Consider the following 57,671-nt stretch of genomic DNA (forward strand, 5'->3'; position numbering starts at 1 on the left):
CCCGAGATGCTCCGCAAGCGCGTGACGGATATCCGGCGCGTGTTCTCCGAGTACGAAGACGCCAAGCGCAAGCTCTCCGGCGGGAACCTGCGGCTTGTCGTCTCCATCGCCAAGAAATACCGCAATCGCGGCCTGCCCTTCCTCGACATCATCCAGGAAGGCAACACCGGCCTGATGCGGGCCGTGGACAAGTACGAATATCGCCGCGGCTACAAATTCAGCACCTACGCGACGTGGTGGATTCGCCAGGCGATCACCCGCGCCATCGCTGATCACGCCCGGACGATCCGCATCCCCGTCCACATGATCGAAACGATGAGCCACCTGCGGAATATTTCCCGCGAGCTGCTCCAGGAACTCGGCCGCGAGCCCACTATTGAGGAAATTGCCAAGAAGGCGCGGATGCCGTTGACCGAGGTCCGCCGCGTCCTCAAGATCAGCCGCCATCCGATCTCGCTGGATCGGCCGGTCGGCGAGGGCGAGGATTCCTACTTCGGCGACTTCATCGAAGACGGCACCGCCGAAAGCCCGGTGAGCACGGCGACCAACGAGATGCTCAAGGATCGCATCGAGCAGGTGCTCAAGAGCCTGACCTATCGCGAGCGCGAGATCATCAAGCTTCGCTACGGCATTGGCGACGGCTACACTTACACCCTCGAAGAGGTCGGCAAGATCTTCAAGGTGACGCGCGAGCGCGTCCGACAGGTCGAGGCCAAGGCGATCCGCAAGCTCCAGCACCCCGTCCGCTGCCGCAAGCTGGAAGGCTTTCTGGACCGCGACGGCAATCTCCACCAGCCTGAAGAAGAGATCATGTAAATCGGTCCGGCCTTGACGGGTAACGATAATGCGATTTAGAAGGCCCCAGGCCCGCCTGCCTGGGGCCTTTTCTTTGGTATAATGGCTTGCAAGGAACCGGCGCTCTGCGCGGCGGAGACTCGACATGGACCGCCTGTTAAGGTACGCTATTCTCTGTTGTTGGACGCTTCGCCGAGTGTGAACCAATTGGGGGAAATCCGAGAATCGCTCGATGGTTTGTTAGTCACGCCTTCTCTCCTATGACCGAACCCACGCACCTATCTGATCAACCCGACACCCCGGGCACCGCGCTGGGATCCACGGCCTCCGCCGATCCCTTCGCGAACCTGCGGACCGATCTACCGGTCGACATGTCGGAGGGAGACGCCGCGATTGACCGTGCGGTGGAAGAGGCCATGGACGGGGCGACGCTCGACGATTTGGCGGCGGCTGCCGCGCGGACCCCGACGCCCCAGGAGCCCATCGAGGGGTCCATCCTCAAGGGCCGCATCGCCAACATCGGCTCGCAAGACGTGCTCATCGACTTCGGCGGCAAGAGCCTCGGCGCGATGTCGCTGACCGAATTCAGCCAGGACGAAAAATACGCTGTCGGCGACGACATCGAAGTGGCGCTCGTCGGCGGAGAGGATTTGCCCGGCGGCCTGCTCGCCGTCTCCCGGCGCAAGGCCCGGCAGATGTCGCTCTTGCGCGACTTGAAAGCCGGCACGATTGTCGAAGGTGTCGTGAAGGGGATGAACAAGGGCGGCCTGGAGGTCGACATCGACGGCCTCCGCGGCTTTATCCCCGCCAGCCAGGTCGATCTCCACTTTCTCAAGGACATCTCCGCCCTGCTCGGCCAAACGATCCACGCGGAAGTGACCAAGTGCGATCCGAACGAGGACTCCATCGTCCTGTCCCGTAGGAAGTATCAACAGAAGGAAGACGAGCATCGCAAGGCCGAGACCTTCGCCGCACTGCAGTTGGGAGAGATCCGCCGCGGCAAGGTGCGCAGCCTGACGGAATATGGCGCGTTCGTGGACATCGGCGGCATGGACGGCCTCCTGCACGTGACGGACATGAGCTGGGGCCGCGTCAACAAGCCCGAGGAAGTCCTCAAGGTCGGCGACGAGATCGAGGTCAAGATCATCAAGCTCCAGCGCGAGGAGCGCAAAGTCTCCCTGAGCCTGAAGGATGCGCGGCCCAACCCCTGGGAGAGCGTCGCCCAGCGCTACAATGTCGGCGACCAGCTCAAGGGCCGCGTTCTGCGATTGCAAAACTTCGGGGCCTTCGTGGAGTTGGAGCCGGGCGTCGAGGGGCTCCTGCCCGTGAGCGAACTGAGTTGGACTCGTCGCGTGCGCAATCCTGCGGAGATTCTCAAGGAAGGCGACGTGATCGATGTCAAGATCCTGGCCGTCGACGCGGAAAAGCGCCGGCTCGCGCTCAGCATCAAGAATCTGAAGGAAGACCCCTGGGCGGCGGCGAAGGAAAAATACGCGCCGGGCACGGTGTTGACCGGCAAAGTCGCGCGGACGGCCGATTTCGGCGCCTTCGTGGAGTTGGAAGAGGGGATCGACGGACTGGTCCACATCTCCGAACTGGCGGATGCCCACGTCAAGAATGTGACGGACAAAGTCAAGCCCGGTCAGGAGGTCGAGGTCCGCGTGCTGGGCGTCGATACCGAGGCGAAAAAGATTTCGCTGACGATGAAAAAACCGCCCGCGCCGCCATCGCCGGAGGAACTGGCCCGGCGGGAGCGCGAACGCCAGGAGGCGCAGAAGCGGCGCGAGAAACGCGAGTCGCGCCGCGGTGGCATCACCATCGGCTGGGACCAGGGCCTCGGCGGATTGGACCCGTCAAAATTCGCTCGCTAAGCATAACGTTCGGCGCCCCTGCCGGCCGTTGAGATTGAGCGACGCTGCGGTGTCGACGACTTAGGACAGCCCGCGTCCTTGCCAACCTCGACAAATCGGCTAATAATCTCCGTCCCAAACCAACGCGTTTGGCTGCCCGGGTAGGTAGCTCAGTTGGTAGAGCAACGGACTGAAAATCCGTGTGTCGCCGGTTCAATTCCGGCCCTACCCAATACGGTTTCTACTTCTGAAAGTGAACGGAGACCGTTCCGTGACACCAAATCGGTATCACTCGCCGGGGTTGTCATCCAGTGCAAGGAGGAATGCGATGAGATCCGTCTGCTGTTGAAAATTGAATCCGTTTGCAGGGTCAACGAAAAACTCATGACCCGTGCCCTCGACCCCGTTGGTCACCAGCGTCGGATCGGACGCGTTGTTCTCCAGGAGAATCCGGCGAAGATCGCGGTCGAGCAGCACGCGAAGCGAATTGCCCGCGTGAACCGCTCTTCCTGATTTGGTCGTGCCCGGAATGCCGATTCCGCCGCGATCGACGACCAAATAGCTCCCATCCGCCGCAACGTGGATCGCCCCCTCGGTCGACGCAACGCTTCCGTCGTGCAGGTAGGGCGCCTTGAAGTAAGTGCCCAGCAGTCCGGTCACCTTGTAGCCGCCTTCGGGATTGTCAAGGCCTCGCGGAAGCAGCAAGTTGCTGGAAGCGCGGGGATCCGGTGGGAGGACAATGAGATTCGGATTGGAAGGGAGCGGCACAGGCTGGTCGAAGCTGGGCACGCTGGCCTCGACCAATCGGCCGTCGTAGATACGCCGGCCTTTCGCCCGCTTCGGGCTGGTCTTGATCTCGCTGTAGGGAATGATGCTGCCGTTGGTGAAGTAGGGCGGTGTGTGGCAGGAGATACAGTTGGCCGCGCGAAAGACTTCGGCTCCGCGAAGCACTGCTCCGCTGTGAAGGTTGATCTGGTTCTCAGGTGATGTGTTCGGCGGCACGGTCAGGCTCTGCTGAAACGCGGACAGCGCCAACACCGAATACATAAAGGTCTCATCGGGCGGACTGAAAACCAGGCCGTTGAGCGAAAAAAGGGAAGGACTGGGATAGCCGGGCAGTTCAAGGAGCACTCCGCGTTCCGCGCTGGGGTAATTCTGGCGCAGCCATTCCGACGGCTTCACATCGTTCGGCAGCCGCAATGCCGGATCACCGGCGTTCTGCAGGACGAGCCCGAGGTAGACTTCCGGGTCGAGATCGGCCACCAGGCGGCTGATCGTTGCTGGAGAAAGGAAGTTGATTTCAAACGAGTGCACGGCGCTGGACAGCGCCGCCACTCCGCCAAACGGCCCAATCTGAAAGCCGCCATCCCAGCCCATGCCTCCTTCGCCGAAGACGAAACAGTCGGGGATCTTGCTCACTGCCGTCGTTGCATCGGCGGCCGCGTCGAAGCCGCCCGGGGGAATCGTCAGCACCACGTCGTCGACAGCCGCCTCAAAGGCCACCGGATCAGGGAGTCGAACCGGATGGCCTTCACTGTCGATAATGCGTCGTCCGGTCAATGGAAAGCGAGGGTCGAACGGATCAATCTGGTTCTTGTTGAATCTCAGAAAGGAAGAGGTTGTGTTCGTAGAGAGCGCAAGGAACAGGCCGATGTTCAGATCGGGATTGGCCCTGCCCGTCACCATGCGGCCAGAGGCGGGGTCCACCGATGCGTGGCAGGCGGCGCAGCTCACGCCCCCGCTCTGCAACCCGACGGGGCCCGTTTCACCCGCGGCAATATCCATGCCTGTGCTGACTTCCGACCCGGCTGGAAAAACCCGGGAGCCCAAGCGCAGATCACGATCCGGACGGATCTTGAGATTGGTCTCGGCCAGGCGGAAGCGCAGCAACAAAGTGAGTAGAGTCTGTCGCCGAAAAGCGAGGATGCCATCGGGGTCCTTCGCGGGATCGACCGGCACGAGCGCGTCGAGCGTAATGGCGAAAAGCTGATTGGTCTCCGCAAAAATTTGTCCGATCGAGGCCGGGTCTCCCAACAGCTGATTAAAGAAACGATCCCGCCCATCGGAGATGAGTTTATCCGAGATATGGATCAGCCCTATACGGGCAAAACTTTCCGGCAGGTTGGGATCGAGTCCGGCGGCGGTGACGAGTGATCGGGCCTCGTCCGGGCTCTTTTGTGAGCCGAAGTGATCGTAGATGCTGGTAGGGAGCGCGGGCGCCGGTGATAATAACGAACAAATCACCGGATCGTTGCAGTTCGGAATCGGTGTCGCAAGGAGCGCGATGGAATCGCAGCCCACCATCGCCCAATTCAGTGTCAGAGCAACGCCAGTGACAAGGGAGGAAGTCGCCCCAATGCCCCGGGCCACTTGCCGTCGGTTCATGGATCTTCTCACACGGACTGTCGCCTGGAAAACACAGATCGTAACCGTTCGGCAGTTCCGATTCAATCGGGAATTGATCAACCGAGCCAATCATGCTCATTTTCGATTCTGTCTAAGCCCATGAAGCGAAATCGGCGGAAGATAAAGCCCCTGTCGTTCTCGCTTCCACCACTCGCCGGTCGCTGCGCGTGCGGCGCGCGTCGTAAAGTTATACCGGTAGAGCACGGCGCGCAGGTACTTCGGAGCGCGGTCGGGGTATGGCGTCTTGACCAGAAGGCCGGTTACCGCCGGTGAGCCCTCGAGCAGCCGAACCGCGAAGCGCGCGAACCACGCCGGATAGCGCGGCGCAGCCAGCGCGGCGAACCACATCTGCCAATCGAGGCGTGGTTGATGCGGTTCGATGAATGCCGGCGCTGTTTTCAGGTCGCCCGGTTTGAATTGAAACTCATATTCGATCCAGGTCCGACCGTCGTCGCTGCCTTCCAGGACAATCTCCGGCCGGGTCGTCGTCATCACCCGGAACAGGCCGTAACCGTTAATCGATCGAAACGGCCGCACGTAGGACAGCGCGCGGGACACGCCCGGAGAGACATCACGGCCGGTGAGTTCCTGACAGAACTCCGCCGTGCTGACGGTCACCATGAAGACCACCGGGACCGCGATGCTTGCGCGGCGCCAAAGGGGGCGTCGGACCGCCGGAGGAACGTGTGCGACTGGTCCGCGGGATAGCATGGCGTCGTCGAGCAGAAGGAAGCCCAGCGCGACCGTGAGAATGTTAAAGAAGTTGTAGTTTCCGGTCAGTCCGATCAGCAATTGCAGGGCCGCGAAGCCCCAGAACGCGAGTTGTTTCAGCCGCCGCGGCCCGAAGATGAAGAACGGCAGAACAAGTTCGATGGAGAACATGATCGCGCAGGAAACTTGTTGCAGCCAGCGCGGCAATTGGTGGGCATACCAGCCGATCCAGGTCGGCAGCGGCTGCGTCTCGTAGTGATAGGTAAGGGCCGTGAGGTCATGCCACGTAGCGTCGCCGTAACTGAGTTTCGTCGCACCCGAGAGAAACATCAGTTTGAACAGGAGCAGCCACAGCAGCCACACAAACGCGGTAGGGGGGTGATGTTCCGGCCCGCGCCAGGATCGAAGCCGCCACGGCGCGACGAAAACGGCGAGCAGTCCGGTCTCGAGCAGCAGCGTATCCCACTGAAAGCTGAAAAAATCCTGCCCCACGCTGACGAACGAAAGATACATCGCCCAGAGCGCCAGAAAGCACGGCCCTTGTGCGATTCCGAGGACGACGAGAATCGAAAGGAGAAGACCACCGGCGCACAATCCCGCCAGAACGTTGTCAGACGCCCCGATCCACCAGCAGAGGGAGGGAACCCGCCAATATCCTTCCAAATGTCGCTCCGGGCCCAGTTGTTGGCTGACGGCCTGAAGAAACTCCTCGGCGGGCAGAATTCCCAAGCGTCCGACAAGACCGGGCACCTGCGACCACGCAGACCAGAAGGCGATCAAATAGACCACGCCCAAAAGCCGCAGGAACGTGCGCATGCCCCTTTCAAAAGTCGGCCGGGCCGTGTGAGCGCCGTACAGAACGTTGGTCATCCGTGACATGAATGGCCGATGGCCCGCGACCCACGTGTAACATGCCTCACTGACGCCAGCCAACCCGGGAATGCGCCGATACGCCCCGTACATCCACCCGCGACCGGGCGCCTCCTGCAAGGCGCGCAAGATCGCCGCCGCCCCGCGCAGCGCCGTGCCGTCCGGCAGGATCAACCACGCGGCCTCCTTGAATTGCTCCGGCGTGATCTGGGGAAACTGCGCGGCCACTTCCTGCGACGGTGCGTAGTCCACCCGGTCGCCCGTCAGCGAGCGGCCGCGCTCTACCCAGCGGCGGCAAAAACCGCAATCGCCGTCAAAGATCATCAGGGGTTTGGTGAGGGTCGGCGACGGAGAGGCATCCGACATTCAGTAAATGATAGGAGACGATATATCTTTCCGCGAATGTTGAAAGAATTGGCGCAGGGCGCCTCCGCGTCATTTGCTCTTCGCCATTCTCACGCTCTGTTCCGGCCCCGGCATACGGAGCAACTCCGCAATCGGCACTTGACCGCCGAAGCTCTGACGCAGAAAGGACTCATTGGCGGTGTTCTCAATAAGCCGCCGAATCAGATAGGCCATTCCGGGAATAAGCTGCCCGAACGGCGCATACACGCGCAGCCGCTGGCCCATATCCACAACAGCGCGCTTGAGAGGGTCGCCCATCCCCGTGAGCATCTGCAATTCGATTGTTCGCGGCGGCAGGTCGGACGATTCCTCTAACGCCAGGGCGTGGGCGATCGAACGCACATTGTGGCTGGCGAAGGCCGGTCGGATAATGTCCGCGTTGTCGATCATCATCCGTGTAATCCGTTCGAACGACGCATCGGACTGCCATTTCTCGGTGAAGACCGGAATAGGCCGGCCTTCGCGGATCGCCTCGGCGGTTTCGGTATCCCAGTATGCCCCCTTCACCAGCCGCACGGTGATGGGTGTCCCTCGGCGGCGAGCCCAGTCGATCAGACCGGCCATGTCGCGCTCGCCATCGACCAGGTAGGCCTGAATCACGATTCCACAATCAGGCCAGTTGCTGAACTCCGGTTCCGACAACATGCGCTGGTAGAGATCCAGCGTCACATTCTTGATGGCGTAATGCTCCACGTCGATGTTGATGAACGCCCCGTGGCGCATCGCGGCGCGGAGGATCGGGCGCAGCCGAGCCAGTACCGCGTCGGCCGCCGTGGGGTCGGCCGGATCGAGATTTGCGACGATCCCCGTGAGTTTGATGGAGACGTTGACACGGGGGATGGTTCCCCAGGGGGCGGAGTCGAGGATCGGCGCGGCGGGCCAGCCAGGGGCCGCGAGGCTGAGCTGCTCGACCAGCCGGATGTAGAGCTGCTGCAATTCCTCGGCAACGCGGTCGGAATGGACCGTCTCTCCGAGGACGTCAAGGGTGAAGGCCATGCCGGATTGGCGCAGTTGGAGGACCGATTCGATCGCTTCTCGCGGCGTGCTGCCGCAGATGAATTGTGTGGCGGCGCGGAGCGCGGCGTACCTCGCGGCCCATGCGACCAGCCCGGCATGCCACGAATCATTTCGACGGTACGAAAGGGCGGCCTGAAAGGCCAGCGGCAGTGGCCGGCCGTGCTCTCCGTTGCGATCGACGGTTTCCTTGAGGCGCCGTGCAATCTCCTCAGGGGTTTGAAGCGATGGGAGGGCCTCGATGAACCGAAAGAGGCGAAGCTTCAGGTCCTCATCGCGCGTCAGCCATTCCATCCCCCGCGTCTGCCAGTATTCCTGTGAAAGGATAGATGGAGCGGCGGCTTCGGCCCGGCGGAATATCTCTTCGCCGATTCGTCGCGTCGTGGTTTCTAGGCGGGATGGATCGATCGCGGACTTGGCTCGCACGAATGCACTCCGGACGCCCCAGTCTAGTGCCCCGCCCGGGAGGTCGCAAGAACGGTACAGGTTGGGGTGGTCCATCGCTTCAACGATGGGGACACGAATAATGGGCGCGGAATTGCATCCCCTCGGATGGGGCCTTAGACTCGCGCGACGATGACCAGCCGATCCATGTTCCGCGCGCTCGTTTCCCTCTGCGCCGTTCTCGCCATGACTGCCATCGGCTGCGAAGACAAGCGCCGCCACGCCGCCAACGAGGGCATTTCTGTCGAAGAAGTCACGCCGCCCGTCACCGCCGATGCCCCACCCGGCGACGTCGCCAGGGCCTTGCTCGCCGCCATGGACCGCGCACAGGACGCCCGCTCACGCGGCCTCGGTCAGCCCGAGCGACGCCAGGCGTATGAACGGGCCATGGCCGAGATCATGAGCCTGACCGCCAAAAAGGAAGTCGCCGAGCAGTTGCGTACCAGTGGGGCCGGTCATGTCGCCAAGGATATCACGGACGATGCCGCCTTGACGCTGACGGTCGAGTCCTGGGTCTCGCTGGTCGCACACTATGTGAAGGGATTGTTGCCGCAGACGCTCGTCCTACCGGGCGCTTCTCAAGCCATCGCCGATGTCCGCATCGCCGCCGAATCACCGCAGGACCAGGCCGTGCTCGCGTCGCTTCAGCCGACATCTCTGACATCGTCGCAGCCCGGCGCGACCTCTCAGCCGGCTTCGCCCGCGCAGCCAACACTGGACGCCCCAGCCCGCACCGAGGCTATTCGCCACGGTGTCAATCCATTGGCGCGGGCCGAGATTCAGATTCGCCTGAAAAACATCGACGGCCGCTGGCGAGCGACGGGGATTACCCTGGGGCCGGCCGGAATGACGCTGCTTCCGGTCGGGCCGACGAAAACGCAGATTACGACGACCCAGCCGAGCAACGGTTAGCGTCAGATCTTGACCGTCACCGTCTTCACCTCGGTGTAGTGCTGCAACCCGTACTCCCCAAGCTCCCGCCCGATGCCGGACATCTTGTAGCCGCCGAACGGCGCCCCCGCGTCGAAGACGTCGTAGCAGTTCACCCAGACCGTCCCCGCGCGGACGCTGTTCGAAATCCGCATAGCCTTCTCGATGTCCTTCGTCCACACCGCGGCGGCCAGGCCGTACACCGACTGGTTCGCCCGCTGCGTGACTTCCTCCACGTCCTTGAACGGCATCACGCACATGACCGGGCCGAAGATCTCTTCCTGCGCGATGGTCATCTCGTCTTTCACGCCCGTGAACACCGTCGGCTCGATGAAGTAGCCCTTGTCGCCCACGCGGCTGCCACCGACGGCGCGCTTGGCCCCCTCCTTGTTGCCCTTGTCGATGTAACTCATTACACGGTCGAACTGCTCGCGCGAGACCTGCGGGCCCTGGTGAGTCTTCATGTCGAACGGATCGCCTACGCGGCGGCTCTTGGCGATGCCGACGAGCTTCTCCACGAACTGATCGTGAATCTTGTCCTCGACGTACAGCCGCGACCCCGCGCAGCAGCACTGCCCCTGGTTGAAGAACAGGCCGAAATAGGCCCCCTGGATCGCCGCGTCCGCGTCGGCGTCGGCGAAAACGATGTTCGGGCTCTTGCCGCCGAGTTCGAGGCTGACGCGCTTCAGATTGCTCTTCGCCGCCGCCTCCATGATGAGGTGCCCGACTTCCGTCGAGCCGGTGAAGGCGACCTTGTCCACGTCCATGTGCTTGGCCAGCGCACCGCCTGCTCCCGGTCCCATGCCCGGCACGACGTTGATGACGCCCTGCGGGTACCCCGCCTCCAGGGCGAGCTGCGCAACAAACAGCGACGTCAGCGGCGTCTGCTCGGCGGGCTTGAGGATGACCGTGTTGCCCATCGACAGGGCCGGTCCCCACTTCCACGCCTGCATGAGCATCGGGAAGTTCCAGGGGATGATCTGTCCGCACACGCCGACCGGCTCGTGCCGCGTGTAGCAGAAGTACGGCCCGTTGATCGGGATCGTCTTGCCGTGGTTCTTATCAGCCCAGCCCGCATAGTACCGATAGCACGCGATCGTCAGCGGCAGGTCGGCGTTCAGCGAATCGCGCAGCGGCTTGCCGTTGTCCAGCGTCTCCAGCGCCGCCAGTTCGTCCTTGTGCTTCTCAATCAGGTCGGCCAGCTTGTACATCAGCCGCCCGCGCTCCGCCCCGCTCATCTTCGCCCACGGTCCGCTGTCAAAGGCCTTCCGCGCCGCCTTCACGGCCTTGTCGATGTCGGCGGCATCGCCCTCCGCGACCTGCGCGATCGTGTCGCCGGTCGCCGGGTTGATCGTCTCAAAGGTCTTGCCGCTCGCGGCATCGACCCATTGGCCGTCGATGAGACACTTGGTGTACTTGATCTTGACGTCCGGCTTGGCGGGGGCGGCGGTTGGCGTTGCGGTCGCGGTAGCCATGGTTTGGTCCTCCTGGCTTGATGGTGTCTGGACTTGTTGTGGACAAACGACGCCTCAGGCCCGGCTCGAAGGAGCCTGATTCGCAGGAGTAGGATAGGGATTCTCGAAGGGGCTGTCAAAAACCGCAAGCTGAATAAAGAGCGTTGTCAGCTTGGCCCCCAATAAGATTGCTGAGATAATCGCGGCATGAAAGGGCCGGAACACATTCTTTCCACGGCCGTTCCTCGCAAACGCGAAGGCGAACCGGGTGTGCTGAGGGCAGTCAAGATCGGCGAGCCGTCGTATCGGTTTGTATTCGTGGTCGTGGCCACCCTGATAGTCATCGTACTGATCGGCGTGCCGTTTAGGTGGCGCGCGACGTCGAAACAATGGATCGTCGTTGCAATCGCTGGGGGAGTTCTCTTTGTCGTATTCTTGCGTGTATGGGGATCGCTACTGCAGCGGCGCATCGCCAATGCAATTCGGCAATCAACTGACGAGAGCGCCGAGACCATCGTGCAAGGGTTCCTCAAGCGCGAATTCGCGTCGTCGACTTCCTATCCCACTGCCTGTCTGGAATTTGTGAAGGCTTTGGCATCGCGGGGTCGGATCGACGAAACCTTTCTCTTATTGTCCAAGACGCCTTGCCCGGAAATCGACCCTATCAACGAGTCTTTTGAGGCGAAGCTTTTGGATGAATCCGATGGTGCGTTTGAGGAACTGGATGCGGCGCTAAGCGGAAACGAAAAACGGATCGAGGAAACGGCCGAACGAATGCGCCAATCCCAAGGGGACACACTAAGCCTCCGACGGATCAAGAGAAACATGAAGATGAACGGGGGCCGATGGCTTGTGGGAGTCTATCTTTTTACCATTTTCGTCCAGATGATCGAATCCTGGCAACAAAAAAGAGTTACTGGCCTGTTCCTTCTACAAACGACCTATCTGCTATTGTTCCTACTCGTTCCCCACGGGATGACATGGTGGAAGCCGCAACAATGGTGGGCCGTACCCGGTGGGTTGGTCCATCGATGGTCGGGCCTCTTCGATCGCAAAAGCAAGGTCCACTTGTTCAACCGGCGCAACAGCGTCTTGTGCGTCTATGAGGGCTGGCGGCATACTTGGCTCCTCGCCGTCGCCGATCAAACCCAAAGCGCGATGCGATCCGCCACGGTCAGCGAAGTCAACTTTCTCTTGCACGCCTGGCTCAGTCCGCTCCATCCCCCGCCGGTCGAAAAGCTCGTCGACCTTCAATGACCATAATCGCCCCGCACCATCCCATAACGCCGCCATTTTCGTACTCGCACCTGATCCGCCCAGCACAATAGACTCCTCTAACGCGTGATTGAGCGACAATTCGCGGGTATACTCCCTTGGTCATGGAGCCTTCACCCCTTTCCTCCCTCAGCCCGCCTTTTGCGGCCCGCTTGGACGATCGCCGGTCCTCTCTTCTGGCCCGCTGGATCGGACCGCGCATCCCCGTCAGCAACAAGGCGCGTCTCGCCGCTGCGGCGACGGCCCTCGTCTGCAGCGCCGTCCTCACCATCGCGTCCCTCCTCACGCCCGACTCGCGCGGCTACGGAACTCACCAGCAGCTCGGCGGCAACGCCTTCGCCCCCTGCGGCACGATGCTCGTCACCGGCTATCCCTGCCCGACCTGCGGCATGACCACGGCCTTCGCCCACGTCATGCACGGTCATCCCATCGCCGCGCTCCTTGCCCAGCCGACGGGCATGTTGCTCTGCCTCGCCACGATCGCCGCCGTGGCCGTTTCGATTCGCATCGCCCTGACCGGCCGCGCGCCAACCGTGAACTGGCATCGTTTCGCCCCCGTGCCGGTCGCACTGGCGCTGTCCTTCTTTTTCATCGGCGGCTGGGCCTTTAAGGTCGTGCATGGCCTGCTGGCGGGCACGCTGCCGGTGCGATAAGGTACAAGAATGACGAATAGCGAATGGCGAATAGCGAGTGACGGAAACGACGATGCCCACTCCCTTTTTCGCTATTCGCTATTCGCTATTCGCAATTATCCGTGCTTAGCGCTTCTCGCCATCCTGCCCTTCCTGCTCAACTGTCAAGCGATGTATTTCTTGACGACCACGGAAACCAAGACCGTCCAGGCCGAATATGCCAAGATCGGCCATCGAAAGGTCGCGGTCGTCGTCTGGGCCGATCGCTCGACGCTGGACGCTGATCCCCGGGCCCGCCGCCGGGTCTGCGATGCCGTCCTGTACGACCTGAAAAAGCACCTTCTCGACGCCCAGTTCGTCAAGGCCCAGGAGATCGAAGACTTCCAGGAAAGCTCCGGTCTGGACTGGGAGGGCATGACGCAGTTGGAGACCTGCAAGGAACTCAAATGCGACATGGTCCTGCGGATTGATCTATTGGATTACACGACGCGCTCGCGCGCGGCACACGAACTGCGCCGCGGCCGCGTGCGTGGGACGGTCAGTCTTTACGAGGCCGAGTCCGGCGAGCAGGCGGTCTATTCGACCGATGTAACGGCCTCCTATCCGCCTGCCGACAAACAAGCGTCGACGGACGAGACCGACGCGGAGCTGATCCGCGAGGCGGTGACGCAGTTCGGCCAGGAAGTGGGAAAGAAATTTCACGACCACGAAGAATCGCTGAGGGGGCGGAAGTAATGAATAGCGAATGGCGAATTGCGAATAGCGAAATAGGGAGCCGGCGTCCACTACGTCTTCATTCGCTATTCGCTATTCGCTATTTGACATTGGTTCTCTGCGCCGCTCTCCCCGGCTGCATCCAGATGGCCGCCGCCATCACGAACATCACCGGCGGCGACTGGATCGAACCCGAGTTCGAACTGACCAAGGAGCCGCTTCTGGTGCTCGTGGATGATCGCGGAGGGCAAATCTCCGAGCCTAAGGCGATCCGCGAGGTGCATCAGACGATCTCGGAGATTTTCCTGGAGTTCAATGTCAACAAGCGCATCGTGCCGTTTCAGGAGTGGCAGAATCTCCAGGCCGACCGCAATTATTCCAAGATGAGCGCCCGCCAGATCGGCGAAAAGCTCGGCGCCGAGCAGGTCCTGTACATCAGCATCGATCGTTTCACACTCAATTCGGAGTCCGGCGCCCCGATCTTCAAGGGTGAGTTCGTCGCCCGCGTTAAAGTACTTTCCACGGAGCGCAAAAAAGACGTGCGACTCTGGCCGGACGAGGAGTCGGGCCGGCGCGTCTCGGCGACGACGGACCCCACGCCCGCCGACGGCGACAAATCCGGCGCCGATGTCGCCGCCGAATTGGGCATCAAACTCGGCCAGGAGGTCGCGCAGTTCTTCTACGGTCGTCGCGAGTTTGACCAGTGACCGCGGTCCTGCACGTCCTCGACGGCGCCTGCGACGAGACGCAGTGGCACGTTCTCGACATTCTCCTTGCGCGCCTCGCCGACGGCCATGATCCCCACACGGTCTGCACGATCCACCCGCAGGCGATGCGCCGCGCCCATCAACCCGAAGGCGGCGTCATCCGCCGCGCCGAACAGAGGCTCTGGCGCGCCATGAACTACGCCCCGCGGCTGCCCGCCGCCGCCCGCGAATGCGGCGCGCAAATCCTGCACGCCTGGGGCCCGCAGGCCGCCGCCGTCTGCAGCGCCCGACTGCCCGCCACGCCGCTCGTCGTCACCTTGCTCGATCCCCATCATGCCCGGGATTCGGCCAGCCGGCTGCGTTCGCTTCCCGACTGGTCCGCCGTCATTGTCGGCAGCCAGGTCGCCCGTAAACAACTGGTCACCGCCGGTGTCCCACCGGAGCGTGTCGTCGTCATCCGCGGCCCGGCGGATTTCGCGGCCATCAACAAGGCCCGCGCCGCCGGTCTCCGAGCCAGGGTGGTGGGCGAATCCCGGCCCGTCGTCCTCATGCCCGGCCCGCCATCCCGTGCGGGCGGTCAGTTCTACGGCCTCTGGGCAGCGGCGATTGTGCGCCAGGTTATCCCGTCCATTCGCATCCTCATGCCGTATGAATCCGCCGAATCGCACCGTCTACGCCGTTTCGTCGAACAGATTGAAATGAGCGATATGCTTGTCGTGCCGGACGCGCGCTGGTCGTGGCCGCAGCTGGTCACCTGCGCCGATGTCTTCCTCTGTCCCGCCCACGACGAGATCGCCACAGAACCGATCGCCCTTGCCATGGCCGCTGGTCTCGTCATTGTCGGCACCGCCGTGCGCAGCGTCGCCGAATTGATCGCCGACAAGAGCAACGGCTTTTTGTGCAAGCCCAACGATCCGCGCGCGTTGGCCGGACGCCTCCTGACCGCCCTGGAGGACGCGGACCTCGCGCGGCGCGTAACGGAAGTCGCCCGCGGCCAGGCCTATGAGGTCTTCGGCGTCCGAGCCTTCGCCGACAACTACGCCCGCGTGTACGAGAACATCCTCACCGGTCGTCCCTGCGGTGATGCGGTGCACGACACGGCTTACGAACCGGCGTGAAGTTACTTGGCGAGGTGCTTCCGTCCTCGGCCGTCCATCGGGAAATGGGGATGCCGCATCGCGGCGGTCGCGATCACATGATCGTGAAATAGACCGACACGGCGTAATCGAAGAGCTCCGCCGTAATGGCCGGGGGTCGCCCCAGGTAAAGGCAGCGGTTCTTCGCCTGGAGCAAAAGGTCGCGAGGCTGGCAGAATCGAAACGGCCGGCCGGTCGGGCGATAGTGTTTTTCAATCAGATGGTCGACGGCCGCGCGGGCCTGGTCGTCGAAGGTGAACCCCAGACCGGGGGAGACGAACTCGAAGAGCTTGCGAAACGCGGTTTCCTCCGCGTCCGGGACGTTGATCTTGTACGGGATTCGCCGCAGGAACGCGTCGTCACAGAGGTCCTTGGGCTCGAGGTTCGTCGAGAAGATGATGAGCTGATCAAACGGGACCCGCACCTTCTTTCCGTTGGGCAGGGCGAGGTAGTCGAAGCGCTTCTCGAGGGGGACGATCCAGCGATTGAGCAACTCGATCGGTTTCATGCGCTGGCGGCCGAAGTCGTCGATCACGAGCGTGCCGCAGTTCGACTTGAGCTGCGTCGAGGCCTCGCAGGTGCGGCTGGCCGCATTGTACTGCACGTCGAGGGCCTCCATGGTTAGCTCGCCGCCCACAACGATCGTCGGCCGCCGGACCTTCACCCAGCGCGTGTCGATCTGGTCCTTTTTGAAGATGGAATCCCGGGCGACCGGGATCTCCTCGTGGACCGCGGGGTCGAACAGCTTAATGATCAGGCCGTCGACGATCAGGCAGCGTGGGATATAAATCTCGTCGCCGAAGCAGCGCGTGATCCGCTCGGCGATGGCCGTCTTGCCGTTGCCGGGGGGGCCGTAGAGGAACATGCCGCGGCCGGAATTAATCGCGGGGCCCAGCACATCGAACATCTCCTGGGTAATGAGCAGGTCGGAGAACGCGCGCTGAAGATCGTCCGCCTGCGGCGAAAGCGCGGTGATCGTCTGCGCCTGGATGCTGCTGATGTAGGCGTCGATGGGTACCGGCGCCGCCCCGACATACATCGACTCGACCATGAAACGGCGGGCCCGATCCCGGCCGGAGTCCGTCAGCGTGTACCGAAAGTCGTCCATTTCGGAGGCGCCGACGTAAACGACGATCTGCTGCTGCTTGAGACCGGCGAGGTAATCCACCACCGGCCGCGCGGGCAGGCACAGCTCCTCGGCGATCTTGGCGCCCATCGCTGAGCCGACGCCGAACAGATATTTGAGGATCAGCGACTCAACCGTCGCCGGGTCGAGGCCCGCCCTCTTGAATGATGCGGGCGGCTTCGGAAAGAACCCGCCCTCCGGTTCGGGCGGCGTCCCGGGATGAGACGCGGTCATGGGCGCGGGCGACGTTAACATCGCAGTCATCGATAAACCCCCAGCGTGCGCGCAGCGCGCAGGCACTTAATTCTCGGATATAACCAACGGACTCTTGCCCCAATCCCGTGTGATTCAAGGGCTGTCCCATAAGACGACGACGCTTTGAGCACCGCGCCGTATAATCGGACCAATGGCCCTCCTCGACTATCGAACCGCCGGCGAATCGCACGGCCAGGCGCTCATCGTCCTCATCGAAGGGCTGCCCGCCGGGCTCAAACTGGACCTCGATGCCATCAACACGGCGCTGCATCGCCGCCAAGGCGGCTTCGGTCGCGGCGGGCGGATGAAGATCGAGCAGGACCACGCGACGATCCTGTCGGGCCTTCGCTCCGGCGTTACGATCAGCTCACCCCTGGCCATCCAGATCGCGAATCGTGACGCCCGCATCGACTCCGCCCCGCCGATCCATCGACCGCGGCCCGGTCACTCCGATTTTCCGGGGGCAATGAAGTGGCTGACGACGGATTGCCGCGGGACTCTGGAACGAGCCAGTGCCCGCGAGACGGCCTCGCGAACGGCGGCGGGGGCTGTGGCGGCCTGTCTGCTAAGCGAATTCGACATCGAAACGGTCGGCTACGTCGTGCAGATTGGGCCGGTCAAATCCGGGTCGACCGACGGTCGCTCGGCGGCGGAGCTGCGGACCGCACGAGACGCGAACGAAGCGTATTGTCCGGAAGCGACCGCGGCGGAAGCCATGATCGCGGCGATCAGGCAGGCCAAGCAGGACAAAGACACGCTCGGCGGCATCGTCGAGGTCCGTGTTTTCAACCTGCCGCCGGGTATCGGCAGTTGCGCCCGCTGGCAGGACAAGCTCGACGGTCGCCTCATGGCCGCGGTCGGGTCGATCCAGGCGTTCAAGGGCGTGGAAATCGGGCTGGGTTTCGGCTGCGCCGAGCGCCCGGGCAGCCAGGTCCATGATGAGATTGATTTTGATGCGTCGCAGCGGGTCACACCGAACCTCGGCTTCGTTCGCCGCTCCAATAATGCGGGAGGTCTGGAAGGGGGGATGACCAACGGGATGCCGCTCGTCGTGCGCGGCGTAATGAAGCCGATCAGCACGCTGCTGAGGGGGCTGGACAGCGTGAACCTGCAAACGCTGACGCCGGAGCGGAGCGATTACGAACGCAGCGACATCTGCGCCGTCCCGGCAGCGAGCGTCGTCGCCGAGCATGTGGTGGCGTTTGAAGTGGCCCGGGCGTTCATGGAGAAATTCGGCGGCGATACGCTGGAGGAAACGCGGGCGAGTTATCGGTTCTTCCTCGACGCCGCGCGCCATCTTGCCAATCCCTGACGCGACGTGCGAATCACCCGTTTAACCCGTTCTAACTCCCATGCCCCACACCCGACCAATCCTCCTGTCCTTTGCCATCCTGCTCGTCGGCGGGTCGCTGGCGTGGACGACCGGTTACGCGATCCACCTCCGCAGCGAAGACTATCGGAAGGAGGTCGAGGTCGACCTCTCCAACTTCTTTGAGCTGCCCAGCGAGGTCGGACGGATTCGCGGGCGGACTTTCTCCAGTCGCTCCTTCCACGATGTCGCCATCTGGCTCCCCGACCGCCGCGACCAGGTCTTCGGCTGTAAGGAAGCCGTCTGGCACGAAGTCGAAACCGCCGGCGGGGAGCATCACGAACTCGATCTTCGCGACGGCGTGCTCGCGCTGGGCAGCGATCGCTGGGTCAAGGAGGACTTCCGGCAGGTGCTCGAGTCCGGTCTGGGCCACAATTTCGAGGACCTCAACCTTACGCGCGTCGGGCTGGCGGGCTTCGAGGTCTCGTTTCGCAAGCGCGATTTTGCCATCCGCTGCCGCCAGACGTCCGGCGAGATCGACGTCAGCGATCCGGCCAACGGCATCGCCCGGCTTCACGCCTACGAACTTAACGGCCATCCCATCGCCCAGGGCGTGCAGATCTACGCCCGCTTCCTTCCGAAGAACGGCGTGCAGGTCCACGAAGTGCAGCTCAGCCTGCCCACCGTCCCGCTCGAGACGATCGGTCTGGATTCGCTCCTCGGCGGTCAGGTCACGCACGGTCGCTTTTCCGGCAGCGTGCAATTTCTGCAAAACGCCTCCGATCCGGAAGTCTGGGTCCGCGGACAACTCGAAGACGCGGAACTGGGGGAACTGACCCGCACCATCGCCCTCGGCCCGCTCTCCGGCCGCATCTCCGTGAACGTCGACGGCGCCCGCATCGCCCGATCGGTTGTCACGCACCTGCGCGGCAGCGGCCGCATCAAGAAACTCTCCCTGGCCTCGTTCGCCCCGCTCGTCAGCACCGGCGAACTGGCGGGCACCGCCTCCTTCGACATCGACGTCGTCGATCTGGCGATGGGCCACGTCAATCGCCTGCGCTTCGGCGGCGTCGTGGAGGGGCTCTCGCTGGAATCGATTCTCGCGCCGTGGGGACGCGGCTCAGCGACCGGGCGGCTCAGCGTGCGCGTCAACAACATCGAGATCGTGGACGACCATATCAAGTCCGCGGACATCGAGGTCTCGGCCGTCCCGCCCGCCGGGGGCCAGGGCACGATTGACCGAGCGCTGATGCTCTCCGCCGTGGAGAAGGCCTTTCACTTCGCTTGGCCGGAGTCGCTGCCGCAGAACCTCCTTCCCGAAAAAGTCGAGTATGCCGAGTTCGGCCTGCGGCTCCTCGTCCGGGACGATCAGCTTCGCATCCTCGGCACCCACGGCGACGACGGCAACACGATCCTGACCATCCGCATCGCCGGAATGACCTTCGGCGTCGTCAAGAGCCGCCCCGGTCACATCGACCTGGGGCCATACCTGACGGAGATGCTGGAACGGGCGCGGGCCTACGATCCCGAAAGGGTCCGCGACTGGTGGCGCAGGCATCACGACGCCATCCGTCCGCCGGGCCCGACCTCCTCCGCTCCCGACCGTTGACCGCTGCGGAGGCACCGGCCACTGTCCACTTCGTATCCTCTCCCCCTTTGATCGGCCCGCGTGGTTCGTTAACATGGGACGGCGGTGTACTTCTCATCGATCGGGCCGGCGACTCTCGGTCCGACGAACCCTGCAAGGAGGACGGTGAATGTCGCTCACCCTCACGATCGACGGCGACCAGCTTTGCCGGCTGGTGAAGATCTGCAAGCTCATCGGCAACGGCCGGCCGGCGATGTTTGACAAGCTAAAGCGCCAGATGAAGGCCTCGCGGCGGACGATCTTCCGCGACTTCAAGGACCTCGAGAAGATGGGCATCCAATACAAGCTGGACCGCAGGGGCTACCGCATCCCCCAGAAACCCTCCGCCTGCCGCAAGCTCATCGTGGCCTACCAGATGAAGGCGGTGAACCGGCTGCTGGCGAAGTGTAAGTAGATATTGCGTGAGCGTTTTGTGGCTCTTGTAGCGACCCCGCTTGACAGGGTTGGTGAATCATCGGGAGAAAGCCATGCGATTCCTCCTCAACGTAAGAATTCCCCACCGTGAATTCAATGCCGCCGTGATGGACGGTTCGGTCGGCTCCAAGATCAGCCGGATCCTGGAGCACACCAAGCCCGAGGCCGTCTATTTCACCGAGCAGCACGGCCAGCGCGGCGCGGTGCTCGTCGTGGACCTGGCCGACCCCTCAAAAATCCCCGCCCTGGCCGAGCCCTGGTTTCTCACCTTCCACGCCGACGTGGAGTTCCGCGTGGCCATGACGCCGGACGACCTGCAAAAAGCCGGCCTCGAAAAGCTCGGCCAGCAATGGGCGTAGTGGCTGTGCGCCGCTTGTTGACTTTTCGCCATCTGCGGTGCGCTTTGGATTGTCGAACAACTTAGCGGGAACCTACGCCGACAAATCAACGTGCGCCAGCCCGTCCGCGTCTGTCGTGATGCCGTCATCGACCGCGCTGTCGTCCGTGGGCTCCTCGGGCGGGGAGTCCTGGCGGCCCTGGCTGCCCAGACCGCCGGAGTCGGTGTGGACCTGGGTGTCCGCGTCGGTCGATTCGACTTCCAGAATCGCGTCGGGGCCCGCGCCGACCCCGCGCGAGCGATCGGTCGTCGCGTTGCGGGCCGCGTCGGTGTCGCGGGCCTGCTCGGCCTGGGCCGGGCCGGATTGGAGGACGGAGGCGATGGGGCTGGGCGGGATGGCGGACATACAAGTAGAGCGGGCGATGCCCGCCGTTGAATACTACGGCTGACGGCCGGCTGTGGCTGCAACGGAATCGATGGGTGAAACCGGCCGGCCCCACATACCACGGCCAGCAGGGGCGCCGGCCGCTACACGCGGAATTCAGGGTCGCGCTGTTTCAACTGGAATCGGAGCCGATCGACGATGGCCGAGTGCATCTGGCTGACGCGGCTCTCGGACAGGTCGAGCGTCACGCCAATCTCCTTCATGGTCATTTCTTCGTAATAGTAGAGGATAAGGATCAGTCGCTCCGTGGGCGTCAGACCCTTTTGAATCAGGTTCTTGAGGTCGGACTTTTGCAGTTCCTGCAGGGGCGTGGTCGACCGGTCGTCCTTGAGCACGTCCACCTCGGCGACATCGCGTGAAGAATCGCCGCCAAACGCCTTGCGCGAGAGGGAGGTCATCGAAACGGCCGTCGAGTCGCGGTTCATGCGGTCGAACTCACCGGCGGAGACGCCAATCCGATCGGCGACCTCGCGGTCCGTGGGGATGCGCCCCAGCTCGCTTTGCAGCGACTTGGTGGCGGACTGGATTCTCTGCGAGCGGTTGCGCACCAGCCGCGGCACCCAGTCCATCGAGCGCAGCTCGTCGAGGATCGCCCCGCGGACGCGCGGGGAGCAATACGTCTCGAACTTGACCCCGCGCTCCATGTCAAAGGCCTCGATGGCGTCGATCATGCCGAACATCCCGGCGGAGATGAGATCGTCGATGTCCACCTCGTTCGGCAACTTCGAATGCACCCGCTCGGCGTTGAACCGGACGATGTGGGCATAATGTTCGATTAGCGCGTTGCGCAGATCGCAGGTCGGCGCCTTCTTGTACTCGCTCCAAACCGATTGAATGTCCGTTTCGATCGCCGGCATAGAATTCAACTCCTCGCGTCTGGGGTTACGTTGGACCGCGCGGTCAGGCGGCCGTTTCCGTTGTGGTTTTCACTGGGGGCGGCGATCGGCGCTGGGTCATGGGTATCGGTCTTCTCATTGACGACGACGACGGCGATCCATGCGGCGACACTGCCGAGAACAAAGCCCCCGGCCAGACCGGCGACGGATCGCAGGATGATGTTTTCGATAGGATTGCCGGCGAGAAGCCCGGCGAGAATCGTGGCGCTGAAAATAAGCAGTCCACAACATGCACCGCAAAGTCTGGCCACGGACTTCCCTCAGCCGGGTCACGTTTGGTTACCGGCACCCTTTTCGCATCGGCGGGCAGTACCGTCCGATTCAGTAGAAAAAGCCTAGGGCGCGGCGGAAAAAGCCCTCGGACGGTTGGGTGGGCGGCTTGGCTCCGGCGACCCGCTGTGCCAATGCTGCTATACACGTCGCGGCGGGGCATTTGGGGAATTGTGTGACGAAGGGCACACGCTGCCTCACGGCCTGGCGGACGTGCTCATCGCGCAGGATATGCCCATGCGCCGCCAGGCCCACCCCGAGGAACCGCGCTGCAACCGACGCGACCCGGTCGGCGACGACCTGCCCTTCGCGGAGCGTGGCGGCCTGATTGACGACGAGAGCGATCGGCGGGTGGTAATCGGAGCGGCTAAGGACCTTGACCAGTGCGTAAGCGTCCGTCAAAGCCGTTGGCTCCGGAGTGGTCACGAGGATCAGTTCATCGGCGGCGCGGGTGAAGGAGAGGACGTTTTGCGAGATTCCCGCGCCGCAATCAAGGAGGAGGATGTCGCAGTCGGCTTCGAGCGCGCCGAGTTCGTCGATCAGTCGGCGGCGCTCGAGCGGGCCGAGGTCCGCCGCGGCGGAGAGACCGGACGCCCCTGCGATGAGGCGTAGGTTGTGTTCGATACGAACGGCCACGTCCTGCAGGGTGCGGCGACCTGAGATCACGTCGGAGAGGCCGTGGGGCGATTGAATGTTCATGATGACATCGACGTTAGCCGTGCCGAGATCGGCATCGACGAGGACGACGCGCTTCCCCTGGCGGGCGAGGGCCAGGGCGAGGTTGACGGCGATGTTAGTTTTCCCGACGCCGCCTTTGCCGCTGGCGACGGCGAGGACGCGGGCTCGGAGACCTGAGGCGTGAGGCTTGAGGCTTGCGGAGAGCGCAGACTCGCGGTGGTCCTGTCCCATCAGGAGTCGAAGCTGCGTGGCCTGGTCGACAGGAAGGGCGCTCATGCCACGGCCTCATAAGAGGGATTAAGGGACTGTGGGATTGAGGGATTAAGAGTCCCAGGACTCTGGTCAGCGGGTTCCTCGCCGAGGATGAGTTGCGCGACACGGCGTGCGCTGGCGACTTCGATGTCGTCGGGCACCGATTGACCGGTCGTGAGGTATGAGAGCCGCAGGTTGAGATTGTGGAGGACGTTGACGATGACGCCGAAGCCGACAGCCTCGTCGAGCTTGGTGAAGATGACCTGCCCCGGTGAGAGAATCGCGAACTTCTCGGCCGCCTCGCGGAGGGTTTCCTCGCGGCTTGTGGCGGAGAGAACGAGGTGGACCTGATCGGGGCGGATGGCGGCGAGCAGTTCGGCAAGTTCGGCTATCCGCGGCTCGTCCTTGGGGCTACGGCCGGCGGTGTCGATGAGGATCAGGTCGCAGGCATGCAGGCGTTTGGCAGCTTCCTGGATTTCGCCCGGCGTCGTGACGGCGATCAGCGGGATTTGCAGGATCTGCGCGTAGGTCTTGAGCTGCTCGACGGCGGCGATGCGGTAGGTATCGATGGTGATGAGACCGACGCGTCGGCCCTCGCGGAGCTTCATGTGGGCCGCAAGCTTGGCAAGCGTCGTGGTCTTACCGACGCCCGTCGGCCCCACGAGGGCGACGATCGTGGGGCGGCCGTCCGCGGTGAGTTCGAGCGGCGCGGCGGGCGGGAGCAACTCAGCGAGTTCGAGGGCGAGTTCGTCGCGAAGAGAGTGGCCCGTGGTCAGCGGAGCGTGGTCAGTGACGGGAGGTTGGACGAGGCGGCCTTGCGCGTCCCAAAAAGGCGCGGCGACGGTCGTTGGTGCATTCTCTCGTAGCCGGCGCGAGACTTTTTCGATGAGCTGCGTAACCAGCTCTTGCTCGACATGCTGGCTCAGGAGGCGAGTGTAGTACTCGATCAGATCGGCCGGGATGTCGGAAGGCGGCGCGGCCTGACGCTGCAAGAGATCGCGGACCATGGAGCGAATCTCGGAGAGGTCGCGCTTGACCGCGGGGTCGAGGGCTTGAGAGATTAAGGGAATGGGTGGTTGAAGGGCTGCGGTCGTTTGCGGATAGGGAATTGGAGATTGGGGATTGGGAATGCTACTGTCGTTCGCAATCTCCTGATCCCGATCCATAACCTGCTGCCCATTTGTCCGCGCTTCATCGATGTGTGGATCGGCCGTCGCGGTGATTTCGACAAAAACTCGTCCGCCGATGCCCAGCCAGCCGCCGCGCTTGAGGCTGCGGGTGTGGAGGATCATGGCGCCGCCGCCGAGGTCGGCCTTTACCTTCGCCAGGGCGTCGGACATGGTCTTAGCTTGGTACGTCTTGAGCTGCATCAGGATACTCCTGCGAATGAGAGGGAGGGATTGATGGATTCAGGGATCGAGGGATTGAGGTGAGACGTTTCCGGTTCCCGTGGCCCCTCGTCGATCGCCACCATTCCGTGCGTACGGACGTTTACGCCGCGGACGATCTCGCTGTAACTGAGTACTGCGACAGCCGGGAGAGAGGGCTCGATGAGCCGGCGAAGCAGCGGCCGAATCGGAGGAGAGGCGAAGACGATCGGCGACTTGCCGGCGGATTTTGGCGCGGCGGCGTCCAGTTCCGCGCGGATGGCCGTGGTGATCTTGCCCGCCATGGCCGGCGGCATGGTGAGATAGGACCCGCGCTCGGTCCGCTCGACGTGGGCGTTGATGGCGTCCTCGACCGACGGATCGAGCGTTACGCCGTGGACGGTGTTCTCGGCGTCGCGGTGCTGCTCGCAGATCGTCCGCGCCAAGGCGCTGCGGACGTATTCGGTGAGCACTTCGGCATCCTTGGTGCGACCGCCCCAATCGCCGAGCGTCTCCAGGATCGTCTCCAGATCGCGGATCGGCACGCGCTCGCGGAGGAGATTCTGCAGGACGGTTTGCACCTCGCCGACCTTGAGCGGCTCGGGAATGACCTCTTCGACGATCTTCGGGCTCTTTTCCTTGAGCGCGTCGAGCAGGCGATGCAACTCCTGGCGCGTCAGGAGTTCGGGGGCATGCCGCCGGATGATCTCTGTCAGATGCGTCGCCAATACGCTCGTCGGCTCGACGACTGTGTAGTTGCGATGTTGAGCGGTCGAGCGATCGTCCTCCGAAATCCAGAGCGCGGGCAGGCCAAAGGCAGGTTCTTTCGTCGTCAGGCCGTGGACGGGCTCGCTGACGGCGCCGGAGTCGATGGCGAGCAGGCGGCCCGGGATGATTTCGCCCTTGGCGATCAGCGCGCCGCGGAGCTTGATGCCGTAGTGATTCGGCTCCAGTTGGACGTTGTCGCGGATGCGAATAGGCGGGACGATCAGGCCGATCTCGCTCGCCATCTGGCGGCGAATGTTGGTGATGCGGTCGAGCAGGTCGCCGCCCTGTTTCTTGTCGACCAAGCGGATCAGGCCGTAGCCCACCTCCAATTCGAGTGCGTCGACGGCGAGTGCCGATTCGATCTTCTCCGGTTCCTTAGGCTTGGCGGCTTTGGCCTTGCCCGCCGCCATTTCCTCGCGGCGCGTGCGGCCGAACAGAAGGAACCCAATCCCGCCGACGCCAGCCGCCATGCACAACAGCGGAATCTTCGGCAGCGGCGTGAGCATTAGGACCATCAGGAATCCGCCGGTCAGGAGGAGGGAAACGGGGCGCGAAGTGATCTGACCGACGAGTTCCTCCCCCATGTTCGTCTTGGCGGTGGAGCGAGTGATGATCATGCCGGCGGCAATTGAGACAAGGAACGCGGGAATCTGGGCGGCCAGGCCGTCGCCGATGGTGAGCTTGGTAAAGACCTCCAGGCATTGTATGAGCGGCAGGTCTTTCTCGACGAGGCCAACGTAGATGCCGCCGAGGATGTTGACGATCGTGATGACGACGCCGGCGATGGCGTCGCCGCGGACGAACTTGCTGGCGCCGTCCATCGCGCCGTAGAAGTCCGCCTCGCGGGTGATGTTCTCGCGGCGGCGGCGGGCCTCCTCCTCATTGATCATGCCCGCGGAAAGGTCGGCGTCGATGGCCATCTGCTTTCCAGGCATGGCATCGAGAGTGAAGCGCGCGGCAACTTCCGCGATCCGCGTCGCGCCCTTGGTGATCACAACGAATTGAATGACGGTGATGATAATGAAGATGATGATCCCTACCGCGAGCGAGCCGGCGGCGACGAAATGGCTGAATTGCTCGATTACCCGGCCGGCGGCACCGGTGGTGCCGTCTGCGTTGGTCAGGATGAGCCGGGTAGTAGCGGTGTTTAGGACGAGGCGCAGCAACGTGAGGGACAAGAGCAGCGACGGGAATGACGAAAACTCCAGCGGCCCGTTCATATACATGACGGTCAGGAGAACGACGGCGCTGAGCGTAATGTTGGCAATGAGCAGGAAATCCAGCACCGGCGTCGGCAGGGGAATCAGGATGACCAGGACCAGCAGCATGGCCAGGATGGGGAAGATGAGCCCGCGATAGCTGTGCAGCGCGGTGGAGAAGCGGAGGATGGGCGATGGAGTTGTTGCCATTATCCAGTCCATCCCAATTGCGAATAGCGAATAGCGAATAGCGAAAGCAGAGGTCGCATTCGAGCATTCTTTGACGATCGTGGGACTTCGCTATTCGCTATTTGCAATTCGACATTCCTCTCACGCCGCCGGCATGGCGCGCATTCGGCGCGCCCGGCCGGATAGCTCGTACACGTAGGCCAATATCTCCGCGATGGCCTTGTAAAACTGTTCGGGGACTTCCTGGCCGACCTCGACGGTCTTGTAAAGCGCCTGGGCCAGGGGCTTTTTTTCGATGATGGGCACGCCGTGCTGGATGGCGATCTCGCGGATCTTCTGCGCGAGAAAATCGCGCCCCTTGGCGACGACGGTGGGGGCGCGCATCGATTCGGCGTCATACTTGATCGCGATGGCCAATTCCGTAGGGTTGGTCACGACGACATCCGCCGTGGGGACATTCTTGCGGATCCGCTGCATGGCCGCGGCGAATTGCATGCGGCGGCGACGCTGTTTGATCATGGGGTCGCCCTCCATCCGCCGCATCTCCTCTTTGACTTCCTCCTTGGACATCTTCAGGTCTTTTTCGTGGCGCAGTCGCTGATAGCCGAAGTCCAACAGGGCGAGCACAAGGAGCACCAGGGCCAGCCGCACGCCGACGCCATAGACGATTTGGGAGACGAGAATGGCCTGCTCGCCGCCGTCCGTCTCCAATGCAAGGAAGATCGCCGACCATTGCTGCCGGATGGAAACGTAGGCGACGAAGCACACCAGCGCGAGCTTCAAAAGATTCATGGCCAGTTGCACCAGTGTCCGCGTGCTGAAGAGCCGCGAGAAGCCGGTCAACGGATTTATTTTGTTGAGGCTCGGCTGAATCGGGTGGCCGGTCATGAGAAATCCGACTTGCAGGAGATTGCTCGCCAGGGCCAGGAGCAGCAGGCCGAGCATGATTGGCCCCGCGGCGCTGAGCGTCGCAAAGGCCGCGGACGACACGGTTGGAATGACGTCGATATGTGACGTCATCTCGGGATCGGCGACCGTCAGGCTCTCCCGCATGACGCCGAGCAGGGATTGCATGAGCCGCGGTCCCAGCCCGCGCAGAGCGAGCATCGCCCCGAGCAGGAGCAGGGCGGAGTTAAGGTCGGTGCTGCGCGCGACCTGGCCTTTCTCGCGGGCTTCGGTGCGCCGCCGCGGCGTCGGGGCCTCCGTCTTGTCGCCGTCGTTAAGCGCCATGCGCCACCTGTTTGCCCAATTGCTCGAAAAGCAGGCCGACCTGATCCAACCCGTCGAACAAGGCGTCGCCTACGAGACCTTCCGAGCTACCCATCGTCACGGCGACCATCAGCAGGGCGACGCCGACCTTGAAGGCGAACCCAACGGTGAGGATGTTCATCTGCGGCATGGTCCGTGTGAGAAAGCCGAGGATCAGCGAAGTCAGCAGGAGGGCGAGGACGGTCGGCCCGGCGAGGCGCGTGGCGATGTTGAAAATGCCGTTGAGCATATCCACGGCGAAATCCCCGATGACGGGATCAGCGAGAATGGTCAGCGGCGGAATGGACGTGAAGCTGGCGAGCAGTACCTCTACCACGGCGATATGGCCACGGAAGGCGAAGAACAGGACCATCACGGAAAAAAACCAGACTTGGTCCAGGATATTCGTTTCTTCGTCAAACATGGGATTAAAGACGGTGCCGAGGGAGAGGCCCGCCTGGTGGCTGACTATCTGGCCGGCGAATTGGGCGGCGAAGAAAATCAGTCCCACGCCGAGGCCGAGGAGTTCGCCAATGAGAAACTCACCGATGAGACCGGCGAGGGCCTGGCCCAGCGTGAGCGACGTGGGCAGAAGGGGCAGGATCGCAGGGAAGATCATGAGCGATATCGCGGCGATGAGGAGGGCCAGAATGTTGCGAGGGATCAGGCTCCCGGCGAAGACCGGCACCGCGAGCGCGAGGCCCGCAATGCGCGCGAGAACCAGCGCGAATACGGGCAGCAGCATCTCAAATCTCAGCAATTCCAATGACATTGACGTATTTTTTGTTTTTTGACTTTTTGGCGCCTTGGCTTTTCCTACTGCACCATTCCCTCGCTCCAGAGCCGCTGCGAGTACTCGACAAGTCGCGTGGTGAGCCAGGGAATCAAAACCGCCGCCGCCAGGCCCATGGCGACCAGCTTGGGGACGATGCTGATCGTCTGCTCCTGCAACTGTGTGACCGCCTGGACGACGCTGATGACCAGACCGACAAGCATCCCGATGAGCATGATCGGCCCGGCGAGGACCAGCGTCAGGAAAAGGGCGTCGTAACTGAGTTCAACGGCTGTCCCGGGATTCATTTCGCCTCCTTGCAGAATGGCGAATAGCGAATGGCGAATATCGAAATAGGGCGCGCCGTCGCAAGGCTGTGCGTGGCGCAACTTCTATTTTCGCTATTCGCTATTCGTAATTCGCTATTCATCTCATGCCGCTCCAAAGCTCGACAACAACGAGCCCACGACCAAGCCCCATCCATCGGCCAGCACAAAGAGCATCAGCTTGAACGGCAGCGAGACGAGCACTGGCGGCAGCATCATCATGCCCATGCTGATGAGGATGGAGGCGATGACCATATCGATGACGAGAAACGGCAGGTAGATGCGAAAGCCCATGACGAACGAGGTCTTCAGTTCGCTGAGCACGAAGGCGGGGACCAGTTCCGCGAGGCCCACGTCGTCGTGGCGCAATTCAACTCCCTCCGCCACGGGGCCGGACACATACTCGTGGAAGGTGTAAACGCTCTCCTCGCTGCCCGCCGATTCGATCTGGCGAAACATGAACTTCCGCAGCGGGGCGGCCCCGCGCTCGAAGGCATCGGCCTGACTGAGCTTGCCGTCCAGGTACGGGTCGACGGCCTCCTTCTTCATCTCATGCCACGTCGGCGCCATGACCAGCATGGTCATGATCATCGCCAGCCCGATGAGTACCTGACCGGGGGGCAGTTGCTGCGTGCCGATCGCCTGCCGGAGGAGTGCAAGCACCACGACGATCCGCGTGAAGCTCGTCATCATGATGAGAATGGAGGGCGCCAGCGAGAGCACGGTGAGCAGGACGAGGATGCGGAGCGAAGCCGTGACGCCTCGCGCGTCTTTTGCGGGAGGGGCGAGTTGGCTGACGTCGGGGATGCCAATGGGGTTGTCGAAGGCGGCTGCGACCGCCGGTTCGGCCTTCGCTCGCGCGGCAATCGCCATCGCCAGCCAGAGTACGGCTAGCGCCGCAACTGACCGGCGACAGGATCGCCCATGGCTCCGCCATTGCACTGACATTGCGCAACTCCTTTGCGCGACTGGTAATCTTGGCGGGTAGAACCCGCCCTACGCCCACGGCTAGGATCCGGCGCCACACGCTTTCATTCGTTCGACGAGGCTTTGCACCCGTCCACTGGCATCATCCACAGTCGCCTCATCCGCTCTTGTGGCTGGGTTCGAGGCGGGCGCGGGGGCAATCCCTGCCAACGCGTTGAAAAACGATCCCGGCCGCGCGCGCTCGATACCCGCGAGCAACCCGGCGGCATCGCCGCGTTCCAAATCGGCCACTGCGGTGATGCTGTCGGGCGTCACGCCCAAAAGGACAACCCGGTTTCCCAACCGGACGAGACAGAGGCTTTGTTTACTGGAGAGGTAATGCCGGGCAAGGACGGTAATCGCCCCCGTCGAACCGAGTCGGCCAGCGCCCGCCGACCATTTGCGTAATGCCCAGGCGGCCAGGGTGATCGTTCCCAGCACGGCGGCGAGCGGCCAGACCATTTTCCCGTAGGGAAGCGACGTCGTGCCGCTTTCGGCGGTTTTTTGATTCTCCTGACGGGCCGGCCGCTGGCGCTTAAGCGTTGGGCTGGGCGGTTTGTCGGCCGCCGTTGAGTTTACTTGTAGCCAGGCCGCCACCGCGTCGGCTGACTTTGGCGAACCGCCCTGGGTTTCATCAGCGAAGAGTCGCGGCGTTGTCAGCGCCACGCCCCCTATCACGAGCGCGCACAGTTTGGCACCTCGCAGTGCTCCCTTACGGTCGGGGCTCTTATTGCCATGAGCTCTCAAACAGGAAGTGCGCATCGGGTTTGGTTGGGCAGCGAAGCGCGAAGCGTTATGCCGCGCCCGCCTCAACCACCTCCTCCTCGACGCCGGAGACGATTTCGCTGATCCGCACGCAGAAATTGTCGTTGAGCACCAGGACCTCGCCCCGCGCGACGAGCCGGTCATTGACCAGCACATCCACGGGATCGCCGGCGAGCTTGTCGAGTTCGACGACCGAACCCTGCCCCAGCCGAAGCACGTCCTCGATAAGCATGTTGGCCCGGCCGAGCTCGATCTTGACGTTGAGTTCCACGTCGTTGAGCAGGTCGATGGCCTGGTCGTTTCGGGGGGCGGTAGTGCGGGGAGAGAAATCGGGCAGATCCAGGGGCAGGGTAGCGACCGGCGACGAAACCGGGTCCGCATGCACTTCGACGCTTCCTTCTCCCGCCGGGGGTGCCGAATTCTGTGGCGGCGCGGTCAAGGCTTCGCCGCCGGCGGCGGTCGATGGCGATTCGATGGTCGAATCAGCCGGCGCGGCCGCATCGCTCGCTGGCGGCGGGCTTGCCGAATTGTCTGGGTTCGTCGCCGACATGTTTGCTCGCGCTCCCTGCCGAAAAGCCGCTAATAGCCCGTCGGCAGCGGCATGCACTCGGGGATCAGGACCTGTTCGATCAACGATTCGTCGCCCAATAGCGACCCGAGTTCGTATCGAATTTGCCGCTTGACCGTCTCCAGGCCGGGCTCGGCGAGATGACGTTCGTCGGCGCTGCGAATGACGCGGCCGATGGCGTCGTCGATCGTGTTCTTTCGGCTCTCCATGAATTCCTTGACCTTGTCGTGGTCCTTTTTGCTGACGCGAATGACGGTGCGAACGGTGTACAGGAGGGTGCGGGAGCCGCTGGTGTTGGGGACGCGAACCTGCGCGACCTGGATCTCTTGGCTGTCCTCCCAGGGCCGCGTTGTCGCCGCAGCTTCCATCCCCAGCTCCATCCCATGCGTCGGATCGGGGTCGGCGCCGAGGAACTTCATGAACATGAAGATGGCCACGCCTTCGACGAGCATGATGCCGCCGACGATGCCCATGGTGACCAGCTTTCCCTTCTTTTCCGGCGGAGCAGGGGGCTTGGCGTCGGCGGGGGCCTCAGTTTTTGGAGCTTCGGCGGACATCGAATTCCCGTGGTCGCGCGGCCGTAAACCGGCACTGCGCATACACGTTTATCGGTCGATTGCTGCGCCGGCTCAACCCCATTGGCGGGGGCAAAATGCGACCTGTCGCGCGATTCTGCGCGGTGATGCGCAAAAGTTGCCGATGATCGAACGGCGCCGCTCGAACTTTCGCCGATGAATGGCTTACCAAATGGTTCGACACGCCGTATCCGCCGCTGAGTCCGCAACTCGTCGAGCATCGTCACCCGCGGCGTTGCCCACGATGGACTATTGGCTGCAGCCCGACGCCGGGGCGAGTCACGCGGACGTGCTGACAATCGATCTGGAAGACTGGCCCGTCGCCGTGCTGGGGCCCGATCGGCCGGTGACGGACCGCGTGGTCGACAACACGCGCAACATGCTGAATGTCCTTCAATGGCACGGCGTGAAGGCGACGTTTTTCGTGCTCACGCGCGTGGCCGAGCGGTTTCCGGAACTGATCCGTGAGGTGCATGGCGCGGGCCACGAGATCGCGTCGCACGGTCATTCGCACAGGCTATTGACAGCGATGAGCCCGGAGGAGTTTTGTGAGGACGTACTGCGAAGCATCGACATTCTGGAGAAGGTCGTGGGTGAGCGGCCGATCGGGTATCGGGCGCCGGCGTTCAGTGTCGTTCGTTCGACGCGATGGGCAGGGCCGATCCTCGCGGAGTTGGGATTCAAGTACAGTTCAAGCGTCTTTCCAATCCGCCACCCGCGCTATGGCATTTCCGACGCGCCGAGGCGGATCCATCGCTGGAAGGACTGCCCCCTCATCGAATGTCCGCCCGCGACGGTCCGATTTCTGGGGTTAAATTGGCCCGTCGCGGGCGGCGGATATTTTCGCTTGCTGCCCGGCCCAGTTGCACGTGGGGCGGTGGCCGCGGCGCGTCGCGGGGGCCATCCGGCGATCCTCTATCTTCATCCCTATGAGTTCGATGTCGGCGGCGTGGGAGCGCATGCGGCTTCGGGGGTGCGCATTCCGATTGGCAAACGGCTCACACAAGGATTGTTCCGATCGCGGATGGAAGTTCGACTCCACCGCCTCCTGGAGCGGTTTCAGTTTACGCGGCTCTGTGATCTTCTTGCGCACGCCGTGTAGTGACCGTCCGCGATCATCGCGTTGCGTTCATTCGCCGAATCCCCTATCATTGATCGCACACTCATGAAGCGACGGATCGCGGCCTTTTTCATCGTGTCGATCATCGCCCTGTGGCTCGATTTCACGTTCCTGCGATCGCCGCCGGAACCCGAGCCCGTGCGCGTGCCAACCGTCGGATTCCCCTTGCCAATCGACATGGCGACGGCATTGGATGCCGCCGGCTGGCCTGACTATGCAGGAAAAAGCCTTGGCCTTTGGGTATCCGTTGCGCGGCAGGAATTGATTGGAATGGAGGATTCCTGCGTCCAATTCGTTTACCGCTGCTCGACCGCCGCCCGCGGTACGGGGAATAAGGAAAATTCGTACCAGACACCGCTTGGATGGCATGAAATCGCCGAGCGGATCGGCGATGGACTTCCCCGGGGATCGATCTTCAACGAGCGCAAGTACACGGGAAAGGTCTGGACGCCGGATTCACCGACCACAAAGGACCTCGTGCTGACGCGGATCCTGTGGCTGAGCGGTCTGGAACCCGGGGTCAACAAAGGCCCCGGCATCGATTCCCACGCGCGCTACATCTACATCCATGGCACGCCTGCGGAGGAAAAATTGGGCACGCCCGCGTCATGGGGCTGCGTCCGCCTCTCCAATCGCGACGTGATCGACTTGTTTGAACGGGTCCCATCTGGCACGCGCGTTCTTATTACCGAATGGTGATGGACGTGCGCTGGCCCACGTAACGGCCCGCCTTACTCGGGGTTCTCAAACCAGATGATGGAGTCCTGCGCCGTCGTCTGCCCCTGAAGCGGAACGACGACGTCCGGCCGACCGTCCCCGTCCATGTCTCCTAAGGCGATTCGGCTGGGGATTCCCTCAAGGTCGCGAAGGTTGTTCTCGATCCATTGATCGGTCTGGACATGGCCGGGGGCCGGCGTGAACCAGCGGAGGGTGTTGGCGTTCTGCGTGGCGACGACGAGATCGAGCTGGTTGTTCCCGTCGATATCGGCGGCCTTGACGTCGATCGGCGTATTGGAAGTGAACTGTGTGATGAGAAAGCCGGGCCAGTCCGTCGTGGCATCGGTCGGTCGATCATACCAAGCCACTTGGCGGCCCGGTCCGTTGATCGAGACGACATCGGAGCGGCCGTCGGCGTCGAGGTCAGCGAGAATGACTCGTGTGGCGGATGGAAGGTCGCCAATCGCGTGTTTTTCCCAGGTGTCGGCGACGGGATCCGCGGGGTTTTTATACCAGGCGATACGCGGGGCGGCGCCACCACCTTCGCCGGGTGCTGTAGAGATCACGTCGAGGCGCGTATCGGCATCGAAGTCGGCGATCGCCACGCCGGCCGCGTTGGCGCGAGTCGCGGCATCGATGTCGGTTCGTAGCCAGCCCGTCCCGTCGGCGGGGCTGGGACCGGGACTCTTGAACCAACTGAGCCGTCCGGTGTTCTGGTTGCTGGCGACGAGGTCCGGGCCGTTCGTGGCGCCATCAATCGTATTCACGGCCACGTCGCTCCATTGGCCGATGCCGGTGCCGGACGACTGGTCAATCGTGCTCATCATCCAGCCGGAGGACTGGCGCGGGTCGGCCGGGCTGTGCAGGTATTGCAGTCGACCGTTGCAAGCGACGACCACGTCGCGATGGGTGTCGCCGTCGATGTCTGCGACCGCCAAGGCGGTCACGCCGGATAGGTCCGCGCTGGAGGCAAGTTGCACGGCGGTGAACGTGTTCACGTCTGCCTGAAAGTAAATGAACACAGCGGGAAGCTGAGCATCTTGACCGGCATACCCCGCGACGACATCCATCTTGTTGTCGTTGTCGAAATCGGCGACTTCCACGACGGTCGGTCGGACCGCCGCTCCCGTGTTGACGGTGTGGGGCTCCCACGCCACGGTCTTGGGAAACTCAGAAGGCGTCGTCGTGATCGGGCAAGTGGTGCCGGTGAGCATAGCGATGGCGATCAATCCGGCGGTAAGTCGAAAAGGCATCAAAACACTCCATGAGCCAAGACGGCACATCCTTTATACTCGTCAGATTACGGTTGGTCGCTTTCCAGGGACGTGAATTCCCGTATTATTGGCGGAGATTTTCAAGGAAATAATCACCCATGATTGACATCAAGTTCATTCGTGACAACGCGGAGGCCGTGAGGGCGGCGATCCGCAATAAGGGCGTTTCCTGCGACCTGGATCGGCTGCTGGCTGTCGATACGCGGCGGCGGGAGATTCAGCAGGAGGCGGACGGGCTTCGCGGGAAAAGCAACGAGCTCTCCGGGCAGGTCGGGCTCTACAAGAACCCCAAGAGCAAATGGTATCAGGAGGCATTGGCCAAGGGACGCAATGCCGACGAGTTAAAGGCCGAGGGAGACAAGCTGCAAGCCGAGTCGGCGGGGATCAAGCAGCGAATCAAGGAACTGGAAGACGAGGAGAAGTCCGTCGCGGAGCAGTTCAACGGGCTCATGCTGACCGTGCCGCAGGTGCCGTCAGCCAAGACGCCGGTGGGCAAGAGCGCGGAGGAGAACGTCGAGGTGCGGAAATGGGGAGAGCCGCGAAAGTTCGACTTCGAGCCGAAGGATCACGTTGAACTGGGGAAATCGCTTGGAATCATCGACATCGAGCGCGGCGTGAAGCTGGCAGGAGCGCGCAATTACCTCCTACGTGCAGCCGGTTCGCTTTTGCATCATGCGGTGCTGCGCCTGGCGATGGATGTAATCACCTCGCGCGGCTTCGAGCCGGTCACCGTCCCGATCCTGGTGAACGACGCGATGATGTACGGCACGGGCTATTTCCCCGGCGGCGAAGAACAGGCGTATCGGTGCGAACGCGACGGCAAGAGCCTTGTCGGGACGGCCGAGGTCTCGTTGACGGCGATGTACGGAGATGAGATTCTCGATGAGTCGATGCTGCCGGTGAAACTCGCGGCGGTCTCGACCTGTTTCCGCCGCGAGGCCGGTGCGGCAGGCAAGGATACCTACGGCATTTATCGCATCCACTTCTTCGACAAGGTCGAGCAAGTCGTCCTGTGCCGGGCCGATGAGGCGGAGAGCGAAAAACACCACCACGAAATCATCGCCAACGCCGAGGCCGTCCTGCAGGCATTGGAACTGCCGTACCGCGTGATGGCCGTGTGCACCGGCGACATGGGCCAGGGCAAAGTCGAGATGTATGACATCGAGACATGGATGCCGAGCCGCAAGAGCTACGGCGAGACGCACAGCGCCAGCCGCTTCGGCGAGTTCCAGGCGCGCCGGCTGAACCTGCGCTACAAGGGCGCAGACAAAAAAACGCACTTCTGCCACACGCTGAACAACACGGTTATTGCCAGCCCGCGAATTCTGATCCCGCTCCTGGAACTCTATCAGAACGCGGATGGGAGCGTCACAGTTCCCAATGCGCTGAGGGCATACTTGGGTGGGATGGAAAGAATTGAGATCGAGTGAGGACGTTCAAGGTTTCGTCTTGGTGGGTTGATTCTCAGAATCCATCGGCCCCTGAGTTGAACAGCGCGCCGAGAGGACGATTTGCAATTCATCCAATAGCGCTATTTGGCCCTTGATCATCTTTAAGCGAGCCTCCTCGACGGTGAACCAACCGGCCCGGTCGACTTCGGGAAAGGATTGCTTAAGACCCGAGCGCGGCGGCCATTCGATTTCGAACGTGTTACTGCGGAGCGCGGCGGGCTCGCAGTCGCCCTCGACCGCCCATGCATGGATCACCTTTCCCCCGGCCTGTCGCACGGGCTTCAGTTCGTGAAACCGGCCGGTCGGCATGAGGCCGGTCTCTTCCCGAAACTCGCGCTGCGCGGCGGCGAGCGCCGGCTCCCCCGGGTTAATAACTCCCTTGGGGATCGACCAGGCGTGCTCGTCTTTCCTGGCAAAATACGGTCCCCCGAGATGTGCAAGGAACACCTCGAGACCGGCCGGCCCTCGCCGGTACAGCAGAATCCCCGCACTGCGAATCGGCATGGGCTGCATGGTAACGCCCACGGCAGCCCAGCGTGATGACTGAGTTGTCATATGGAGTTCACCCCCGATTCAGGGCACGAAAAATAGACTTAATGAGTAGGAGATAACGATCCTCCGTCGAAGGAGATGGCCATGGACAAATCAAGCGCGCTGGTAATTGGTATGGTGCTTATCGTGCTGGGCCTGGTCGGGCTCGGATGGAACCGGATCACCTATTTTGAAGAGGACACGATCGTGGACGTCGGGCCGGTCAGGGTGACGGCAACCGAGGAAAAGGAGATCCCGTTGGCGCCCATCCTGGGTGGTGTGGCCGTGGCGGGCGGGGTGGCGCTTCTTGTTACAGGAGCGCGAAAGACCTAGTGGCCGATCGAACGGGCGGACTTGGGGTTTTCCCTAATTGGTAAAATCAACCAAAATTTGGTTGAATCCGATCCGCCGATTTGGTTATACTCGAACTTCATAGCGGACCGCGCGTGACTACGGTCAGCCTCTCTTCTCCACGTAGTCATTACCTTCTCCATAGCGCGGGCGGTGCGGCGGAGGGTTCTTGCTCGTTGGTATTGCGCCGCACTCCATTCCGTGAGCGGACGGAGGACATCCCACGGCGACTCACGTGGATTCGCTAAGGGGGCGATGCTCTGCCTTTCAAAAGTCGCGGAGCACCGTTTCGTCGTCTACCTATTCGTCGCCGCTTCCACTTCCATCCCGACTGCATCCATGGCCTCGCCTACCTTCTCCGCGAGGCTGTGCGCAAAGGTATCTCAGGAGCCATGCCATGATCCGCAAGAGCCTGTTCGTCGCCGTTGCCTTCCTGGTTGCACTGTATCCCTTGTCGCTGGTCGGCGGAAGTGATTCCGGCAAGATGGTCGCAGACGGCACGCCGGCGATTCGCGCCGCCGCACCAGCTCAAGTCGTGCATGGACCAGCGGCGCCGCGCGGCCCAGGCTTCGTGATCAACGAATTGAACTCCGACACCACGGGCGTTGACCAAATGGAGTTCATCGAGATCTACGATGGGGGAATTGGCAACCTTCCGCTCTTCGGCTACGTCGTGGTGTTTTTTAACGGCAGCGCGCCGGGCGACGGCTCCTACTTCGCCGTCGATCTGGATGGAAAATCCACCAACCCGCGCGGCTATTTTGTCCTCGGCAATGCCCTCGTCACCAACGCGTTGATCGGCGGCGGGATGTTTGGACCGCAACACGTCTTGCAGTTCGCGGACAATGTGCTGCAAAACGGGCAGGATGCCGTCGGTCTTTACCAGATCCCCAATCCCCCGCCCGCTAATTCGGGGCCGACCATGCTCAATTTGGTGGACGCGGTCGTGTACGACACGAACGACGCCGATGACCCCGCATTGATGGCCGCACTGCTCAACCCAGGCCAGCCGCAGGTTGATGAGGGGGTGCTGCCGCCGGATCTGTCTATCCAGCGCTGCCCCAACGGCTCCGGCGGGCAAAAGAACACCTCAAGCTACGCTCAGGGTGTTCCGACACCGGGCGATGACAATAACCCGAGTTGCCCCGTCACTCTAAGCTCCCAGGCGCCCGGTTCGACGCAGGCCCCGCCCGCCATTCCCGGCAACTCAGAATCCAATCGCGGTAGTCTCGGCTCCAACTACACGCGCAACGTCAATCTCTTTTCGGGCGAAGTCGTGGAAAACGCCGTCGACCTCCGCGTGAAGAGTCGAGGCTTGGACGTGATCTGGGCCCGGCGCTATGGCTCGCGTAACCCGCGCACGACCGCGATGGGCAACGGCTGGGACTATTCGTACAACATCAGCATCCACAACGATCTCGGCCCGACGATGATCACGCTGCACGACGGGGACGGGCGCGAGGACATCTACCTTCAGACTGGGCCGTCCACGTGGGTGAACGATCAATTCGCGCGCGAACTGCGGTTGAATGGTGACTTGACCTACACGCTCGCGTTCTCCGACGGCGGCCATTGGCACTTCTTCCCGATCGATGGGAGTCCCGTCAGCGGTAAATGCGATCGGATCAGCGACCGTAACAATAACTCGATACTCTTGTTCTACGACGGCGGCGGTCGCCTCACCCAGCTCATTGATACGGTGGGTCGGCCGTATTTCGTGGGATACGATCCTGACGGGTTCATCCAGTCCCTTAGTGATTTTACCGGGCGCACGGTTACCTATCAGCACTATCAGAACCCCGATCCGGGTGGCAGCTCCGGCGATCTCGCCTCCGTCACGACGCCGCCGGTCATCGGAACGCCGACGTGCAACGATTTCCCGCTGGGAAAGATGACTTCATATTCCTATTCGGAAGGACTCGCCCCGGCGGAACTGAACAGCAACCTGCTCACGATTACCGATCCGAAGGGGCAAGTCTTCCTGACCAACACCTACGCGGCGACGGCCGTCCCGACCGACATTGATTTCGATCATGTCGCGCGGCAGGAATGGGGATTGGTCGGAAACATTGACATCGTCTATGTGGCACAGACGCCGTCGCCCGCCAACAACAATGCCGTCGTCAAGGCGATCGTCAACGATCGCATGGGCCACGTGAAGCACGTCTATTTCAATGCACAAAACCTCGGCGTCATCGATCGGGAATACACGGGCGTTGCCCCGCTTCCGGACTCACCGACAACCGACGCGGTGAACCTCCCGGGTCCGCCGCTTCGGGTCGGCGATCCCGACTGGTTCGAGACGCGCTACGAATACGACGCCTACGGCCGCGCGGTCCGGATCGTGGACGCCAATCTCAATGAGGAACTTTTCGCCTACATGCTGCCCGGCGACGATCCCAGCCCGCTCGCCCGCGGAAACTTGGCGGTGCATTCATGGCTGCCCGGTCCGCTCGGCGGCGCGCAGCCGGTCATTCAGGAGTCGTTCTCCTATGTGCCCGGCACCAGTTACATGACGCAGCACGTCGACGGCCGGGGCAATCCTACGTTTCACCTCGTCGACCCCTTCGGCAACGTGCTCCAGACGATCCATCGCGGCGGGTTGGCCCTCGACGACTGGACCTATGACCCCTTCGGTCAGATGACCAGCCATACGCTGCCCGACAATGGCAGCGGTCAGCGCCGCGTCGACATGATGACCTATACGTCCGAGGGCTACGTCCAGACGAACACGATGGACGCGGACGGATCACCGGCCACGACGACCTACAGCTACGACGCCCGCGGCAATGTCATCAGTCAGACCGATCCGTGCGGCAACACTTCGCTGACGGAATACAACGCTCTCGACCAGGCCATGCGGATGCAGTCGAACGAAATCACGCTCGGCGGTGGCAATCGCATTGAGACGCTCACTTATTACGACGCGAACAACAACGTCGTCCGCGTGGATGTCCAGAACCGCGACGAATTTGAAAACGTCGTCCCTACAAACACGCACTGGTCCACAATCAGCGAATACGGCCTGCTCAACGAGCGCATCGGCCAATGCCAGGAAGTCAGCGCCGCCGCGCTGCCTTGCACCTCGACGCTCGACTGCGCCGCGGCCTCGGGCTTCGGCACGTTCATTAAGACAGAATCGGAGTACAACCCCAACGGCGGGGTAACCCTGACCCGCTCCGGCGTTGCGACCGACGGCTCTCAGCCGACTAACGTCATGCGGACGCTGGTGGATGAGCGCGATCTGACCTATCAGGTGATCAGCGCCGAGGGCGATCCAAACTCATCGACCGCGCAATACGACTATAACGGCAATCGCGGCGTCGTCCGCATGACGATTGGCGTGGGCGATCCCGGCGCGCGCGTCATCACCAACACCTACGACGGCTACGACCGTCTCATCAGCACTCTCGATCCGATGGGCAACGTGACGACGTATGCCTACGACGCCAATCACAATCCCGTCACGGTCGAAATGTACGGCGAATTGCTCGACGTACCGGGAAGCGCGGGCAATATCCTGCTCTCGTCCACCACCACGACGTTTGATCCCATGGACCTGGCCACCGCCAGAGTCATGCAGCATTTCAATCCCAATACCGGCTTGCCAATTGGCGACGGGGCGATGACCACGCAGACGCAGTACGCCCCGACAGGCCAAGTGATGGCGGTCATCGATGATGCGGGCCAGATCACCAGTACAGTTTACACCACGGCCAATCGCCCTCTTCGCGTGACCGATCCAAGGGGAAATCGCGTCGAGTACCAATATGACCTCTGCGGAAATACCACATCCGTCACGGACATTGACTTGTCGGACATCGGGGGGCCGGACGAGGCTTATATCTCCACGCACACGTACAACGGGCTCAACCAGGGCACTTCTACTTCGGATGCCGCCGGGCTAACGACGCAGCGGCACGATTCCCGCGGCAATCTCGTGCTCAGCACGAACGCAATGGGGATCGAGACGCGTTACGAATACGATGGGCTTTCCCGCAAGATTCGATCCATCCAGGACATGGATGCCAGCGGCGCCGACGGAAGCCCGGCCGACATTGTCACGGTACAGGTCTATGACGGCGCGTCGCGGCTCATTTCCGAGGCCGACGGCAAGGGCAACACCACGGTCTATGCGTATGACGCCCTGAACCGCAAGATCGCCACCAACCACGCGGATTCGACGGCAAACAGTGCGACGTACGACGTCTTCGGCAATGTGACGCAAAGCACGGATGCGAACGGCTCCGTCGTAACCTATACCTACGACCTGTTGAATCGCGGCACGAATAAAAACATCGCGCCGGGACCCGGCGTCGCGGCAGACACGACATTCGAGACCTACGCCTACGACGGCATGTCGCGGATCGTTCGCGCGCAGAATGACGTTTCGCTGGTTACTCAACAGTTTGACTCGCTCTCCCGGGTCATTTCCGAAACCACGAACGGGTTGACGACAACGTCGGAATGGGACGCCAGCGGCAACAAGACGTTCGTCCAGTATCCGGGCGGCCGTCAGGTGCAGTACGCCTATGATGCACTCAACCGCCTCGTCACCGTAAATGACAACTTTGTCGGCCCGCTCGCTCAGTATTACTACCGCGGGTCCTATCGCGTCGAGCGTCGCCAGTTGTTTCCCCCCAACGTGACCACGGATTTCACCTTTAATCCCGCCCGGATGATCCAGCGCACCCGCAGCACGCGCGGCCTCACGGTCATCGACGATCGCATCTATCAATGGAGCCCGACCGGCAACAAGACGCAGCGCAAGGACATCCGGCCGGGCGGTCCCGGTCTGACGCACGACTATGTTTACGATGCCGCCGATCGGCTGGTGCGGACGATCGTTTCCGATCCGGTTGCGACGGTACTGCGCGACACAACGTACACCCTGGACCAGGCCGGCAATCGGTCGAACGTCGCCGGCCCGGGGACGCCGGATTCCGGCACCTATAGCCAGGATCCCAATACCCCCATTCCCGCCGACTTTCAGGCCAATCAATACACGACTTCGCCCTATGACAGCCGCGAATACGACAACAACGGCAACCTCCGGTCTTTCGGCTGCTTGAGCGGGGATGTCAACAACGACGGGTCGGTCAATCTCGGCGATGTTCCGCCGTTCTCCAACGCACTCGTCGCGGGCACGCCCACCCTTTGCAGCGCCGACGCGAATGGAAATGGTTCGGCCAATGGCGGCGACGTCCAGCGCGAGACTGATTACATCCTCGGACTGGCCATACCGACTCGTCCCTTCAGCGCCCTTTACGACTACCGCAACCGGATGGTGCGGCACAGCAATCTGGTGACGGGCGAAGTCGCGACGTATGCCTATGACGCCCTCGGCCGAAGGATTCAAAAGGTCGTCAATGGAATTGAAACGAATTACATCCATGACGGTTGGCAGGTCATCGAAGAGCGCGACGGCGGCGGAGTTACCACCCAGACCAATGTCTGGGGCAACTACGTCGACGAACTGCTGACGCGCCGGCGGTTCGGAGTGGACTATTACTACCACACCGACGACATGCACAGCGTCATGGCCGTCACCGACGCCGCCGGCACGGTCATCGGGCGCTATGAATACGGCGACTATGGCCGGCCACTCGATCCGAACACGCTTATTCCGTTGTCGTTCTTCGACCCAGGTAGCGAGCCTTTCACCGGACTGCACGGCCGCGCGTACGACAACGAGACCGGCTGGTATTACTTCCGCACGCGCTATATGGATCCGCGCACCGGCCGCTTCACAACGCGCGTGGCCATCGGCATCTGGGGCGACGCCGAAGGCAACAGCTACAGCTTCTGCGGAAACAACCCGTGGTCGCGCTTCGACCCGATTGGGCGCGGATTCTGGTTCTATCGCTGGTGGTGGTGGAGATGGTATTGCTACGGTTGGTGGAAGTGGTGGTGCCCGTGGCGCTACTGCGGCTACTACTGTTACTACTGGTGGTGGTGGTATCCGTATCGTTGGTGGTTATGGTGGTGGTGGCCGTATCAATGGTATGGATATTATTACTGGTGGTGGAGTCCGTACTGGACGTACTGCTGGTACCCGTATCGTTGGTGTTGGTGGCCATATAGATGGTGGTGGTGGTGGTACCCGTATCGGTGGTACGGCTATCACTGCGGATGGTGGTGGTGGTGGTACTCGTGGCGCTGTTGGGTCTGGTATCCGTACGGCGGCACATGGTGGTGGTGGTGGTATCCACACTGCTGGGGCTATTACTACTGGTGGAACTGGTGGTGGTGGAACCCGTGGAGGTGGTATTGGAGTGGATGGTGGTGGTACACCTATGGTTGGTGGGGCTACTACTACAACTTCTACTGGTGCTACCCGTATAGGTGGTACTGGTGGTGGTGGCATTGGTGGTGGTGGCCTTGCGGCTGGTGGTGGCAACCATACGGGTGGTGGGGCTGCTACTATGACTGGTGGTGGTGCTGGTACCCGTATTACTGGTGGTCCTGGTGGTGGGGCTGGTGGTACCCGTATGGATGGTGGGGCTGGTACTACGGCTGGTTCTGGTGGTGGTACCCGTGGGGCTGCTGGTATTGGTGGTGGTGGTACCCGTACGGCTGGTATAGCTGGTGGTGGGGCTGGTTCTGGTGGTGGTGGTGGTGGCCGTACGGCTGGTGGTGGTGGTGGCCCTTCCGCTGGTGGTGGTGGTGGTGCTTGTAGCGGCCCACCATTGAGGTGAGTTAAATCAAGCGGGCGTCGGCGTGACATGCGCCGGCGCCCGCTTTTACTTTTCGATCCCAGCAACCGATCGCCGCTTAGCGACAACCGGATCGGCCGAAATCGCGGCGGCCGTAGTTGAAGCCGTAATCGTAGCGCGTATCGCAGCGCCTCGGACGGCACGAGCGGGACCAGTCTCCGCAGTCTCTCATCCGGTCGCGACAATCATCGCGGAACCGGGAGCCGCGAAAATCGCCGTTTCGCCAATGGCGGGACTGGACCTGAAACGATCGGCCATCCCAGCGGTCACGATGATCGGCCCGGGCCGAGCTCGTTCCCGCAAAGCCGAGGACGAGTGCGGCGACAGCGACGGCAATGGAAGTTCGGGCAAAGCGCGCGGACATGGACGTTTCCTCCCTTGAGTTGCGACGATTGGTTTGTGTATCGGCCCAGAGCGCAGACGTCGCGTGCTTCGGCGGGTCTGGTGATTCGCCCGCTGCGAATCAGCCCGTCTAGACACATGGACGAGGGGGAAGTTAGGGGCGTTCGGAATGCAAGTTCTTGAAAAAGGGGAAACGGAGGTCGCGCGGTATGAAAAAATAAAGCAGCCGGGGGCGGTTGCTCTACAAACTGGCCCCCAAGGATTCGAACCTTGACAAACAGATCCAGAGTCTGTCGTGCTACCATTACACTAGGGGCCAAAGATACGAAGAGTGAGTTTAGGCGCGGGCGGGCCGGTGTCAAGGAATGGGTCGCTCGCGCTTGTGGAGCAGCCGGGGGCGGCCGCTCTACATTTTGCGACGGCGCGGGGCGACGAAGAAGCCCAGCAGTGCGAACGGGAAGAACAGCGGGAAGCCCTCGCCGCAGAGTTCCTCGACCGGCGGGTCGTTGAGACCGGCGTCGGTGCCGTCGGCGGTTCCGCCGGCGAGCGTGACGTAGCCGACGGGGAAGTCGACGCTGCAACCGGGAGGCGGGATGAGACGGTAGGCAAAGGTCGTGGTTCCGCCGAAATCGGGCATGGGGACAAAGACGAAGTCGAGCGGCGTGGGGCCGGGTTGCTGGAGGATTCCGCCGAGTGGGAATTGAAAGATTGAGATCGTGCTGTCGCCGAGATTGAACACGTTCAGGCGAAACGCCGTCGGTTGGGTCTTGGAGATGATGATGAACTGATCGGCAAGCGCCGGGCAGTTCCGCGCGGGCTCGGCGCGGACCGTTGAAACGACGGCGACGAATGCGGCGGCGCAGAGCGCGGCCGCGCGATAGCGAAATCTTACCCCCATGATTTTTCTCCTCCGGAATGCTCTCAATTAACTATAGGCCGGCAGGCGGGGAAAGTGCGCGCAGAATAGCACGGATTCAGCAAACTCGGGTTATCGGCGGGGGTTTGTGGGCGCGCGGAAACGTCCGATCACGCGAAGAAAAACAAAACGTCAGCCTGTCGGCGGCCTCGTCGCGACGAAGGCCCGAGTCAGGACTCGGAGTTTTCCAGCGCTCCCGCACGGTCGGCGTCCTGATCCGGCTCGACATCCATGAACGTTAAGAGCCAGGGTCCGAGGAGCTTGGCCTGATGGACGGGCCGAGCCGGTCCGGCGGGCTGGGCGCTTTTTCGGACGAGCCACGTGCTGCAAAAGGTATCGTGAAGGGCTTGGCGGCGAGGATTCTGAAAGCAGCCCCAGTACGTCGCGGCGAAGAAAAAGAACAGCGGCACGGCGATCAGGAAGCGTTTGACGAGCGCCTTCCACGAGGGCGGGCGACCGGTCGCGTCGATAAGCCGGATGCCGAGGAGCCGATAGCCGAGGGTGCCGCCACGCGTTCGGCGAAGGGCGATGTGGTAGCCGGCGGCGACGGCGGCGCAAACGAGCAGCGTCTGTTTCTGGACCGGTCGCCAATACTGAGCCAGGAGTCGATTCCGTTCGGGCGACCTGGGCATCTTGATGACGGAGCCTGGGACGTAGACGGCTTGAACGGCGCTGGTAATGATCGCGATCATGAGCACCAGCACGCCGAGATCGACGATCATGCTGGGGAGGCGGCGAATGACTCGCGCGTAATCCTGTTGGCGGTAATAGACGAATTCGGAAACCTCGGCCATGGTCGTGAGTATAACCAGTGGGCGTCCACGTCCAATGTGGACAAGGGACGGCGCGAGGCCGATGAATGAGGCCGAGCCGTCGACGAATACCCGCGAATTGAAATCGTCGCGGTAATGTTGCTAGAATCCACTTTCTGGGCGGACGCCCTTTTTCGCAGCGCCCGCGTGCCGGGAGGGAATGTCGTGAGGATTCGTCAGCGTCGCGTCTCGGTCGCATTGGCCGCCCTCGTTGTGCTCGTTCTGTGTTCGGATGCCTTTGCCTGGGGGCCGGCGACACACGTCAAGCTCGCGTCAGATCTCCTTTCGAATCTCTGGCTGCTGCCCGCCGCGGTGGGGGGACTGATTGCCCGTCATCGGCGTTATTTCGTCTACGGCAATGTCGCGACCGACACGGTTTTGGCCAAGAAGATGAGCCAAGTCAAACAGGTGTGCCACCTGTGGTCGACGGGGATGTCGCTCCTGGAGAAGGCCGAGACGGAGGAAGGCAAGGCGTTTGCGTACGGGTACCTCGCGCACCTGGCGGCGGATACCGTCGCGCATAACAAGTTCCTTCCGCGACAGATGGCCGTCAGTCGCTCGACGATTTCCTTCGGGCACCTTTACTGGGAGATCCGGGCGGACACCCCGATCGGGCGGCCCAATTGGATGGAGCTGCGGACGTCGCTTCGCGGCCGTTACCCCGAGCCGGAGGTGCTGCTGGAATCGCATCTGCAAAGTACGCTGCTTTCCTATCGCACGAATCGGTTCCTGTTCAAGCGGATGAACCTGTTGGCGTCGGAGCGGTCGTGGCGCAAGTCCGTCGAGTTTTGGAGCCGCTTGTCGCGCTACCCGATCGAATCGGATTTGTTGGGGATGTACCACGCGGAGTCTCTGGGCCGGACGGTCGATGTCTTGACGAACGGGGCGGCGTCGGCCGTGTTGCATGAAGATCCCAATGGCAACCTCGCGCTGGGATATGCGCGGGCGCAGCGTCGGCAGTTACGCCAAATGAAGCGGGCGCGGCTTCCGCACGAGCACATCATCCTCGAGGCGACGCAGGTCCACGCGCCCTCTGCCGGAGCAGCGAAGATTCTGCTGCGCTAGGGCGCCCTCGCATTTCAGTAGTCGGCGGCGGCGGGAGTCGGCTGCCGCTCGAAGCCCAACTTGCTGACGCGCCCTTCGACCGTCATCGGGTAAGTCCCCGAGAAGCAGGCCGTGCAATAGTGCGTCGGTGCGTGCTTAGCACAGGAGAGCATCCCTTCAAGGGAAAGGTAGGAAAGTGAATCGACTTCGAGGTAGTCGCGAATCGCATCCACGCTCCGCCCGGTGGCGACGAGTTCCTTCTGGTCGGGAAAATCGATGCCGAAGTAGCAGGGATGGCGGATCGGCGGGCTGGCGACGCGGAGGTGGATCTCCTTCACGCCCGCCTTCCGCAGTGCGCCCATCTTGCCGCGGGTCGTCGTGCCGCGGACGACCGAATCCTCCACGACGACGAGCCGCTTGCCGCGGACGGCCTCGCGAATCACGTTGAGCTTCATCTTTACCGCGAGATCGCGCTGCTGCTGGGTCGGCATGATAAAACTACGGCCCGCGTAGTGGCTCGTCGTGAAGCCGCGCTCGCGAGGGAGCCCGCTTTCTTCGCTGTAACCGATCGCGGCGCAGCGGGCGCAGTTTGGCACCGGGATCACCAGATCCGCGTCGGCGGGGGACTCCCGAGCGAGCTGCCGGCCGAGTGCGACGCGAAACGCGTGCGCATTCTGGCCGAAGACGTCGCTCGACGGATCGGCAAAATAGACCTGCTCGAAGATGCAATACGCCGGCCGGATCCGCGCCGGCTCCACGAACCAACGTGTCGATAGCCCGCTGTCGCTAAGGGTGACGATCTCCCCCGGGGCCACATCGCGCACGTACTCCGCATCCACCATATCCAACGCGCACGTCTCGCTGGCCACGACGAAGGCGCCGTCCTCCGTGCGGCCCAGGCACAGCGGTCGCAATCCGTACGGATCGCGGGCGGCCTCAATGCGATCGGGATAGATAAACAGGAGACAGTACGCCCCCTGAAGCTCGCGAAGGACGGCGGCCAGCGGGTCCGGCGCGTCGGCGAAGGTCGGGCTGGCGAGCAGGTGGAGAATGACTTCCGTGTCGCTCGTGGTCTGGAAGATCGCCCCTTGCTCCTCATAATGCCGACGGAGTGCGGCGGCGTTGGTGAGGTTTCCGTTATGCGCGACGGCGACCTGACCTCCGCGGCATTGGACGAGCAACGGCTGGCAATTCACGTCGCGGCAGGCGCCGGTCGTCGAGTACCGCACATGGCCGATCGCGCTCGAACCTTTCAACCGGGCGAGGGCGGATTCGTCGAAAACGTTGGTCACCAGGCCAAGGCCGGCGTGGCGGAGGATCTGGCCGTCGTGGACAGTGCAGATGCCCGCGGACTCCTGACCGCGATGCTGCTGGGCGTAGATGCCGAGATAGGTCAGTCCGGCGGCATCGGCGTGGTCGTAGATGCCGAAGAGGCCGCAATGGTGCCTAACGCTGTCGTGTCCGAATTGGGGCAGACCGGCGTCCCGGTTCAACGATGGGCTGAACTGTCGGAGGATCGGTCCTTTTGCCATGGGCCCCTTCACGGGGGAGCATATCTGGGGGCATGGACCCTCGCAACGCCAATCTCCGGCGTGATGGTATTTGGGGAAAGCCGATGATATGATAGACGTATCTATCACCGGTCGGGCGCGGTCGTCTTCGTCGATCGCCGCATTTCTTGAACCCGACCTCGACAGGATGCGCGGATCTGAAGGCCGTTTGGTCATGCCGGTTATCGTGCAATGTGAGGCGTGCGGCGTCCGCTTGAAGGCGTCGGAAAAGCTCATGGGCAAGCGCGTGCGCTGCCGGTGCGGCGCAGCGGTGCCGATGCCGCCGGACCCGATGGGGCCGGAGGTGGCCGACTTGTCGGGCCTGATCGATGAAATCTCGCCCGTGGCGATGTCCTGTCCGAGCTGCGGTGCGGCGATGGACACCTCCGCGGTTCTTTGCGTCGCTTGCGGGTTCAACAAGCAGACGGGCAAGAAGATGAAGGCGGCGATCGCGAAAGCGCCGTCCGGCGGCAAAGCCAAATCGAATTCGAAGGAGAATGGAAAAGCGGGTCCTTCGGCCGCCGCGCCGAGTGATCCGCAGCGCGACGCGAAAAAGGCGCTGGTCTGGAAGCTGGCCAAGTTCGTCATCGCCGCTGCGGTCATCTTCAGCGCGGTTTGGTTCATTAAGGGCGCGATCGGGATGAGCCCGCGCGAACAGGCCGCCGACAAGCTGGACGACGTCTATCCGGGCATGACGATCGAGGAAGTCGTCACGGTGTTGGGCAAGCCGCCGAAGGAGGTATTTGCGACGGTGGACGGCAAGGCGTTCGGACTCGGAGGCTCCATGAAAGAAGCGAAGATCGCCTACGCCGAGAATTTTCTCGAAGCGCACGGCCCGAAGAAGCTCGAGTTCGGCTTCAAGTTCGTCTATAAGTACAGCGAGCGCGACCAGCTTCACGTCCATTTCACGCCAGAGGGCAAAGTCGAGGGCGCCGAAAAGGTGGACCCGATGGCGGCGCTGGGCCTCTAATCACCCCGATCACTTGTATCCATGCGGGATGCGTTTCATGCCGCCAGAATCGACCGCGGAAGATGAACAGAAGGCGATGGAGCGCGAACGGGTGATTCTGCGCGAGGCGGGCACGATCACGGCGCGGACGGCCCTGCTCTGGTCGGCCGTCGGCATTGCTGTCCTGATTGCCGTCATTCACGCGATGCGGGCGTCGCTGGTCAGTGCCGACGAGCTGTTTCATGGGGGCGGCCTCCATTGGGACCACGCTCTGATGCCCAGCGTGCTCTTTGGGCTGTTGGGTGCGGCCTTCGGAGCGTTGTTGGGCTGGCGGATGACGTCGTCGTCCGGGCTGACGGGCGTGCTCGCCTGGCGGATCGGCGCTATGGCGATAGCGTTTTTCGTTCTCGCGGGCGGCGTCACTTCGCTGTTCATCTTTTCCGGAACCGTGCCGGTCACACTCTGGCTGAGCCTGTTCGCCATGACCCTCGCCGCGTTGGGGACGATGAGCATTTTCACGACATGGGCGGCTTAGGGCCGGAAAATAGGAAAGCAATCACCCCCGGGGCCGTTAAACCCGATAGCGAGCCGGTCAGTTAACAACACGCCGGAAGGTCTTGCCATGATTCCTCGAAGGTACGCGCTCGTCGGGTCGTTGGTCGTCCTCTGTTCCGGTTTCGCTTTGGCGTTCGAACCTCCGGCCGGAGGATCTTCGCTTTCGTCGCCGGCGCGGCGACCTCCAAAACAAGGAAGCACGTCGGAAGTCGATCGGCTCTTCGCCGAGGCGTGCCGCGAGGCACAACGGGGCAAGGTCGATCGTGCCGTTGCGGCGCTAAAGTCGGCGGCCAAGGCGGGCGATTTGTGTCAGACGCGATGCCTCACCGAGCCCGCGCTGATCAGTCTGCACGAACAACGCCGCTTCCGCGACTTGATGCGCGATATCGCAACTCAAACCGAAATCGTCATGACGCCGCGGGATGAACCGGGCGCGCCGCTCGTCGTCACCGGTCGCGTAGTGGACGACGACCTCAAACCCGTCAAAGGCGCCCTGATCTATGTCTTCCATACCAACCACCAGGGCTCCTATTCCAGCACGGGCGGCAACGCCACAATGGGGGATTCGCTGAACCCACGCCTCTTCGGGTATCTGCGAACCGGCGACGACGGTCGCTATCAGTATCGCACGATCCGCCCGGCCGGCTATCCCGGCGACGGCCCGCCGGCGCACGTGCACTACGAAGTAGAAGCAAAGGGCCACGAGCCCTTCGTCACGGAGTTGATGTTCGAGGGCGATCCGCGACTCAATTCGGAAAACCGCCGGGGCATCCTCCGCGCCGGATTTGTCATTGCCGAGGTGACAAAGGACAAGGACGGCGTGCATCACTGCGTCTGCGACTTGGTCATGAATTGAAGCGGCCTGACTGACGTTTGCGCCCCGATCAGAGTCGCGTGGCGCAAGCCCGCGGATCGAGCGCGAGGGGGCGCGGTACGGCTCGTCGCATTTTCAAGATTTCTCACTTTCTTATGTGGCACCGGCCAATAGACGGTGCGAATCGCCAAATAGCAATGGGTTCTTAGACGCCAGCCGGGCTCGATGATATCATCGAGCCGGGTTATCCACAGGAGTTCAATCCACCATGAAGCTCTGTCAGTTTTATTCATCCGACCAGGATCGCCACACAGATTTAGCGCGGCGAATTCCCATCGCCGCACGGCTCGGCGTACTGTTGCAAGGAAAGATTGTCGATATCACCGACCGCGCGGCAAAACACCACGACATCAAGTCCGCCGAGTATGCCGGTGTCCTGACAGCGGCCGTCGCGGCGGGGGAGGAGTGGGGGGCGCTTCGCAAGGAGATCGCCGCCCTGTCGGGCAAGGACGGTGTCGCGCCCGAGTCCGTCTTCTTCGGCCCGTGCGTTCTCCGCCCGTCGCAGTATCTGGATTTCTACGCCTTCGAGAAGCACGTCATGACCATGCGCAAGCAGCGCGGCTTCGATTTCATTGTGCCCGAGTGGTACGAGATCCCCGCCTACTACAACTCCAACCCGACGAGCATGATCGGTCACGGCATGACCGCGTTTTACCCGACGGGCGAGGACCGGATGGACTACGAGTGCGAACTGGCCTGCGTGATCGGCAAGCCGATTCGCAACGCGACAATCGAATCGGCCCGCGGCGCGATTGCGGGCTACACGATCCTGAACGACCTCTCCGCCCGCGCGCGGCAGAAGAAGGCCATGCCGATCAACATGGGCCCCTCGCCGGGCAAGGACTTCGCCAGCGCCCTGGGGCCGTACCTCGTGACGCCCGACGAGATTCGCAATCTTGACGACGTCTCGATGCGGGCCTTCGTGAACGGCGAGCAGTGGACCGACGGCAAGTACGGCACCGTCAAGCACCGCTTCGAAGCCATGATCGCCTTCGCCAGCGCCGCCCGCACGCTCTTCCCCGGCGACGTACTCGGCAGCGGCACGGTCGGCGGCGGCTGCGGCGCGGAGCTACAGAAGTTTCTGAAGTCGGGAGATACGGTGCGGTTGGAGATGGACGGTCTCGGCGTGTTGGAAAACAGGGTGAAACACGAGAATTAGCAATATTGGGCAACGGATCGCTCGAAAATCGTTGATTCGCCGCTCCCACATCGGGTATTATCGTTAGGTCCGAACCCACGAGTGAAACACGGCCGTTGGGAGGCTCGAACGTGGCACACCGGCGCGGACTCTCTGAATTCAGATCACGACTCGTATCCGTCGGCGGGTGTTTCGCTATCGTAATTGCATCGATTGCTGCCGACGCGTCGGCCGACGTGTTCAACATGCCCGGACAAACGAGCTTGTCCCTGGTACCGGTCGGTAATCCCGGAAACCCAAATGACGTAGTGTGGTCTCAAGGGTTTCGTTTCGGTGGAGTCAGCTATGCGTACAACATCGGCCGGTTTGAGGTTACGGTAGCTCAGTATGCCGAGTTCCTGAACGCGGTTGCTGTCACGGACACTTATTCGCTGTACGATCCAAATATGGCGAGTAATCTCAATTCTGGTGGGATCGCACGAACCGGACCAAGCGGAAGCTATAGCTATGACGTTTTTGGAGCACCAAACCATCCGGTAACTTTCGTGAGTTGGGGAGATGCGGCGCGCTTTGCCAATTGGCTATCGAACGGACAGCCAATGGGCTTGCAAGACACGAACACGACGGAGGACGGCTCGTATACGATGAATGGGGCGATCTTCAATCCTGAACTTCAGATGGTCTTGCGTAACACCGACGCACGTTTTGTGGTGCCTTCGGAAAATGAATGGTATAAAGCCGCCTATTACGATCCCACCCCCGGCGCAGGAGGCAATAACTATTGGCTTTATCCCATGCGCACGGATTCGGTGCCCTATAGCGACCAGCCTCCCGGCCTTGATGCCCCGATTCCTGCGATTACGGGCAATTTCAAGAAGGACGACGGATTGGTGAACGGGTATGACGATGGTTTTGCCGTCACGGGTTCAACGGTCTATTTGTCGACTCAGAATTATTTGACGGATGTTGGAGCGTACATAGCATCGATGAGCTATTACGAAACATTCGATCAAGGAGGAAATATTACGGAGTGGACAGACACGCGAACGTCGTCGATCTCACGCAATATTCGAGGCGGCGACTGGTTTAATAACGAGAGTCAAATGCGTGCCTCTAATCGGACCGGCGCGGCGGCAGAAGCCGGCTCGTCCAATCTCGGATTCCGTATTGCCGAGATCCCTGTCCCCGAGCCATCTTCGATCTCCCTGATCGGGTTCGGTTTGTTTCTCGCCAGCGCCGTGCGCCGACGCTTTTATCCATCCGGATTCGCCCGGATTTCTTCGAGCCGCCGCTGAAGCTCCAATGGGATCTGATCGGCCACGACATCGTCAATCAGGCCGACCTTTAGCATATCGCGGATGTGAACTCGATCGATATCGCGAAACGCGATCAGCTTGAGAACCAGTAACTCGCGTAATTGAATCGCGTCGACGCCCTCAGGGCTACGGATCCCCTTGACGACTTGTGGCGCCGGGTAGGCGTCGTGCGGCTTGATCTTTTCGCCCGCAAATACAACGTGAACGCCCCGGCTGGGCATGGGATCGTCGCGGTCGAGAAACATCGTGATCCCGTCGATGACCGCCGGATCGAAACCTGCCGCCGCCATCACTTCGGTCGCTCGCGGCAGATCGCCCCGATTGAGTAAAACGTCTACGTCTTTCGTATTTCGGACGGCCCCTTCGTCTTTGCTCCCAACCCAGACCGCCACTGCATTGCCGCCGATGACGACGTAGGGAACGCCCCCGGCCTCCAGCGCCCGGCACGTTCGCAACAGCCGTTCACGCACCTTTTCGACTGCTCGTTCAGCGCGCATGATCCACTCCATCGGAATTCGGACCGGGGTCACCGAGAAGTTTACATCGGGGATGGCCATATCCATATTGTATCGACCTCTCAGGGACTCGGACAGATTCGCATCGTCGACAGCCGTTGCCGTGCCATCCTCCGGTGACGGAGATACAATGGGCCGCCATGTACATCGATCTCTCCAACACCGAGCATTCCTGGCGGGCCATGCACCGCCTCTACCTCTCCTTCGCCCAGCCGCGGCCGATCGCCTTCGCCTCGACCATCGACGAGCAGGGGCGGGCGAACCTCGCGCCGTTCTCCTTTTACAACATGCTCTCCGCCAACCCGCCGATCATCGTCTTTTCGCCCGCCCTCAATCGCCACGGCCAACCCAAGGACACCCTCCGCAACATCCGCGCGACCGGCGAGTTCGTCATCGCCACGGTGACCGAGCCGATCGCCGAGCGGATGAACATCTGCAGCACCGAGTTCGAGCACGGCGTCAGCGAGTTTGAAAAGAGCGGTCTCACACCGCTGCCTGCCCGAAAGGTGCGGCCGTCCCTCATCAAAGAGAGCCCGGTCAACATCGAGTGCAAGCTGCGGCAGATCGTCTCACTGGGTGATCAGCCGGGGGCCGGTCAGGCGGTCTTCGGCGAGGTCCTCGCCGTTCACGTCGATGAAGCGGTGCTTGTACCCGGCGACATGATCTGCGACCCGCTCAAGCTCCAGGCCGTCGCCCGCATGGGCGGTTCGCTCTATTGCCGATCCACAAACACTTTTTCACTTGAATCGATCCGCGACCCGGCGGAGTTCGTAGAACGAGGGCCGGCAAAAATTGAGCCGTATCCGGGTTGATAATGTCAGTATCCCAACGCTTCGTAGTCCACCCAAGGGTAACTCCCGCCGGGTTCTCAATACTTGACCATTTTCGCGCCACGCAAGCAGGGCGGGCGGTCGCTCGAGCGCGGCGATGGGCTGTGTGGACATCTGCCGGCATCGCAATAACCCTCATCGTCATTGCAATTGTCGCGACTGTCCTATGGGACCATTCTCGAGGAATCGTATCCATCCTTGCGTCACCGGTGGATTCGCTTCGAGATGCCTGGGCCCGCGCCTACGGTAACTCCGGTGAAGAATTCGTTATCCTGCTATTGCCATTAGCGTGTACGGTCTTTGTCCTCCTGTCCGCGTGGACTCACATTGTCGATACTCATCGCACGGGATCATTGCTGACATCATTTGGTCTATCGGCCCGCGTGGCGTCGGCGAGTCTGTGGCCGGCGATGCTCTTGATCGCAGGAGGGTGCGCGAGTTGCATGGCGATCGACTCCATAATGAAAGGTAATCCTGGGTTACTTAGTTTCTTTGGGGACCCTCCCTGGGCGTTTGTGCTGATAGCGGGTATCCCGGCCAGTGGGTTGGTGTTGGCCGGCTGGACGCACCGTGCACTGGAAGCGGCAGAGGGACGGGCAATCGAGATTCAGATTCCGCCAATCTGTGAAGGATGCGGATACGATCTCACACATCTCCCACAGGACCAGCTTTGCCCCGAATGTGGTTTGGCAGTCGACTCGTCGCTGGAGCCGTTGATTCGGCGCCCCGGCAGCGACTGGGAACGCAGAGGCTCCATTGGGAGCTTGTTGAGAACCGTCGGAGAGTTAATCCTAAGCCCGCGCGCGTTCTATGGGCGTTTACAGCTTCGAACTCCGGTTAACGGCATCGGACGATTTGAAAGCTTGCAGCTCTTGGCGATCGGGATAGGCGCCGCCGTATGGCTGTTGGCGGTATTCCTTCGACTCAGAGGCAAGGATAGCCATATTCCCGTCCAAGTCTTTTTTTTCCCATTTGCCTTTGGACTCATTATCCCTTTCGTCGGTTGGGGACTTCATCGCCTGCTGACCGCGGTTATCGTCAGCCATTGGGTTTGGCAGAGAGCCCTGCCAAATTTCGCATGGGCGAGAAAAGTGTTTTGCTACGAGTCCGCCTTCTTGTGGATATTCTGCTTGTTCAACGGAATTTTTTTCACGACTATTTTCTTGGGCGGCCTGTGGTTAAGCGGTCTGACGAAAGAGATGCTCGGTCAACGCCCCCTTTATGTCTTTGGCATCCCGCCCGAGCCGCTTACAGTGTTGGTGGGCAATTTTATTCTTTGTGGTCTTTGGGTCTGGCGCTACTACATCGCCCTCGCCGCGATACGATGGAGTAATTTCTGAGACTGTTTTGATGACCGAGATCATCACCAGTACCGGCAACCCGCGCGTCAAAGAAGCGCTCCGCCTGCGCGGCAAGCGCGGCCGGGCGGAGGGCGAGCACATCCTTATCGACGGAGTGCGCGAGATCGGCCGGGCGGTCGAGGCAGGCATCGGCATCGATGAAGTTTTTTTCTGCGACGCAATCCTGGCCGGAGATGACGCCGCCGCCTTGCTGAAGAGCATTGCGGCCGGCGGGTCGCGCGTCACGCAAGTCAGCGAAACCGTCTTCGACAAAATCCGTTATGGCGACCGGACGGGAGGACTGGTAACAATTGCTCAGCGTCCCAGGCGGGCGCTCGATGATCTGCGGCTATCCTCGAATCCGCTCGTAGCCGTCCTCGAAAGGTTGGAAAAGCCCGGCAACCTCGGCGCGATCGTCCGCACGGCCGATGCGGCGGGCGTCGAGGCCATCCTTGTCATTGACCCCGAGACCGACCTCTACGGCCCGAACGTCATCCGCGCGAGCCTCGGGACAATCTTCTGCTTGCCCGTGGTGGAAGCAGAAGTGGATGCGGCGATTGCATGGATTAAAAAGCGCAATCTCGCGATGATCGCAGCCACTCCGGAGGGTGCAGCAGTTTATACCGATGTTGATTTCCGCGGTCCCGTCGCGCTGGTCTTCGGCTCGGAGGCTAAGGGGCTCTCGACCACATGGCGAAAACCGAACGTGACACTGGCTACCGTCCCGATGCGCGGCCGGGCCGACAGCCTGAACGTCGCGACGACGGCGGCCCTGTTTTTCTATGAGGCCCTGCGTCAGCGAGGCGCGGTACAATGAACCGTTGGTTAGCAAACCCTCACCCCGGGGGGACAGGAGACGCATCATGCCGAATATTCCATTTCCCAGCGACCTGCCGTTTTCCTTGCACAACGTCCGCAAGGAGTTTGACCAACTGCTTGACCGCGTCTGGCACGTCGGCCTGACGACCGCGCCGCTCGATGGGCAGGATTGGGCCCCGTCGATGGACGTGATCGACGAGCCCGACCGCTATCGCGTCCGCGTCGAGGTGGCGGGGATGGGCGCCGAGGACATCGATGTCACGATTCTGAGTAACGCCCTGACGATCAAGGGCTGCAAAGCAACGAACATCCCCCCCGGCGAAGAGCCGCGAATGCTCCGCTCAGAATGCCGTTATGGCGGCTTCAAGCGAAAATACGAGTTCCCCACGGATGTGCAGGAAGATGGCGTGTCGGCGACGTGCAAGAACGGTGTTCTTGAACTGCTGATCCCCAAGAAGCCGGAGGCGCGCGGTCGGTCGGTCAAAGTGAGCGCGGGCGGCGCGTGAGCGGTAGGGCGGGCTCTGCCCGCCGCGACACAACAGGTGATTCGATACCGCTCGTGAACTCGGTGGCGGGTGGAACCCGCCCTACATGCGCAGCAACGTGCGTTACTTCGAAGCGCCTTTGGTTTTCAGGGCTTTTTGCTTGGCCTTGAGTCGGATTTTGCGTCTGCGATGTTTCCGGTTGGCCAGGGTCTTTTTCTTATACATATGCGATTCCTATGTCGTTCGTGTTGGTCTCGGTCCCGGTGGAGAACACACAGCCTAAGAACACGTGCCATCGCGTGCAAGTAGT

The 57,671-nt window shown here is 62.1% G+C and carries 52 protein-coding genes and 2 tRNA genes (1 of these 54 cut by a window edge); 28 read left to right on the top strand and 26 right to left on the bottom strand.

The window, feature by feature from the left end; all coding sequences use genetic code 11:
- From rpoD to VJZ71_00425, 3 genes are all read left to right on the top strand, one after another.
- Positions 1-816, top strand: partial view of an RNA polymerase sigma factor RpoD gene (rpoD, locus tag VJZ71_00415; protein ID HKQ46515.1) — the end only. Its footprint begins 936 nt before the window's first position; the window shows 816 of its 1,752 coding nt (coding positions 937-1,752); its start codon lies off the left edge, out of view; the stop codon is at positions 814-816.
- 239 nt (positions 817-1,055) lie between these two features.
- Positions 1,056-2,666 (top strand): S1 RNA-binding domain-containing protein, encoded by a 1,611-nt coding sequence (locus tag VJZ71_00420; GenBank protein HKQ46516.1) that lies wholly within the window; start codon positions 1,056-1,058, stop codon positions 2,664-2,666.
- A gap of 138 nt (positions 2,667-2,804) precedes the next feature.
- A tRNA-Phe gene (locus VJZ71_00425) sits at positions 2,805-2,877 on the top strand.
- Between the two features lie 56 nt (positions 2,878-2,933).
- Here VJZ71_00425 and VJZ71_00430 read toward each other — a convergent pair.
- The 3 genes from VJZ71_00430 to VJZ71_00440 all read right to left on the bottom strand — a co-directional run bounded on the left by VJZ71_00430 (position 2,934) and on the right by VJZ71_00440 (position 8,477).
- A complete protein-coding gene (locus VJZ71_00430; protein HKQ46517.1) occupies positions 2,934-5,030 on the bottom strand; it encodes a hypothetical protein in 2,097 nt (698 codons plus the stop codon).
- 96 nt (positions 5,031-5,126) lie between these two features.
- A complete protein-coding gene (locus VJZ71_00435; GenBank protein ID HKQ46518.1) occupies positions 5,127-6,998 on the bottom strand; it encodes a lipase maturation factor family protein in 1,872 nt (623 codons plus the stop codon).
- Positions 6,999-7,067: 69 nt separating this feature from the next.
- Entirely contained in the window at positions 7,068-8,477 is a 1,410-nt protein-coding gene (locus VJZ71_00440) for a proline dehydrogenase family protein (protein HKQ46519.1), read from the bottom strand.
- Positions 8,478-8,627: 150 nt separating this feature from the next.
- Here VJZ71_00440 and VJZ71_00445 point away from each other — a divergent pair, with 150 nt between their 5' ends.
- Positions 8,628-9,407, top strand: coding sequence for a hypothetical protein (locus VJZ71_00445; GenBank protein HKQ46520.1), 780 nt, complete (start codon positions 8,628-8,630; stop codon positions 9,405-9,407).
- 2 nt (positions 9,408-9,409) lie between these two features.
- Here the strand turns inward: VJZ71_00445 and VJZ71_00450 are convergent, their stop codons facing one another.
- Positions 9,410-10,900, bottom strand: a complete 1,491-nt coding sequence (locus VJZ71_00450; GenBank protein HKQ46521.1) for an aldehyde dehydrogenase family protein — start codon at positions 10,898-10,900, stop codon at positions 9,410-9,412.
- 186 nt (positions 10,901-11,086) lie between these two features.
- Between VJZ71_00450 and VJZ71_00455 the strand changes: the two genes are divergently transcribed.
- The 5 genes from VJZ71_00455 (at position 11,087) to VJZ71_00475 (ending at position 15,325) form a co-directional block, all read left to right on the top strand.
- Positions 11,087-12,136, top strand: a complete 1,050-nt coding sequence (locus tag VJZ71_00455) for a hypothetical protein (protein ID HKQ46522.1) — start codon at positions 11,087-11,089, stop codon at positions 12,134-12,136.
- A gap of 122 nt (positions 12,137-12,258) precedes the next feature.
- Positions 12,259-12,807: a DUF2752 domain-containing protein gene (locus VJZ71_00460; protein HKQ46523.1), complete on the top strand. Its 549-nt coding sequence runs from the start codon at positions 12,259-12,261 to the stop codon at positions 12,805-12,807.
- Positions 12,808-12,816: 9 nt separating this feature from the next.
- Positions 12,817-13,521: a hypothetical protein gene (locus tag VJZ71_00465; protein HKQ46524.1), complete on the top strand. Its 705-nt coding sequence runs from the start codon at positions 12,817-12,819 to the stop codon at positions 13,519-13,521.
- 125 nt (positions 13,522-13,646) lie between these two features.
- Positions 13,647-14,207: a hypothetical protein gene (locus VJZ71_00470; GenBank protein HKQ46525.1), complete on the top strand. Its 561-nt coding sequence runs from the start codon at positions 13,647-13,649 to the stop codon at positions 14,205-14,207.
- Positions 14,204-15,325, top strand: coding sequence for a glycosyltransferase family 4 protein (locus VJZ71_00475; protein ID HKQ46526.1), 1,122 nt, complete (start codon positions 14,204-14,206; stop codon positions 15,323-15,325). Before VJZ71_00470 ends, VJZ71_00475 begins: the two co-directional genes overlap by 4 nt.
- A gap of 73 nt (positions 15,326-15,398) precedes the next feature.
- Here VJZ71_00475 and VJZ71_00480 read toward each other — a convergent pair whose 3' ends face one another.
- On the bottom strand, positions 15,399-16,733 hold the full coding sequence (locus tag VJZ71_00480; protein HKQ46527.1) for an AAA family ATPase: 1,335 nt from the start codon (positions 16,731-16,733) through the stop codon (positions 15,399-15,401).
- A 142-nt stretch (positions 16,734-16,875) separates the two neighbouring features.
- On the opposite strand from VJZ71_00480, the gene aroC reads away from it, so the two are divergent.
- From aroC to VJZ71_00500, 4 genes are all read left to right on the top strand, one after another.
- On the top strand, positions 16,876-18,036 hold the full coding sequence (gene aroC, locus VJZ71_00485) for a chorismate synthase (GenBank protein HKQ46528.1): 1,161 nt from the start codon (positions 16,876-16,878) through the stop codon (positions 18,034-18,036).
- Between the two features lie 40 nt (positions 18,037-18,076).
- Positions 18,077-19,642 (top strand): hypothetical protein, encoded by a 1,566-nt coding sequence (locus VJZ71_00490; protein HKQ46529.1) that lies wholly within the window; start codon positions 18,077-18,079, stop codon positions 19,640-19,642.
- A 148-nt stretch (positions 19,643-19,790) separates the two neighbouring features.
- On the top strand, positions 19,791-20,075 hold the full coding sequence (locus VJZ71_00495) for an HTH domain-containing protein (GenBank protein ID HKQ46530.1): 285 nt from the start codon (positions 19,791-19,793) through the stop codon (positions 20,073-20,075).
- A gap of 73 nt (positions 20,076-20,148) precedes the next feature.
- Positions 20,149-20,454 carry a panthothenate synthetase gene (locus VJZ71_00500; protein HKQ46531.1) on the top strand — a complete coding sequence of 102 codons (306 nt, stop codon included), beginning with the start codon at positions 20,149-20,151 and terminating at the stop codon, positions 20,452-20,454.
- A 72-nt stretch (positions 20,455-20,526) separates the two neighbouring features.
- On the opposite strand, the gene VJZ71_00505 is transcribed toward VJZ71_00500, so the two are convergent.
- The 13 genes from VJZ71_00505 to VJZ71_00565 all read right to left on the bottom strand — a co-directional run bounded on the left by VJZ71_00505 (position 20,527) and on the right by VJZ71_00565 (position 31,698).
- Positions 20,527-20,838, bottom strand: coding sequence for a hypothetical protein (locus VJZ71_00505; GenBank protein ID HKQ46532.1), 312 nt, complete (start codon positions 20,836-20,838; stop codon positions 20,527-20,529).
- Between the two features lie 122 nt (positions 20,839-20,960).
- Positions 20,961-21,734, bottom strand: coding sequence for a FliA/WhiG family RNA polymerase sigma factor (locus tag VJZ71_00510; GenBank protein ID HKQ46533.1), 774 nt, complete (start codon positions 21,732-21,734; stop codon positions 20,961-20,963).
- A 5-nt stretch (positions 21,735-21,739) separates the two neighbouring features.
- Positions 21,740-22,024, bottom strand: a complete 285-nt coding sequence (locus VJZ71_00515) for a hypothetical protein (protein ID HKQ46534.1) — start codon at positions 22,022-22,024, stop codon at positions 21,740-21,742.
- Between the two features lie 70 nt (positions 22,025-22,094).
- On the bottom strand, positions 22,095-22,997 hold the full coding sequence (locus VJZ71_00520; GenBank protein HKQ46535.1) for a MinD/ParA family protein: 903 nt from the start codon (positions 22,995-22,997) through the stop codon (positions 22,095-22,097).
- On the bottom strand, positions 22,994-24,343 hold the full coding sequence (locus VJZ71_00525) for a flagellar biosynthesis protein FlhF (protein HKQ46536.1): 1,350 nt from the start codon (positions 24,341-24,343) through the stop codon (positions 22,994-22,996). The genes VJZ71_00520 and VJZ71_00525 overlap by 4 nt, the downstream gene beginning before the upstream one ends.
- Positions 24,343-26,517, bottom strand: a complete 2,175-nt coding sequence (gene flhA / locus VJZ71_00530) for a flagellar biosynthesis protein FlhA (GenBank protein ID HKQ46537.1) — start codon at positions 26,515-26,517, stop codon at positions 24,343-24,345. Before flhA ends, VJZ71_00525 begins: the two co-directional genes overlap by 1 nt.
- Positions 26,518-26,637: 120 nt before the next feature.
- Positions 26,638-27,726 (bottom strand): flagellar biosynthesis protein FlhB, encoded by a 1,089-nt coding sequence (gene flhB / locus VJZ71_00535; GenBank protein HKQ46538.1) that lies wholly within the window; start codon positions 27,724-27,726, stop codon positions 26,638-26,640.
- Positions 27,716-28,489: a flagellar biosynthetic protein FliR gene (locus VJZ71_00540; protein HKQ46539.1), complete on the bottom strand. Its 774-nt coding sequence runs from the start codon at positions 28,487-28,489 to the stop codon at positions 27,716-27,718. The genes flhB and VJZ71_00540 overlap by 11 nt, the downstream gene beginning before the upstream one ends.
- 71 nt (positions 28,490-28,560) lie before the next feature.
- The gene (locus tag VJZ71_00545; protein HKQ46540.1) at positions 28,561-28,824 is read right to left on the bottom strand and encodes a flagellar biosynthetic protein FliQ; all 264 of its coding nucleotides are present in this window, start codon (positions 28,822-28,824) and stop codon (positions 28,561-28,563) included.
- Between the two features lie 123 nt (positions 28,825-28,947).
- Positions 28,948-29,790, bottom strand: a complete 843-nt coding sequence (gene fliP, locus VJZ71_00550) for a flagellar type III secretion system pore protein FliP (GenBank protein ID HKQ46541.1) — start codon at positions 29,788-29,790, stop codon at positions 28,948-28,950.
- 60 nt (positions 29,791-29,850) lie between these two features.
- Positions 29,851-30,474 (bottom strand): flagellar biosynthetic protein FliO, encoded by a 624-nt coding sequence (locus tag VJZ71_00555; GenBank protein ID HKQ46542.1) that lies wholly within the window; start codon positions 30,472-30,474, stop codon positions 29,851-29,853.
- Positions 30,475-30,601: 127 nt separating this feature from the next.
- Positions 30,602-31,123 carry a flagellar motor switch protein FliN gene (gene fliN / locus VJZ71_00560; protein ID HKQ46543.1) on the bottom strand — a complete coding sequence of 174 codons (522 nt, stop codon included), beginning with the start codon at positions 31,121-31,123 and terminating at the stop codon, positions 30,602-30,604.
- Positions 31,124-31,152: 29 nt separating this feature from the next.
- A complete protein-coding gene (locus tag VJZ71_00565) occupies positions 31,153-31,698 on the bottom strand; it encodes a hypothetical protein (GenBank protein ID HKQ46544.1) in 546 nt (181 codons plus the stop codon).
- A gap of 190 nt (positions 31,699-31,888) precedes the next feature.
- Between VJZ71_00565 and VJZ71_00570 the strand changes: the two genes are divergently transcribed.
- The gene (locus VJZ71_00570) at positions 31,889-32,818 is read left to right on the top strand and encodes a DUF3473 domain-containing protein (protein ID HKQ46545.1); all 930 of its coding nucleotides are present in this window, start codon (positions 31,889-31,891) and stop codon (positions 32,816-32,818) included.
- A 63-nt stretch (positions 32,819-32,881) separates the two neighbouring features.
- Positions 32,882-33,535, top strand: coding sequence for a L,D-transpeptidase (locus tag VJZ71_00575; protein HKQ46546.1), 654 nt, complete (start codon positions 32,882-32,884; stop codon positions 33,533-33,535).
- 32 nt (positions 33,536-33,567) lie between these two features.
- Here VJZ71_00575 and VJZ71_00580 read toward each other — a convergent pair whose 3' ends face one another.
- The gene (locus VJZ71_00580) at positions 33,568-34,806 is read right to left on the bottom strand and encodes a VCBS repeat-containing protein (GenBank protein ID HKQ46547.1); all 1,239 of its coding nucleotides are present in this window, start codon (positions 34,804-34,806) and stop codon (positions 33,568-33,570) included.
- A 119-nt stretch (positions 34,807-34,925) separates the two neighbouring features.
- Between VJZ71_00580 and serS the strand changes: the two genes are divergently transcribed.
- Positions 34,926-36,257, top strand: a complete 1,332-nt coding sequence (gene serS, locus VJZ71_00585; GenBank protein HKQ46548.1) for a serine--tRNA ligase — start codon at positions 34,926-34,928, stop codon at positions 36,255-36,257.
- A 6-nt stretch (positions 36,258-36,263) separates the two neighbouring features.
- On the opposite strand, the gene VJZ71_00590 is transcribed toward serS, so the two are convergent.
- Positions 36,264-36,782, bottom strand: a complete 519-nt coding sequence (locus VJZ71_00590) for an NUDIX domain-containing protein (protein HKQ46549.1) — start codon at positions 36,780-36,782, stop codon at positions 36,264-36,266.
- Between the two features lie 132 nt (positions 36,783-36,914).
- Between VJZ71_00590 and VJZ71_00595 the strand changes: the two genes are divergently transcribed.
- Positions 36,915-37,142 (top strand): DUF3185 domain-containing protein, encoded by a 228-nt coding sequence (locus VJZ71_00595; GenBank protein HKQ46550.1) that lies wholly within the window; start codon positions 36,915-36,917, stop codon positions 37,140-37,142.
- Between the two features lie 415 nt (positions 37,143-37,557).
- Entirely contained in the window at positions 37,558-43,839 is a 6,282-nt protein-coding gene (locus tag VJZ71_00600) for a hypothetical protein (GenBank protein ID HKQ46551.1), read from the top strand.
- Between the two features lie 95 nt (positions 43,840-43,934).
- Here the strand turns inward: VJZ71_00600 and VJZ71_00605 are convergent, their stop codons facing one another.
- The 4 genes from VJZ71_00605 to VJZ71_00620 all read right to left on the bottom strand — a co-directional run bounded on the left by VJZ71_00605 (position 43,935) and on the right by VJZ71_00620 (position 45,928).
- Positions 43,935-44,240, bottom strand: a complete 306-nt coding sequence (locus VJZ71_00605) for a hypothetical protein (protein HKQ46552.1) — start codon at positions 44,238-44,240, stop codon at positions 43,935-43,937.
- 226 nt (positions 44,241-44,466) lie between these two features.
- Positions 44,467-44,537, bottom strand: a tRNA-Gln gene (locus VJZ71_00610).
- Positions 44,538-44,624: 87 nt separating this feature from the next.
- Entirely contained in the window at positions 44,625-45,116 is a 492-nt protein-coding gene (locus VJZ71_00615; GenBank protein HKQ46553.1) for a hypothetical protein, read from the bottom strand.
- 188 nt (positions 45,117-45,304) lie between these two features.
- The gene (locus tag VJZ71_00620; GenBank protein HKQ46554.1) at positions 45,305-45,928 is read right to left on the bottom strand and encodes an RDD family protein; all 624 of its coding nucleotides are present in this window, start codon (positions 45,926-45,928) and stop codon (positions 45,305-45,307) included.
- Between the two features lie 114 nt (positions 45,929-46,042).
- Between VJZ71_00620 and VJZ71_00625 the strand changes: the two genes are divergently transcribed.
- Positions 46,043-47,011, top strand: coding sequence for a zinc dependent phospholipase C family protein (locus VJZ71_00625; GenBank protein HKQ46555.1), 969 nt, complete (start codon positions 46,043-46,045; stop codon positions 47,009-47,011).
- 14 nt (positions 47,012-47,025) lie between these two features.
- Here VJZ71_00625 and purF read toward each other — a convergent pair whose 3' ends face one another.
- Positions 47,026-48,522, bottom strand: a complete 1,497-nt coding sequence (gene purF, locus VJZ71_00630; protein ID HKQ46556.1) for an amidophosphoribosyltransferase — start codon at positions 48,520-48,522, stop codon at positions 47,026-47,028.
- Positions 48,523-48,610: 88 nt separating this feature from the next.
- On the opposite strand from purF, the gene VJZ71_00635 reads away from it, so the two are divergent.
- The 5 genes from VJZ71_00635 (at position 48,611) to VJZ71_00655 (ending at position 53,351) form a co-directional block, all read left to right on the top strand.
- Positions 48,611-49,510 carry a hypothetical protein gene (locus tag VJZ71_00635; protein ID HKQ46557.1) on the top strand — a complete coding sequence of 300 codons (900 nt, stop codon included), beginning with the start codon at positions 48,611-48,613 and terminating at the stop codon, positions 49,508-49,510.
- Positions 49,511-49,547: 37 nt separating this feature from the next.
- Complete coding sequence (locus VJZ71_00640) at positions 49,548-50,024, top strand: hypothetical protein (GenBank protein HKQ46558.1); 477 nt, start codon at positions 49,548-49,550, stop codon at positions 50,022-50,024.
- Positions 50,025-50,111: 87 nt separating this feature from the next.
- The gene (locus VJZ71_00645) at positions 50,112-50,900 is read left to right on the top strand and encodes a hypothetical protein (protein HKQ46559.1); all 789 of its coding nucleotides are present in this window, start codon (positions 50,112-50,114) and stop codon (positions 50,898-50,900) included.
- Between the two features lie 226 nt (positions 50,901-51,126).
- Positions 51,127-52,077 (top strand): fumarylacetoacetate hydrolase family protein, encoded by a 951-nt coding sequence (locus VJZ71_00650; protein HKQ46560.1) that lies wholly within the window; start codon positions 51,127-51,129, stop codon positions 52,075-52,077.
- Between the two features lie 110 nt (positions 52,078-52,187).
- The gene (locus VJZ71_00655) at positions 52,188-53,351 is read left to right on the top strand and encodes an SUMF1/EgtB/PvdO family nonheme iron enzyme (GenBank protein ID HKQ46561.1); all 1,164 of its coding nucleotides are present in this window, start codon (positions 52,188-52,190) and stop codon (positions 53,349-53,351) included.
- Here VJZ71_00655 and VJZ71_00660 read toward each other — a convergent pair.
- A complete protein-coding gene (locus VJZ71_00660) occupies positions 53,309-53,869 on the bottom strand; it encodes a hypothetical protein (GenBank protein HKQ46562.1) in 561 nt (186 codons plus the stop codon). The genes VJZ71_00655 and VJZ71_00660 overlap by 43 nt on opposite strands.
- A gap of 158 nt (positions 53,870-54,027) precedes the next feature.
- Here VJZ71_00660 and VJZ71_00665 point away from each other — a divergent pair, with 158 nt between their 5' ends.
- From VJZ71_00665 to VJZ71_00680, 4 genes are all read left to right on the top strand, one after another.
- A complete protein-coding gene (locus VJZ71_00665) occupies positions 54,028-54,699 on the top strand; it encodes a flavin reductase family protein (protein ID HKQ46563.1) in 672 nt (223 codons plus the stop codon).
- A 461-nt stretch (positions 54,700-55,160) separates the two neighbouring features.
- Positions 55,161-56,057: a hypothetical protein gene (locus VJZ71_00670; protein HKQ46564.1), complete on the top strand. Its 897-nt coding sequence runs from the start codon at positions 55,161-55,163 to the stop codon at positions 56,055-56,057.
- Positions 56,058-56,067: 10 nt separating this feature from the next.
- Positions 56,068-56,874 carry an RNA methyltransferase gene (locus VJZ71_00675; protein ID HKQ46565.1) on the top strand — a complete coding sequence of 269 codons (807 nt, stop codon included), beginning with the start codon at positions 56,068-56,070 and terminating at the stop codon, positions 56,872-56,874.
- A gap of 46 nt (positions 56,875-56,920) precedes the next feature.
- Complete coding sequence (locus tag VJZ71_00680; protein ID HKQ46566.1) at positions 56,921-57,382, top strand: Hsp20/alpha crystallin family protein; 462 nt, start codon at positions 56,921-56,923, stop codon at positions 57,380-57,382.
- The last annotated feature ends 289 nt before the right edge of the window (positions 57,383-57,671 follow it).

The sequence above is a fragment of the Phycisphaerae bacterium genome (genome assembly GCA_035275405.1).
Taxonomy (GTDB): domain Bacteria; phylum Planctomycetota; class Phycisphaerae; order UBA1845; family UTPLA1; genus DATEMU01.

Bases quoted from the DNA above. Each gene is read 5' to 3' on its own strand.
- VJZ71_00420 (HKQ46516.1), top strand. From the start codon at position 1,056: ATGACCGAACCCACGCACCTATCTGATCAACCCGACACCCCGGGCACC.
- VJZ71_00430 (HKQ46517.1), bottom strand. From the start codon at position 5,030: ATGAACCGACGGCAAGTGGCCCGGGGCATTGGGGCGACTTCCTCCCTT.
- VJZ71_00435 (HKQ46518.1), bottom strand. From the start codon at position 6,998: ATGTCGGATGCCTCTCCGTCGCCGACCCTCACCAAACCCCTGATGATC.
- VJZ71_00445 (HKQ46520.1), top strand. From the start codon at position 8,628: ATGACCAGCCGATCCATGTTCCGCGCGCTCGTTTCCCTCTGCGCCGTT.
- VJZ71_00450 (HKQ46521.1), bottom strand. From the start codon at position 10,900: ATGGCTACCGCGACCGCAACGCCAACCGCCGCCCCCGCCAAGCCGGAC.
- VJZ71_00455 (HKQ46522.1), top strand. From the start codon at position 11,087: ATGAAAGGGCCGGAACACATTCTTTCCACGGCCGTTCCTCGCAAACGC.
- VJZ71_00460 (HKQ46523.1), top strand. From the start codon at position 12,259: ATGGAGCCTTCACCCCTTTCCTCCCTCAGCCCGCCTTTTGCGGCCCGC.
- VJZ71_00465 (HKQ46524.1), top strand. From the start codon at position 12,817: ATGACGAATAGCGAATGGCGAATAGCGAGTGACGGAAACGACGATGCC.
- VJZ71_00470 (HKQ46525.1), top strand. From the start codon at position 13,647: ATGGCCGCCGCCATCACGAACATCACCGGCGGCGACTGGATCGAACCC.
- VJZ71_00480 (HKQ46527.1), bottom strand. From the start codon at position 16,733: ATGACTGCGATGTTAACGTCGCCCGCGCCCATGACCGCGTCTCATCCC.
- aroC (HKQ46528.1), top strand. From the start codon at position 16,876: ATGGCCCTCCTCGACTATCGAACCGCCGGCGAATCGCACGGCCAGGCG.
- VJZ71_00490 (HKQ46529.1), top strand. From the start codon at position 18,077: ATGCCCCACACCCGACCAATCCTCCTGTCCTTTGCCATCCTGCTCGTC.
- VJZ71_00495 (HKQ46530.1), top strand. From the start codon at position 19,791: ATGTCGCTCACCCTCACGATCGACGGCGACCAGCTTTGCCGGCTGGTG.
- VJZ71_00500 (HKQ46531.1), top strand. From the start codon at position 20,149: ATGCGATTCCTCCTCAACGTAAGAATTCCCCACCGTGAATTCAATGCC.
- VJZ71_00505 (HKQ46532.1), bottom strand. From the start codon at position 20,838: ATGTCCGCCATCCCGCCCAGCCCCATCGCCTCCGTCCTCCAATCCGGC.
- VJZ71_00510 (HKQ46533.1), bottom strand. From the start codon at position 21,734: ATGCCGGCGATCGAAACGGACATTCAATCGGTTTGGAGCGAGTACAAG.
- VJZ71_00520 (HKQ46535.1), bottom strand. From the start codon at position 22,997: ATGAGCGCCCTTCCTGTCGACCAGGCCACGCAGCTTCGACTCCTGATG.
- VJZ71_00525 (HKQ46536.1), bottom strand. From the start codon at position 24,343: ATGCAGCTCAAGACGTACCAAGCTAAGACCATGTCCGACGCCCTGGCG.
- flhA (HKQ46537.1), bottom strand. From the start codon at position 26,517: ATGGCAACAACTCCATCGCCCATCCTCCGCTTCTCCACCGCGCTGCAC.
- flhB (HKQ46538.1), bottom strand. From the start codon at position 27,726: ATGGCGCTTAACGACGGCGACAAGACGGAGGCCCCGACGCCGCGGCGG.
- VJZ71_00540 (HKQ46539.1), bottom strand. From the start codon at position 28,489: ATGCTGCTGCCCGTATTCGCGCTGGTTCTCGCGCGCATTGCGGGCCTC.
- VJZ71_00545 (HKQ46540.1), bottom strand. From the start codon at position 28,824: ATGAATCCCGGGACAGCCGTTGAACTCAGTTACGACGCCCTTTTCCTG.
- fliP (HKQ46541.1), bottom strand. From the start codon at position 29,790: ATGTCAGTGCAATGGCGGAGCCATGGGCGATCCTGTCGCCGGTCAGTT.
- fliN (HKQ46543.1), bottom strand. From the start codon at position 31,123: ATGTCGGCGACGAACCCAGACAATTCGGCAAGCCCGCCGCCAGCGAGC.
- VJZ71_00565 (HKQ46544.1), bottom strand. From the start codon at position 31,698: ATGTCCGCCGAAGCTCCAAAAACTGAGGCCCCCGCCGACGCCAAGCCC.
- VJZ71_00570 (HKQ46545.1), top strand. From the start codon at position 31,889: ATGGTTCGACACGCCGTATCCGCCGCTGAGTCCGCAACTCGTCGAGCA.
- VJZ71_00575 (HKQ46546.1), top strand. From the start codon at position 32,882: ATGAAGCGACGGATCGCGGCCTTTTTCATCGTGTCGATCATCGCCCTG.
- VJZ71_00580 (HKQ46547.1), bottom strand. From the start codon at position 34,806: ATGCCTTTTCGACTTACCGCCGGATTGATCGCCATCGCTATGCTCACC.
- serS (HKQ46548.1), top strand. From the start codon at position 34,926: ATGATTGACATCAAGTTCATTCGTGACAACGCGGAGGCCGTGAGGGCG.
- VJZ71_00590 (HKQ46549.1), bottom strand. From the start codon at position 36,782: ATGCCGATTCGCAGTGCGGGGATTCTGCTGTACCGGCGAGGGCCGGCC.
- VJZ71_00595 (HKQ46550.1), top strand. From the start codon at position 36,915: ATGGACAAATCAAGCGCGCTGGTAATTGGTATGGTGCTTATCGTGCTG.
- VJZ71_00600 (HKQ46551.1), top strand. From the start codon at position 37,558: ATGATCCGCAAGAGCCTGTTCGTCGCCGTTGCCTTCCTGGTTGCACTG.
- VJZ71_00605 (HKQ46552.1), bottom strand. From the start codon at position 44,240: ATGTCCGCGCGCTTTGCCCGAACTTCCATTGCCGTCGCTGTCGCCGCA.
- VJZ71_00615 (HKQ46553.1), bottom strand. From the start codon at position 45,116: ATGGGGGTAAGATTTCGCTATCGCGCGGCCGCGCTCTGCGCCGCCGCA.
- VJZ71_00620 (HKQ46554.1), bottom strand. From the start codon at position 45,928: ATGGCCGAGGTTTCCGAATTCGTCTATTACCGCCAACAGGATTACGCG.
- VJZ71_00625 (HKQ46555.1), top strand. From the start codon at position 46,043: ATGTTGCTAGAATCCACTTTCTGGGCGGACGCCCTTTTTCGCAGCGCC.
- purF (HKQ46556.1), bottom strand. From the start codon at position 48,522: ATGGCAAAAGGACCGATCCTCCGACAGTTCAGCCCATCGTTGAACCGG.
- VJZ71_00635 (HKQ46557.1), top strand. From the start codon at position 48,611: ATGATAGACGTATCTATCACCGGTCGGGCGCGGTCGTCTTCGTCGATC.
- VJZ71_00640 (HKQ46558.1), top strand. From the start codon at position 49,548: ATGCCGCCAGAATCGACCGCGGAAGATGAACAGAAGGCGATGGAGCGC.
- VJZ71_00645 (HKQ46559.1), top strand. From the start codon at position 50,112: ATGATTCCTCGAAGGTACGCGCTCGTCGGGTCGTTGGTCGTCCTCTGT.
- VJZ71_00650 (HKQ46560.1), top strand. From the start codon at position 51,127: ATGAAGCTCTGTCAGTTTTATTCATCCGACCAGGATCGCCACACAGAT.
- VJZ71_00660 (HKQ46562.1), bottom strand. From the start codon at position 53,869: ATGCGCGCTGAACGAGCAGTCGAAAAGGTGCGTGAACGGCTGTTGCGA.
- VJZ71_00665 (HKQ46563.1), top strand. From the start codon at position 54,028: ATGTACATCGATCTCTCCAACACCGAGCATTCCTGGCGGGCCATGCAC.
- VJZ71_00670 (HKQ46564.1), top strand. From the start codon at position 55,161: ATGGCGATCGACTCCATAATGAAAGGTAATCCTGGGTTACTTAGTTTC.
- VJZ71_00675 (HKQ46565.1), top strand. From the start codon at position 56,068: ATGACCGAGATCATCACCAGTACCGGCAACCCGCGCGTCAAAGAAGCG.
- VJZ71_00680 (HKQ46566.1), top strand. From the start codon at position 56,921: ATGCCGAATATTCCATTTCCCAGCGACCTGCCGTTTTCCTTGCACAAC.